This is a genomic window from Streptomyces sp. 1114.5, assembly GCF_003635085.1.
Lineage (GTDB): Bacteria > Actinomycetota > Actinomycetes > Streptomycetales > Streptomycetaceae > Kitasatospora.
This window is the reverse complement of sequence record NZ_RBXE01000004.1, coordinates 282,625-338,825: the sequence shown is the minus strand read 5'-3', so window position 1 is coordinate 338,825 and position 56,201 is coordinate 282,625. Positions and strand designations below refer to the sequence as shown.

The window sequence follows — 56,201 nt, the reverse complement described above, 5'->3', positions numbered from 1 at the left end:
GAAGGTGAGGCGGTCGACGGCGGTGGTGCGGCCGTACTGCTTGGTCAGCCGGGTGACTTCGATCATGGGTCCAACGGTGCCGGGACGGGCTGCACCACCGCATCGGACCGGCGCTGACACCGGCTCACCCCGGCTGTCACCCCCGGATGTACAACCACGGTCCGATGACGCAGCCGTCGCCCCTCGTTACGATCTTGAACCATGCCTTCGACCACCTCCCCGCCGCTGTTCCGGCGCGTCCCGCCCGAGGTCTGGGTCGGACTCGCGTGGTGCGCGGCCGCCGCCTACCCCGCCGTCCTGCTCGGCAGCACGGCCCGGCAGTACGGCGGCGCCGCCGCACACGGCGGCCTGGCGTTCACGCTGGCCGACACGGCGGTGGCCTTCACCGGCGCCGCCCTGGTGCGCCGGCTGCCGGTGCTCTCGGTCGCCCTGTTGCTGATCGCCACCTGGACGGAGACCGACGGCTGGGCCGGGGGCACCCAGGTGCCGCCGGCCGCGCTGCTCGCCGTGGACGCCGCGCTCTGCCTGATCACCGCCACCCAGCCGCGGCGCACGTCGCGGGCCGCGTTCACCCTGGTCATGGTCTTCCTGGTGCTGCACATCGGCCTGGTGCGCGGCAACACCGTCGGGATCTTCACCGGCACCCACATCGGCTCCGCCGACGGCGCGGCGCTGCTCGCGCTGGTCGCCTGGCTGGTCGGGCGCTCGGTGCGGCAGAACCGGGAGCACGCCGAGGCGTTGAGCACCCGGGCGGCCGCCGAGGCGGTCACCGCCGAACGGCTGCGGATCGCCCGCGAGATGCACGACACCGTCGCGCACAGCCTGGGCATCGTCGCCCTGCAGGCGGGTGCCGCCCGCCGGGTCATCGACAGCCGGCCCGAGCGGGCCAAGGCGGCGCTGGGCGAGATCGAGGCCGCCGGGCGGGACACCCTGGCGGCGCTGCGCCGGATGCTGGTCGCTCTGCGCCGCGCCGACGGCGAGGCCTCGGCGACCGCCCCGCAGGGCCTGGCCGACCTCGACCGGCTGGCGGAGGCCACCACCGCGGCGGGAGTGCGGGTGGAGGTCCGGCGGTTCGGCGACCAGGAGCCGCTGCCGCCGGAGGTGGACCTCGCTGCCTTCCGGATCGTCCAGGAGTCGGTCACCAACGTGGTCCGGCACGCGGACGTCCGCGCGTGCGTCGTCTCCGTCGACCGCCGCACGGCGGGGGAGCTGTCCGTCGAGGTGACCGACCGGGGCCGGGGCCACGGCACCGCCCCGGGCAGCGGCGTCGGGCTGGCCGGGCTGCGCGAGCGGGTCGCCCTGCTGCACGGCGGGTTCGAGGCCGGGCCGCGTCCCGGCGGCGGGTTCCGGGTCGCGGCCACGCTGCCGGTCCCGGCCGCCGTTCCCGCAGCCGGGGCGGAGGCACGGGCATGATCCGGGTCATCCTGGCCGACGACCAGCCGCTGGTGCGGGCGGCGCTGGAGATGGTGATCGCGGAGACGGCCGACGTCGAGGTGGTCGGTGAGGCGGGCACCGGGGCCGAGGCCGTCCGGCTGGCCGCCGAACTGCGCCCGGACGTCGTGGTGATGGACATCCGGATGCCCGGCATGGACGGCATCGAGGCCACCCGGCTGGTGACCGCCGCCGACGGCCCGACCAGGGTGGTGGTGCTCACCACCTTCGACGAGGACGAGCACGTCTACGCGGCGCTGAGCGCGGGGGCGTCCGGGTTCCTGGTCAAGGACATGGCGCTGGACGACATCCTGGGCGCCGTGCGGGTGGTCGCCGCCGGGGACGCCCTGATCGCCCCGAGCGTGACCCGGCGGCTGATCGGCGCCTTCGTCGGCGGCCGGCCGCCGCAGCCGGGGACCGCCGCGGTGACGCCCGCCCTCCGGCGGCTGGAGGCGATCACCGGGCGCGAGCGGGAGATCCTCACCCTGGTCGGCCGCGGCCTTTCCAACCCCGAGATCGCCGCCGAACTGGTGCTCAGCATCGCCACCGTCAAGACCTACATGACCCGGCTGCTGGCCAAGCTCGACGCCCGCGACCGGGTGCACCTGGTCATCCTCGCCTACGAGGCGGGCCTGGTGACCGTCCCCGGCTGACCAGGCCTGCGTCCTGACGACTCACCGCTTGATCGCCACGCCCGCGTACATCGCGATGTCCCGGTCGCGGACGGGTGCGGCGTCGGCGTCCGGGCGCCAGTGGTGGACCAGGGTGACGCCCGGGTCGAGCAGGTCGTAGCCGGTGAAGAAGGCCTCGGTCTCGGCCTTGTCGCGGATCTGCAGCGGGATGCCGCGCGCGTTGTACTCCCGGCCGACACCTCCCACGCCCACCGGGTCGGTGTCGCCGGTGAAGACCGTCAGGGCGAGGAAGCTGCCGGGCGCCAGGGCGTCCATGAAGCGGCGCACGATGCCCTGCGGGTCGTCCGAATCCAGCACGAAGTGGACGATCGCGATCAGCGACAGCGCCACCGGCTGCGAGAGGTTCAGCACCTCGCGCAGCCGGGGGTCGTCGATGATCGACTCCGGGTCGCGGAAGTCGGCGTCCACGTAACAGGTGCGGCCCTCGGGCGTGCTGGACATCAGCGCCCGCGCGTGGGTCAGCACGATCGGGTCGTTGTCCACGTACGCGACCCGCGCCCCGGGGGCGATCGCCTGGGCGATCTCGTGCACGTTCGGCGAGGTGGGGATGCCGGTGCCGATGTCCAGGAACTGCCGCACGCCGTACTGCTCGGTGAGGTGGCGCACCGACCGCTGCATGAAGTCGCGGGTGGTGCGCATCGAGATCGGCAGCGAGGGCCAGGCCCGCACCGAGGCGTGCGCCGCGGTCCGGTCCGCCTCGAAGTTGGTCTTGCCGCCGATCAGGTAGTCGTAGACGCGGGCGGAGTGCGGGACGTCCATCCGCAGGTCCACCGGGGAGTGCTCCTCCTGCGGACCGCGCTCCGCCCGGACCTCGTTCGCCATGCTCGCCCTCCCGTGGGGAATCCCGTCACCGGCCGCCCGGGGCGGCGGTCCTTGGAGCGCATGGTAACGGCCATCGGTACGACGAGATGATGAACCCTCAGTCTGAGCCTTCAGGCTGAGCCCTCGGTTTGAGCCCTCGGTCTGAGTCCTCGGTCTGAGCTCTCAGGCTTGGGCCTCCGGCTGGCTCGCCTCCACCGCCCGAGCGCCCGGCTGCCGGGGGACGGCGGCCGGGTCGGACTCGCGCCGGCCGTGCCGCGCGAGTTCGAGCGCGGCGCCGAGCCAGGCCACACCGAACGCCCAGGTCGCCAGCCACTCGCACAGGTACAGCGGCCGGATCTCCCAGCCCTTGCCGATGCCCGTCGCCCCGGCCACGACGGAGAGCAGCAGCGCGACCAGGATCACGACCCCGGCCGTCAGGTAGGCGGCACCGACCGCGGCCGGCTGGGTCGATCGTGGGTTGCGGAAGGAGTAGAGGCAGAACATCGCCAGCATGACGAACAGCAGGCTCGCGAAGACGAGATGGAACACCCCGACGGTGCGCTCGATGTCCGAGGCGTCCGACGGGGAGGTCGGGCACAGCGCGACCCCGACCGCGAAGAACCCGGCCGCCGTGCTCCAGCGGTCGTCCCGGCGGTCGAAGCGGTAGCAGATCAGGAACACCCCGAGGGCGCACAGGGCGCCGACGAAGACGTTCCGGGTGTCGGTGTAGTACGAGGCGCTCATCGAGCCCGGCCAGTAGCCGTCGGTGCTGCGCCCCGTAACCAGGGCGGCCAGCCAGTTGCCGAACGGCAGGGCGACCGGCAGCAGGATGCCGATCAGTCCGACGCCGAGGCGCAGGAATGTGACGGTCCGTTCGTCCTGGACGCCCCGCCGGGCGTCCGCTGGGTTCTGCGTGCGTGAGTCGTGCGTCACGGACGCCTCCTTGCCTGGGTGCGGGCGCTTGAGCCCGCGCACTTCTCGGGCCGCGGGGGACAGGACGGGGGCGGTGTCGACGGCACCGCCTGACCTGAGCGGCCGTCAACTGGTGTACCCGCATCGACGTTCGAAGCACCACCGAATGGAGTGGTTTAGGACGTATCCGGTGACCCCGGGCCCGTGACCGGTGGTCCGGCTCAGCCCGTCGGCTGCCCGCTGCGCGCGATCAGCGCGTTGAGCAGGGCAGCGCCGCGTTCGGCGTCGTCCACGCTGACGGCGAACTCGGCGCCCTGGCGGGTGCGCACCACCAGGCAGGCGCCCCGGCGCAGCATCACCGTGGTGCCGCGGCTGTTGATCCGGTAGCCCCAGCCGCCCGCCTGGGCGGCGGTGCGCTCCTCGGCGCGCGCCGAGACGAGGTCTTCGGGAGCCCAGTGCCGGGCGGGCCGGCCGAACGGGCCGAAGCCGACGGTCAGGCCCCGGGAGGTCACCCTGGCCTGCACCGAGGAGCAGGCGAGGACGGCGAGGGCGGGGAGCCCGAACGACAGCGCGATCGACCAGTCCGGCCCGGCCAGTCCGCTCGCGGCCGTCAGCGCGCCCGCCACCGCGGCCAGCCCGAGCACGGCGGCGAGCAGCTGCAGCCAGGGGTTGGCGGCCCGCGACAGCCAGACGAACCGCTCGCCCGCCGGCACCTGCAGCACCGGCGACCCGGCCGCCGGACGCTGCTCGGCCGGGCCCGCGTTCCGCCGGCCCGCCAGCCAGGCCAGCGTCGTGGCCCCGGCGGTGGCCAGCATGATCAGGACCACCTCGATGCCCATCGGCGCGGCGTCCTGCCAGCGGACGCGGTCCAGGTTGGCGTGCACGATGGAGGTCTGGGCCCCCGTCAGCAGCACGCCGCCGCCTGCCAGCACCGCCGCCGCCGCGCCGGGCGTCCGCAGGTCCCAGTAACGCCGGGCGAGCGCCGAGAGCGCCACCAGCACCAGCCACAGACCCGCCGGGAACAGCACCGCCGCCGTCAGCGACATCGAACCGTCCGGATCCCGCCCTCCCCAGTGCGTGGCCAGCGGGTCCGGCAGCCGGTGACGCGCCGCCAGCGGCAGCGCGACCAGCAGCGCCAGCACGCCGACCGACCAGACCGCCGCACCCCAGAGCGCCCCCCGGCGTGCACCCCGACGCGCCGGCTTCCCGGCCCCGGGCTGCACCGTTCCTGCTCCCTCGTCCGTCACACCTTCGCCCGTCGCGCCTTCGTCCGTCGCGCCTTCGTCCGTCACGACATCCCCCTGATCATCTCCACGAGATCGTTCCTGCTGTAGCCGGACCTGGCCGCGTCGGCGACCAACTGCCGCACCCGCTCGACCAGTTCGGAGCGGGTGTCGGCGCCGGCCGCGATCGTGATGCCCCGGCCCCGGCGGAACTCCAGCAGCCCCTCGTCGCGCAGTGCGCGCAGCCCCCGCAGGACGGTGTTGCTGTTCACGCCCAGGGCCCGGGAGAGCTCCCGGGCCGGGGGCAGCTTGTCCCCCGGGGCGCACTCGCCCTCGGCGACGGCCCGTCTGATCGCACCTGCGACCTGTTCGTGCAGCGGTCGGGTGTCCCCGACGTCCAGCTTCAGCAGCATGATGCTAGTGACGATAGCACCATTCATGTCATCTACCGCGCTGCCCCCGCGCTCCCGCCACGCCCGTATGGAGAGCGTTCGAAACGCCGTACCGGACGTCAGGAAGGCGTCAAGGAGTGCCGGTGCGCGGCCCGGGCACGGGTTGGCTGGAGGGGCACCGGCAACCACGAGACGAGGACGGACCATGCACGGCAGCGGGCAGCACGAGGGCAGCACGGCACCCAGGGCGGTGGTCGGGGTCAGCGGCTCACTGGGCAGCCTGGCGGCGCTGCACCGGGCCGCGGCCGAAGCCCGGGAGCGCGGCGCGGAGCTGCTGCCGGTCCTCGCCTGGGAACCGCCGGGCGGTGAGCTCGGCTACCGGCGCTCGCCCTGCCCGCCGCTGCTCGCCGCCGTCCGGGAAGCCGCCGAACAGCGCCTGCACGACGCCCTCGACGAGGCCTTCGGCGGCGCCGACCCCGGCCTGCCGCTGCGCCCCGTGGTCATCCGGGGCGAGACCGGCCCGGCCCTGGTCCAGGTCGCCGACCGGCCCGGCGACCTGCTGGTCCTCGGGCGCAGCGGCGGCCTGCTGCGCCGCCGGCTGCGGCGCTCGGTGTCCGGCTACTGCGCGCGCCGGGCCGGCTGCCCGGTGCTGACCGTGCCGGTGCCGGAACTGCTCGACCAGCTGCACGAACTGGAGGCACTGCACCGCCGCGCCCGCTGGCACCTGCCGGCCGGCCCGGCGACCGGACTCCTCGCGGCGAGGCGGTAGCCGGCGGTGAGGAAGCACTCGGCCCACCCCGGCGGCACCCGGTACCGGCCCGGGCAGCAGCGGCTGCCGGTCGCCACCTCGGACCCGGCCGCCCTGCCCACCGCACTGCCACGCGGCACCGTACGCGCCGCACCGCTGCGCCTGGACCGCCCGCTCTGAGCGCGCCCCGAACGGCCCGCCGCCGACCGCGAACGCCCGGCGGCGGACCACACCGAACACCCGGGACTCCGGCCGGTACTCCGGAGCCCCGGCGAACCGGTGGAAAACAGGGGGCGGGGCGCGCGGGCGGTCGCAGGTTCGGACACCGGGGCCGCCCGTACGGACGGCCCCACCGGGACCACCCCGCGCGCCCCGCCGAGACACGGGCTCCCGCCGAGACACGGCCCAGGGCCGCCCGGAGAACGCGTAGCGCCCGGGCCTGAATGGCGGCTAGTCGTCCGAGGGCAACTCCGCCGGGACGGCGATGACGTCGACCAGGGCCTCGCCGCGCAGCACCGTGAGCGCCAGTGGACGGTTGATCGCGTCGGCCAGCATCAGGCGCTGCAGGGACTGCGCGCTGCTCATCGGCTCCCCGGAGGCGGTGAGCAGCAGGTCGCCCTCGTGCAGGCCGGCGCGGTCGGCGGGGGCGCCGTGGACCACCTCGACGATCCGCAGGCCGGCGCGCTGCCCGGTGCGGTGGCGCAGGGCGGGCGGCAGGGGTGCGGGCACCCCGGCCAGGCCCAGGTAGGCGCGGCGGATCCGGCCCTCGGTGAGCAGGGCGGCGATGATCTGCCGGCTGGTGGCGTCGATCGGTACGGCCAGGCCGAGCCCGTTCCCGGCCACCGCCGTGGTGATCCCGACGACCTCGCCGTTCGCGGTGGTCAGCGCGCCGCCGGAGTTGCCGGGGTTGAGGGCGGCGTCGGTCTGGATGACGTTGTCGATGATGCGCACGGTGCTGCCGGAGCGGGCGGGCAGCGAGCGGCCGAGCGCGCTGACCACGCCGGCGGTGACCGTTCCGGCCAGCCCGAGCGGGTTGCCGACGGCGACGACCAGCTGTCCGACCCGCAGCGCGGTCGCCTCGCCGAGGCTGACCGGGGTGGGGGTCGCGCCGTCGGCGCGCAGGACGGCGAGGTCGGAGAGCGGGTCGGCGCCGATGGTGTGGAACGGGGAGGTGGTGCCGTCGGCGAAGGCCAGCGTCCCGGCGTCGGCGTGGCCGACGACGTGGGCATTGGTGAGCAGGAAGCCGTCCTCGGTGAAGACCACCGCCGAGCCGAGCGCGGTGCTGAACCAGCCGCCACGGCCGCGCCGCGGGACCTGGACTGCGGCCACCCGGGGCGTCACGGTGGCGGCCACGGTGGTGACGATCCCCGAGTAGGCGTCCAGCGCCTCCGCCGCGCTGTGGCCGCGGCCGTCAGGGGCGTGTCCGTCAGGGGCGTGTCCGTTCGGGACCTGTTCGTCCGGGGCGTGTTCCGGCCCCGGGAGTGTGTCGGCCACGGTGCTCACCCCTTTCGCCGGCGCGAGTTCTCCCGGTGCCAACAACGGCGTGCCGTCGAAGCTTCCGCCGCCGTTCCTGACGCGGACTTGACGCGCGGCCGACTACAAAAGAAAGGCAAAGCGTGCGTAAGGTATGCGCAAAGTCATCTCTGTGGGGAGGGTCTGATGGACACCGTGCCGGAGCCGGGCGAGGAGCCGACCGCGCTGGACCCGCTGCTGGTTCCCACCCGGGACGCACTGCTCGGCGGCCGCCCGCACCGACCGCCCCGCTGGAAGCGGCTGTGGAAAGCGGGCGCGGCCGCCCCGGCACCGTCGTCGGAGTGGATCCGGCGGGAGGCCGACGGGCAGGCCCAGCGCCTCGGCCGCCGGACGCCCGGCACCGAGCACGTCCTGCTCGCCGTCCTGGCCGTCCACGAAGTCCTGGGCCACCAGCCCCGGTCGCAGCCGCAACCGCAACCGCTGCCGGACGTGGACGACAGCGGCGGCGAACTGCTCGCCCGGCTCGGCCTCGACTACGCCCGGGCCCACGCGGCCCTCACCGCCGGGACGGTCGTGCTGCCCGCCGACCCCCGCTCCGTCGAGGCCTACCTGGACGGCGCGGCCCCCGGTCCGCTGGTGCGGCTGCTGCTGGACGAGGACACCCGGGCCCGCCGCCTGGCCGAGTCCCTGGTCGGAGCACTGGACGGACCCCCGGACGGGGCCCCGAACGGAACCCCGCTCGCCGACCGGAGCCGGTAGCGCGGCGGGACCGGTAGTGCGGTGGAACCGCCGTCGGCACTCTTGACGCTCTGGAATGGTCCAGTCCACTCTGGCTGACGGCATGTTCCTGCCACTTCCGACCGTCGCAAGGAGCACCGTCCGTGAAGCCGCAGTCCCCGCCGGTCCTCGGCGCCGCCCTCACCGCCCTCGGGGCCCTCCTCCTCGGCGCGGTCGCCGTCGCGGTCGCCGCCCCGTCCGCGGCTCGGGCCCCGGCGCCGGCCGTGGTCAAGGTGAGCACCGCCAAGCAGCTCCAGGCCGCGCTCGCCGCCGCCGCGCCCGGCCAGACCATCCAGCTCGCCGACGGCACCTACTCCGGCGCCTTCCGGGCCACCGTGCCCGGCACCGCCGCCGCCCGGATCACCCTCACCGGCTCCGCCAAGGCCGTCCTCACCACCCCCACCGGCGGCGGCTACGGCCTCCATCTCGACGGCGCGAGCTACTGGACCGTCCAGGGGCTGACCGTCACCGGCGCCCAGAAGGGCATCATGGCGGACGCCGCGGACTACGTGGTGCTGGACGGCGTGACGGTCCACCACACCACCATGGAGGGGGTGCACTTCCGCAACTCCAGCGCCCACGGCACGCTGCGCGGCTCGCGCATCCACGACACCGGCCTGAACCGGGACGGCCTGGGCGAGGGCGTCTACGTCGGCACCGCCAACACCCTCACCGACCACAGCGACTACGTGCAGATCACCGGCAACACCTTCGGGCCCGGCATCGGCGCCGAGAACGTCGACCTCAAGGAGGGCACCACCGGCGGCCTCGTCTCCGGCAACACCTTCGACGGCGACGGACTCACCGGCCGCAACTACGACGACTCGTGGGTCGACGTGAAGGGCAACGGCTACGTCATCGAGAACAACACCGGCAGGCGCACCACGAACGACGGCTACCAGACCCACAGCGTCCAGCCGGGCTGGGGCTGCGGCACCGTCTTCCGCGGCAACCGCTCCGACCTCACCGGCGCCTCCGGGGCCGACCGCTACGCGATCGACGTCACGAACTACGACGCCGCCACGTGCAGGGTGACGATCGGCGCGGGCAACACCGTCACCGGGGGCCGGGGCCTGGTGAACCCCGGGATCCCCGTCGGTTGATCGGTACGGCCCGTGCTACAGCTCCCCGAGCGGTACGTCCGGGTCGGCCAGCGCCTTGGTGTCCACCACCCGCCCCGAGCGCACCAGTTCGCGGATCGGGTCGGTGACGTCCCAGACGTTGACGTTCATCCCCGCGCGCACCCGGCCGCCGGAGAGCCAGAACGCGATGAACTCGCGGGCGGCCGGGTCGCCGCGGAACACCACCCGGTCGTAGCCGTCCGGCTCGACGTAGCCGACGTACTCCGCACCCAGGTCGTACTGGTCCGTGAAGAAGTAGGGGACACGGTCGTAGACGGCGTCCGGCTGCCCGAGCATCGCCCGGGCCGCGGTGCGCGGCTGGTTGACGGCGTTGGCCCAGTGCTCGACCCGGATGTGCCGGTCGAACAGCGGGTGGTAGGCGTTGGCGGCGTCGCCGGCCGCGAAGACGTCCGGGTCCGAGGTGCGCAGCTGCCGATCGGTCTTGATGCCGTTGTCGACCTCCAGTCCGGCGGCCTCCGCGAGCCCGGTGGCGGGGGAGATGCCGATGCCGACCACCACCGCGTCGGCCGCCACCGTCGTCCCGTCGCCGAGCCGCACGCCGGTCACCGTGCCGCGGTCGCCGGTCAGTTCGGCCACCTTCACCCCGAAGCGCAGGTCCACGCCGTGCGCCCGGTGCAGGTCGGCGAAGACCTGGGCGACCTCCCGGCCGAGCACCCGCAGCAGCGGCAGTTCGAGCGCCTCCAGCACCGTCACCTCGGCGCCCGCCTCGCGGGCCGCGGCCGCCACCTCCAGGCCGATCCAGCCCGCGCCGACCACCGCGATCCGGGCGCCGGGGCGCAGCGCCGCCCTGATCCGGTCGCTGTCCTCGACCCGGCGCAGGTAGAGCACGCCGTCCTGGTCGGCGCCGGGCACCGGCAGGCGGCGCGGCACCGAGCCGGTGGTCAGCAGCAGCTTGTCGTACTCGATGCGGCCGTCGTCGGCGAGCGTCACGGTGTGCCCGGCCGGGTCGATCGAGGTCACCGCCGTGCCCAGGCGCAGCGTGACGTCCTGCTCCCCGTACCACTGCGGCGGGTGGACGTAGATCTTCTCCCGGGACGTCTTGCCCTGCAGGTAGCCCTTGGACAGCGGCGGCCGCTCGTACGGGCGTTCGTGCTCCTCGCCGATCAGGACGATGCCGCCCCGGTACCCGGCCTCCCGCAGCGCCTCGGCCGCCTTCGCGCCGCCCAGGGACGCGCCGACGATGACGATCGGGCGGCCCTGCCCGCGGTTCGTCCCGGTGGTGCCGTTGTCCGTGCCCGCCATGCTCGACTCCTCGTTCTCCGGTCGTTCTCCGGCCGTGGATCCGGGGCCAGCCTGCCGCCGTCCGGGTGGTGTGTCGAGACGGCGGCGGGCGCGCCGCGCCCCGCTCGCCCGTACGGGTGAACGGGGCGCCGGGGCGGCCTCGGGCGGATCCCGGGCGAGGCCTCCGGCGGGCCTCAGGAAGGGCCTCGGGAAGGGCCTCAGGCGGTCATCGCCGCCCTGACCAGCGCGGTGTCGGTGAACTGCTCGAAGCGGACGATCCGGCCGCCGCGCACGGTGAAGTGGTGGGCGACCCTGACCGCGAGCGGCTTCCCGGTGGCTTTGTGGACGGCCGTGTAGCGGGCCAGCACCACGACGTCCTCGCCGTCCACCACGTAGGTGTCGTCGTGCGCCGTCCAGTCGTCCCACTCGGCGGCCAGCCGCTCCATCACGTTCGTGGTGACGCCCTTCGGGGTGCGGTAGGTGCCGGCCAGCGGGAAGCCGGCCATCTCGGTCCACTCGACGTCCTCGGCGAGCGTGGCGCGCAGCGCGGCGAGGTCGCCCCGGGCGGAGGCCAGGTACTGGCGGCGCACCACGTCGGCGGGGGCGGCGGACTCGGCGAAGGCGGAGACGTCCCTGGGGATCTCGATCATCGTCCGCTCACCCCCACGCCATCTCGCCCGTGACGACTTTGGTGCCGATGTCCACCGCGATCCGCAGCCCCAGCTCCGGGAAGCGCCGCTCCAGCGCCTCCTTCGCCGCGGCCGCGTCGGCGGCCCGGCCGATCTCGGTCTCGAAGGCGCGCAGGTAGGCACGGGTGTGGTCGACGGCGTTCAGGTCGGTGGGCGCGCCCGCGGTCCGGTGGCCGGCCGCCACCCAGGTCGGGTGCAGCGCCTCGATGCCGTCCAACAGGTCGATCCAGGCGGCCCGTTGGGAGGCGGTCGGGGTGTCGGCCGTCCACACGTGCAGGCCCTCGAAGAGCAGCACCCCGCCGAGCACGGCGCGGTGGTGGTGCTGCCAGAGGTAGTGCCGGTCGGGCAGGTGGAAGTCGGCGCCGCGCACCTCGAAGCGGTGGCCCTCGAAGACGATCTCGTCGCTCGGCAGCACCTCGGGCCGCACCAGCCGGGTGGGCAGCTCGGGGCCCAGGTGGGCCCAGGCGCGCAGCTTGGCCTCGTACGTCTCCTGGATGTGCTCGACGGTCGAGGCGGTGGCCAGGAACCGGGCCTGCGGGAAGGCGTCCTGGATCTCCTGGGCGCCGAAGTAGAAGTCCGGGTCGCCGTGGCTGATGAACACGGTGGTCAGCCGCTTGCCGGAGGCCTCGACCCGCTCGACCAGGCGGCGGCCGTCGGAGCGGGTGAACCCGGCGTCCACCAGCAGGGCGTCCCGCGGGCCGGTGACCAGGACGGAGGTCTTGTTGAGCGAGCTGTCGGGGCTGTCGACGATGTCGAAGTCGAGTGCACTCACGTTGACCAGTCCTTCCTCTGACGCACGCCTCGCCGCCAGCATCGGCGTTGGGCGCGGCGCCCGCATCCGGAGGAGGCGGACCGCGCCTCGGGCGGGTGCGGAGCCGGAGCCACGGCCGGGGCTACCGCGCCGGGCCCAGCCGCAGCACCGCCAGCGCCCCCAGCGCGGTGGCGGCCGCGAGCGGCACCCACAGCGCGGCCGGGCCGGCGGCCGGCAGCGCGGTCAGCACGGCCGGAGCGGCCGCCCGGCCCACGCCCATCGACAGCTCCCAGCGCGCCAGTGCCCGCCCGAGCAGGTGCGGCGGGGCGACCGCCGCCACCAGCGCCGTGCCCGAGCCGGTGTAGAGGATCTCACCCAGCGTGTACAGCACCGAGACCACCGCGACCCCCGCCGCCCCCGACGTGCCGCCGAGCGCCCCGGCCGCCCAGAAGCCCAGGTACGAGACCGCCAGCAGCGCCCCCGAGGCCGCCAGGACGGCCCGCCGCGAACGGTCCGCCAGCCGCAGCACCAGCGCCAGCTGCAGGGCGATCACCAGCACCGTGTTGCCCACGAACAGGCCCGAGGACCAGGCCGGGGAGGCGTGCAGCTGCAGCACCAGCAGTGCCGGCAGCGCCACCTCCAGCACGTCGAAGCAGAACGCGTACGGCAGGTTGGCCAGGCTCAGCAGGGTGATCCGGCGCAGCGGCTCGCGCCGCTCCTGCGACGTGCCGGGCTGCGCCGTCTGCGCAGCCCGTACCCGCAGCGAGCCGACCAGGCAGGCCGCGCTCAGGCAGGCCGCGCCGGTCACCCCGGCCAGCAGCCGGATCGCGCCCGCCCCACCGGACACCGCCACGGTGGCCAGCAGCGCGCCCGCGCCCAGCCCCGCATTGCGCACCGCCCGACCGGCGGCCAGCGCCGCGTCCCGGTGCCGCCCCTCGGTCAGCGTGCTCACCACCGCCGCGTGCGTGGTCGGCCAGGACTGGCTGCCCACCCCGAACAGCACCGCGGCCGCCGTGAACCCCGCCAGGCCGTCCGCGAGCAGCAGCGCCAGCGCACCGGCCGCCCGCAGCAGCAGCGTGACGGCGGCGGGCAGGGTGCGGGCACCGCGGTCGATCCAACGGCCGGTCAGCGGCACCACCAGCAGACCCGCGACCATCCCCGCCGACAGCGCCAGACCGACCGCACCCGCTCCCAGATGCAGCATCCCGACCCCGTACAGCAGCAGGAACGGCCGCAGCATCCCGCCGCCCACCGCGTCCACCGCCAGCGCGACGGCGTACCGGGGCCCGCCGGCAGCGGTCAGCAGGCGCAGCGACTGCCCGGCCGAGCCGAGCAGCCCGAGCAGCGCGGCCGGGCCCCGGCGGCCGGCGCCGATCGGCGGGGCGGGCGACAGGCCGTCGCGGACGGCGGCGTGGTCATGGACGGACTTCTCCTGGATCAGGCTCATGGCCGCTACCGTCCGCCCCGGCACGGCCGCCCGGCACGCCGATTGACGGTTCCCGTCAATCGGCGGGAGACGGCCTCGGGCGGGGTGACAGGATCCCGTGCGTGAGTGTGACCATCGACATCACCGGCCTGCCCGACGAGCGCCTGCTCTTCACGCCGTCCCCGCTCGCCGAGCTGAACGCCATGCTGCACGTGCTCGCCGAGCCCGCGCACCACCCCGCGCTGCACGGCTGGGCGAGCAGCACCACCGCCACGATCCCGCCGGAGCTGTCCGAGCGGCTGCTGGAGGCCGACTTCCTCTGGCGCTCCTCGCGCGCCGACTTCCTCGTCCCCGGCCTGCCCGGCGCCACCCTCGCCGACGAACTCGACGCCGTCGACCGGATCGACGACGAGCTGTACGTCACCGGAGCCCTCATCACCACCTGCGGCTCCTCCCGGCTCGCCCGCGCAGCCTCCCCGCTCACCGACCCCGCCGCCAACGAGCGCGCCCGCGAACTCGCCCTCGCCCGCGGCCCCCGGCAGGCCGCCTTCGCCGACCGGCTGCTCGCCGACCCGCCCGCCGTCCGGGCCCTGGTGCGGCGGATGCTGGAGGACTGCGAGTCCGCGTTCTTCGCCGACGCCTGGCGGCGCGTCTTGCCCGCCCTCGCCGCCGACGCCCGGCACAAGGCCGACCTGCTCGCCCACCGCGGCGCCGCCGAGGCCGTCGCCGCTCTGTCGCCGGCCGTCGGCCTCGAACAGGGCGAGGACGGGCGGCGCCGGATCGTCATCGACAAGCTGCAGGACAACACCACCAGCGCGGTCGACAACGGCGGCGTCACCTTCATCCCCACCGTCTTCGGCCGCCCCCACCTGCTCGTCGTCCACGCCGCCGGCTGGCGGCCCGTCCTCCAGTACCCGGCCGCCGAGGCCGACCTGCCCGAGCCGGTCTCGCTGGCCCTCGTCCAGCAGCGTCTGGAGGCACTCGCCCACCCCGTCCGGCTGCGCCTCGTCCGCACCATGGCCCGCGGCCCGCACACCACCGGCGAACTGGCCGCCGCCTGGCAGCTCAGCGCGCCCGAGGTCTCCCGCCACCTGGCGGTGCTGCGCAAGGCCGGGCTGCTCACCACGGAGCGGCGCGGGCGGTACATGCTCTACCAGCTCGACCTGGCGGGCAGTGCCCGGCTCGGGTCGGACTTCCTGGAGGCGGTGCTGCGGTGACCGATCGGGGGACCGGGAACACCGGCCGTGCGGAACGCGTTCGTCCGGGCATGACTGACGACGCCTCCACCGACGCCGCTGCCGCCGCCGAGCCCGCGATCCTCCGCTACGCCGCCTTCGCCGCCCGCCCCGAGGGCGGGAACCCGGCGGGCGTCGTCCTCGACGCCACCGGGCTGACCGAGCAGCGGATGCTCGCCGTCGCCGCCGAGGTGGGCTACTCCGAGACCGCCTTCCTGACCGCGGGGGCGACGGAAGGGGCGTACCGGGTACGGTACTTCAGCCCGCTCGCCGAGGTGCCGTTCTGCGGGCACGCGACGGTCGCCTCCGCCGTCGCCCTGGCCGAGCGCACCGGCCCCGGGCGGTACGTCTTCACGACGGCGGCCGGGGACGTCCCGGTCGAGGTCGAGCGCGGCGCCGACGGGCTGCTGCGGGCCACCCTCACCAGCGTCGAGCCGAAGGTCGAGGACGTCCCGGCGGCCGACGTCGAGCAGGCGCTCGCCCTGCTCGGCTGGTCCGCCGCCGACCTGGACCCGGCCCTGCCGCCGCGGATCGCCTACGCGGGCGCCCGGCACCTCGTCCTCGCCGCCGGCACCCGCAGCCGACTGGCCCGGCTCGACTACGACTTCGACGGCCTGGCGGACTTCATGCGGGCCCGCGACCTGGTCACCCTCCAACTCGTCTGGCGCGAGGCCGCCGAGGTCTTCCACGTCCGCGACCCGTTCCCGGTCGGCGGCGTGGTCGAGGACCCGGCCACCGGCGCGGCCGCGGCCGCCTTCGGCGCCTACCTGCGCGAGCTGGGCGCGGTGGCGGCCCCGGTGGTGCTGACGCTGCACCAGGGCGAGGACCTGGGCCGGCCCGGCGTGCTGAGCGTCGAACTCCGGGCGGAGGACGCCCGGGTACGGGTCTCCGGCACGGCGGTCGCGATCGGGTGAGGTAGGGCGCCGTCAGGGCGAGGGCTGCGGCAGGACCTGCGGAGGGCCTGCCCTAAATCGTTCGACTGCGCCCGCCCCGATGGGTGAGGCTGCTCCGATGCAGAGCACGAGCAGCCGGACCGTGACGGTCGATCTCACCCATGGCGACGAGTACTTCGGGCAGCTGGGGCCCTTCGGGGTGGACAGCCCCTGGTGGTCCTCCGTGGCGGAGGTGGTGGCGCGGGCGACGGAGGCGGCCGGTGTGCCGGTGCTCGTGGCGCGGCTGGTCGAGGGGCACGGTGGAACCCCGGGCAGCGGTGGGCGGGTGCGCTACCACGCCGAGGCGCTGGAGCGGCCCGGGGGCCTCGACCCCCGTGTGCCGGACGGCGACACGGCCGCCCGGCTGGGCCCGGCCGAACGGCGTGCCGCCTGGGCCACGCCCGGCGGCCTGCGCGAGGCGCTGGCCTGGGCGGAGTCGGCACTCGCCCGGGCGGGGCGCCCGCAGGCCGGGCCGGCCCGGCAGATCCGCACCTGGAACCTGTCCGGCCTCTTCCGCCTCCCGGTGGCCGGGGGCGCCGACGCCTGGCTGAAGACCACCACACCGGCCTTCAACGCCGCCGAGGGTGCGGTCATCCGGCTGTTCGCCGACGCCGATCCGACGCTCGTCCCGACCGTCCTCGCCGCCGACCCGGCGGCCGGCCGGCTGCTGCTCGACCACGTGCCCGGCGAGGACGGCTGGGGCCCGTCCGCCGAGACCGTCGCCGAGGTGGTGCCCCGGCTGGTGGCCGCCCAGGCGGCGCTCGCCGACGGCCGGGCCGCTGCCGCCGGACTGCGCGACCGCACGCCCGGTGCGCTGCTCGCCGGGCTGGCGGCGCTCGCGGACCGGCTCCCCGAGGAGACCGACCTGAGCGCCGGGGAACGGGCCGCCGTCCGCGCTCTCATCGCCGAACTTCCCGCTCAGATAGCGGAGTTGGTCGCCCGCGGCCTGCCCGAGACGGCGCTGCACGGCGACTTCCACCCCGGCAACTGGCGCTCCGACGGCAGCCGCCCGGCCACCGTGATCGACTTCGCCGACGCCTGCCTCGGCCACCCCGCGCTGGACGGGCTGCGCCCGCGCGCCTACCTCTCGCCGGAGGCCTGGCAGCACCACACCGAAGTGTGGGCGCAGGCCTGGCGCCGGCACGCCCCCGGCTCGGACCCGCTGCGCGCCCTGGAGCTGGCCGAGCCGCTGTACCACCTGTCGTACGCGCTGCGGTACCAGGAGTTCCTGGATCACATCGAGCCGAGCGAACGCCCGTACCACGCCGGCGATCCGGCCGCCGAGCTGCGCGCCGCCCTGGCCTGCGCCGGGGCGCGGGGCCGCGCATAGACTGCCGAGGTGGAACGACCGACGCCAGGCGAGGCGGGCCCCGGGCCCCACGGGCTTCCGGTGCTTCCCGAGTTGCCGTTGCAGGAGCTGGAGTGCTTCGCCGTCCTCGTCGAGCAGTTGCACTTCGGGCGGACGGCGCAGCGCCTGGGCCTGTCCCAGAGCCGGGTCTCGCAGCTGGTCAAGCGTCTGGAGAACCGGGTCGGTGCCCCGCTGTTCCGGCGGACCAGCCGGCGGGTCGAGTCGACCGAGCTGGGGCGGGCGCTGGCCGAGCAGGTGGTGCCCGCCTTCGCCCGGCTCCGGGAGGGCTTCGCCGAGGCCCGGGCCCGGGCGGCGACCGCCCGGCCGCTGCGGCTGGGCTTCCAGTGCGCGGTGTACGAGCCGGTGGCCCGGGCGATCGCGAGCCTGCCGGAGGGTGCCGCCCGGCTGGTCGAACTGCCCTGGTCGGACCCGTTCTCCCAGCTCGCCCGGGGCGAGGTCGACCTGGCCATCGTGCTCGCCCCCTGCCGGGAGCCGGGCTTGGAGGTGCTGCTGGAGTTCTCCCGGCAGCCGGTGTACCTGGCGGTCTCGGCCGCGCAGGTGCCGGTCGGGGCGGGCGGCGTGAGCGGCGAGGAGCTGGCCGCGCTGCCGCTGATCGAGCCGCGTGGCCCGGCGCCCGAGTACTGGCGGGAGGCGAACGCGCCCCGGCGGACGCCCGGCGGGCGGGAGTTGGCGTACGCGGCGGGTGCCGTCACCCTCCAGGAGGGCCTGTCGATGGTGGCCGGCACCCGCCGGGGGCTGCTGCTGTGCGAGCGCAGCACGACGTACCTCCAGCGGCCGGACGTCCGCTTCCTGCCGGTGCCGGAACTGGGGCCGACCAGCCTGGAGGTGGTGCAGCACCAGCGGCGGCCGCACCCTTTGGCGGAGGCCTTCGTCGAGTTGCTGGTCAAGCACGTCGACTGAGCCGTCCGATGCCGATCGCCGTCACCCCCGCCGGCCGGCGCCCGGCCGGGAGCGGGCGGCGAGCAGCAGCCCGGCGGCGGTCAGGGCCGCCGCGGTGCCCAGGACGGCGTGGGTCCCGGCGTGGTCGACGACCAGCCCGCCGGCCAGCGAGCCGACGGCGATGCTCGCGTTGAAGACGCCTGCCCAGACCGCCGCCGAGGCCTCGATCCCGGCCGGGTCGGCGGTGCGCACCCAGGTCTGGGTGGAGACCGACACCCCGCCGTACGAGGCGCCCCAGACCACCAGGACGAGCAGCACGGTGGCGAGGCCGCCGGTGGCGTACGGGAGCAGGGCGGCGGCGAGGGTGACGCCGGCGAGGGCGAGGAGGACGGCCGTCCTGGGGCGGCGTCCGGACAGCGGGCCGAGGGTGAAGTTCCCGGCGACGCCCGCCAGTCCGTACACCAGCAGACAGGCGGCGATGACGCCGTTGCCCAGGCCCGCGTCGGTTTCGAGGACGGGACGGACATAGGTGTAGCCGACGAAGTGGCCGAGCACGACGAACGCGGTGATCGCGAGCCCGACGGCGACGCCGCGGTGGCGCAGGGCACCGGCGAGGCTGCCCGGCCGTCCGCGGCCGTGGACCGGCAGGGCGGGCAGGGTGGCGGCGAGGACGGCGGCGGAGGCGACGGCGAGCAGGGCGAGGACCCAGAACGCGGCGCGCCAGTCGAGCAGGGCGGCGAGGTAGGTGCCCAGCGGGACGCCGAGGACGGAGGCGACGGAGACGCCGGAGAAGATCAGCGTCATGGCCAGGGGGAGGCGCGAACGGTCGGCGAGGCGCGGGCCGAGGCCGGCGGCGAGGCCCCAGACGATGCCCATCGCGGCGCCGAGCAGGACGCGTCCGAGGGCGAGGACGGCGAAGTCCGGGGCGAGGGCGGTCAGGGCGTTGGCGAGGCCGAGCAGCAGCATGAAGGCGACCAGGACGGTCCTGCGGTCGCGCAGCCCGACGAGCATGGGGGCGAAGGGGGAGAGGACGGCCGCGATCAGGCCGGTGATGGTGAGGGAGAGGCCGGTGACGCCGTCGGAGACGCCGAGGCTGTGGGACATCGGGGTGAGCAGGCCGACCGGCATCATCTCGGCGGAGACCACGGTGAAGGTGGCGAGGGCCATGGCCAGGACCGGCGACCAGCGGTGGGCGGCCGGCGGGGCGGAGGTGTCGGTGGGAGCAAGGGCTTCGGCGTCTGTCATGGGGTCAGCCCACCAGCCGGGGAGAGCGCCGAACAAGATCGATGAGCTCATCGATCCATGAGCCAGGCTCATCGATCCCGGCGTGCCGCAAGCCCGGCGTGCCCGCAGACCGCGACAGGTGCCCGCAGACTGCGGTGGGTGCCCGCGGGTTCCGGTGGTGCCCGCCCGCTGTCGGCGAGCGCAGGCACCACCGGAACGGGGATCAGTCCGCCGGGTCGATCCGGTGGCCCCCGCGGGCCGCGTGCAGGGTGAGCGCCTCGACCGGGCAGAAGTCCACCGCCTCGGTCAGTTCCTCCGTCAACTCCGCACCGCCGTCGGCGTACGCGGCCAGCGGGGCGGCCAGTCCGTCGGCGCCGAGGGCCAGCGAGCCGGGCGCGCTGCGCGCGCACATCCCGGAGCCGATGCAGCGGTCCCGGTCGACCCGGACCACCACCGGCTCGGTGTCGGCCCGGCCGGTCACCAGGCCACCCGGAGGGTGTTCGGGCTGCGGGTGAGCAGGCCGCGCCGCCAGTCGATCCGCTCGACCGGCTCGGTCGTCCGCAGGGCGGGCAGCCGGCGGGCCAGCCGGTGCAGGGCGAGCTCCAGTTCCATCCGGGCCAGCCAGGCGCCCAGGCAGTGGTGCGGCCCGGCCCCGAAGGTCAGCATCGGCGCGGCCAGCGGGGAGAACAGCTCGGTGCTCAGGTCCCCGGTGTAGACCGACGGGTCCTGGTTGGCGGAGCTGGCGTCGGCCGCCACCACGCTGCCGGCCGGGATCACCACCCCGCCGATCTCCACGTCCTCCACGGTGCGGCGCAGCAGTCCGGGCATGTGCTCGTGGGCGTCGCCGAGCGGGACGGCGCGCAGCAGCTGCTCGGTCGCGGCGGCGGCGCTGGACTCGTCGGAGGCGAGCTGCTGCCAGGCCTCGCGGCCGTCGTGGAGCAGGTAGACCAGGGCGTTGCCGAGGCTGGTCATGGTGGTCTCGTGGCCGGCCACGACCAGGCCGATGACCAGCGCGACCAGCTGCGCCTCGGTGATCGAGCCGTCCTCGGCGGCGGCCGCGAGCAGGCTGCTGACCAGGTCGTCGCCGGGCTCGGCGCGGCGCTGGGCGATCACCTCGGCGCCGAAGGCGGCGAACTCGTCCATCGCGGCGCCGATCGCCTCGGCGCTGTAGGCGGTGGTGGAGAGCGCGTGGTCGCTCCAGTGCGCGAGCCGCTTGGTGTCCAGGTTGTCCAGGCCCATCAGCCGGCTGATCACCGCGACCGGCAGCGGGCGGGTGTAGCCGCCGACGATGTCGGCGGGGGAGCCGTGGTCGATCAGCTCGTCGATCAGGGACTCGACGACCGACGCCACCCACGGCTTCCAGCGGGCGATCGCCCGCGGGGTGAAGGCCCGCTGCACGGTGCGGCGCAGCCGCTGGTGCTCGGTGCCGTCGATGTTCAGCATGCTCTGCGGGTCGTCCAGGATGTTGGGCGTGACCGTGATCGGCGGCGCGTCCGGCGCGTAGAGCGGGGCCCGGCCCAGGCGCGGGTCCGTCAGCACCTGCCGCACGTCGGCGTGCCGGCTGACCAGCCAGACCGGCGTGCCGGTGGGCAGCGCGGCGAGCCGGGGCGGCCCGGGCTCCAGGCGGCGCAGGCAGTGCAGCGGGGGGAGCGGGGCGGTGCCGGTTCCGGCGCCGGTCGCACTGTTCTCGATGGACATCCGTACTCCAGACTCCAGGGCGGGGGCCGCGGGGGCGGCCCGACGGGGGGTGGATCCGGGATTGGTGCGGGGACGGGTGGGTGCGGCCGGCCGGCGGCTCGACACGGCCGGGGCGGGGTCGGGCGTCTGCTGCGGAGTGGCGCGAAATGTGCGCGGGCGTACGGTCGGTGCGCGCCGGGCACGGGCGCCGCGCGGTGGCACGTCACCGGGTGGGGCAGGAGTGCTGAGCGTGGTCGCGTGAACCGCTTCTGCTACGACCGTACGTGGGCCGCGGGGCGCCCGTCTGCGGCAGTTCCAGCCAACACCGGTGCTTTCCGGGCACTTCGAGGCGTGCTGACGAGCGCTCGGCGCCGCCCGTGCGCCCCCGGTTCCAGGGCCGCGCCGGGACCGCTCGGGCGTCGCTGCGAGGACCGCACCGCGACTGCCGGGTGAGTGTCCGTGAGGTGGGCGCTACGCTTCGTGGGCAGTGCTTCTGCAGTCGTTTTGTCGCAGGTCACGCCGGTGCACAGGCGCACCGGCCGACGGAGGTGGAATCGGATGCCCCAGCAGGTCAAGGCAGTCATCGCGCGCGCCAAGGGCGCGCCCGTGGAGGTGACCACGATCGTGGTGCCGGACCCGGGCCCGGGCGAGGCGGTGGTCAGGATCCAGGCTTGCGGCGTCTGCCACACCGACCTGCACTACCGCGAGGGCGGCATCAACGACGAGTTCCCGTTCCTGCTCGGCCACGAGGCCGCGGGCATCGTGGAGACGGTCGGCGAGGGCGTCACCGAGGTCGCGCCCGGCGACTTCGTGGTCCTCAACTGGCGTGCGGTGTGCGGCCAGTGCCGGTCCTGTCGGCGCGGGCGCCCGCAGTACTGCTTCGACACCCACAACGCCAAGCAGAAGATGACGCTGCTCGACGGCACCGAACTGTCCCCGGCCCTGGGCATCGGCGCCTTCGCCGAGAAGACCCTGGTCGCGGCCGGCCAGTGCACCAAGGTCGACCCGGCCGCCGAGCCGGCCGTCGCCGGGCTGCTGGGCTGCGGCGTGATGGCGGGCATCGGCGCCGCGATCAACACCGGCAACGTCGGCCGCGGCGACTCGGTCGCGGTCATCGGCTGCGGCGGCGTCGGCGGCGCAGCCGTGCTGGGCTCCCGGCTGGCTGGCGCGGCGAAGATCATCGCCGTGGACATCGACGACCGCAAGCTGGAGACCGCCCGCACGCTCGGCGCCACCCACACCGTCAACTCCCGCACCACCGACCCGGTCGAGGCGATCCGCGAGCTGACCGGCGGCAACGGCGCGGACGTGGTCGTCGAGGCGGTCGGCCGGCCCGAGACCTACAAGCAGGCCTTCTACGCCCGCGACCTGGCCGGCACCGTCGTCCTGGTCGGCGTGCCCACCCCGGAGATGACGCTGGAGCTCCCGCTGCTCGACGTCTTCGGCCGCGGCGGCGCCCTCAAGTCCTCCTGGTACGGCGACTGCCTGCCCTCGCGGGACTTCCCGATGCTGATCGACCTCTACCTCCAGGGCCGCGTGGACCTGCGCGCCTTCGTCAGCGAGACCATCGAACTCGACGCGGTGGAGCAGGCCTTCGAGCGGATGCACCAGGGCGACGTCCTGCGTTCGGTGGTGATCCTGTGAGCGGGCACGGCACGAACGCCCGGGTCGACCGGCTGGTGACCGCCGGGACCTTCGAACTCGACGGCGGCAGCTGGGAGGTGGAGAACAACGTCTGGATCGTCGGCGACGACGAGGAGGCGGTGGTGATCGACGCCGCGCACGACACCGAGGCCATCGAGACCGCGCTCGGCGGCCGGCGGCTGCGGGCGATCGTCTCCACCCACGCGCACAACGACCACATCGACGCGGCCCCGGCCCTCGCCGCCCGGACCGGTGCGCCGATCCTGCTGCACCCGGACGACCTGCCGCTGTGGAAGCTCACCCACCCCGAGCGCCTTCCGGACGGCGAACTGGCCGACGGGCAGCGGATCGAGGTGGCCGGCATCGAGCTGACCGTCCTGCACACCCCGGGCCACGCGCCGGGCGCGGTCTGCCTGTACGCGCCCGCGCTGGGCACCGTCTTCACCGGGGACACCCTGTTCCACGGCGGCCCGGGCGCGACCGGCCGGTCCTTCTCGCACTTCCCGACCATCATCGACTCGATCCGCGAGCGCCTGCTGACGCTCCCGGCCGAGACGGTGGTGCGCACCGGCCACGGCGACCCGACCACCATCGGCGCCGAGGCCCCCGCCCTGCCGGAGTGGATCGCGCGCGGGCACTGACCGTCCGCACGCCCTACGGCCCCCGGGGACCGACCGTTTCCCGGGGGCCGTACGATCGCGATCATGGCCCATGACCCGCGCGACCTCGACGACGCCATGCTCGCCTTCTGGCGCGAGCGGCACATCTCCACGCTGACCACCAGCCGTCCGGACGGCACCCCGCACGTGGTGCCGGTCGGTGTGACCTTCGAGCCGGAGACGGGAACCGCCCGGGTCATCACCAGCCGCACCAGCCGCAAGGCGCGCAACGTCGCCGCGGCCGGGCCGGAGGGCATGCGGGTCGCGGTCTGCCAGGTCGACCGGGCGCGCTGGGCGACCCTGGAGGGCGTCGCGGTCGTCCGCGACGAGCCCGAGCAGGTCGCCGAGGCGGAGCGCCGCTACGCCGAGCGCTACCGCCCGCCGCGGGTCAACCCGGACCGGGTGGTCATCGAGATCGCCGTCGACCGCGTCCTGGGCCGCGGCTGACCCTGATGACGAAAGCCTTACGGGAGGGGGCCGGCCCTGGCCATCACCCGGGTCGACCTGCTCGAATCGTCGGGTGGACAGAACACCTCAGGGCGACGGCGCAGCGGACGAGAGCCGGGGCACCCCGGTCGGGCGGCGGGTGGTGCTCGGCCTGCTCGGCCTCGGGGCGATCGGGGTGGCGGCCGGACCGTACCTGCAGCGGGCGGAGTCGGCCCTGGCGGAGCGCGATCCGAGCGGCCTGAGCGGGCTGCTGCCCGGGAACAACGGCTTCCGGTACTACTCGGTGGTGACCTCCGTCCCCGAGCGGGACGCGGGGACCTACACGCTGACCGTCGACGGCCTGGTCCGGCGCCCCGCGACGCACCGGCTGGCCGACCTCCAGGCGATGCCGCAGCGGCGGCTGGTCAAGGACGTCCAGTGCGTCACCGGGTGGCGGGTGCCGCACACGCCCTTCGAGGGGGTGCCGCTGGCGCACCTGCTGGACGCCGCCGGGGTGGCGCCGGAGGCGAAGGCCGTGCGCTTCAGCTGCTTCGACGGCGCGTACACCGAGAGCCTCACCCTGGAGCAGGCCCGGCGGGACGACGTGCTGGTCGCGTTGCGCATGCAGGACGCCCCGATCACGCACGACCACGGCGGGCCGGTGCGGCTGTACGTCGCGCCGATGTACTTCTACAAGTCCGCGAAGTGGCTCTCGGGCATCACGGTGACCGGCTCGGTCGAGCCGGGCTACTGGGAACGGAACGGTTATGACGTTGACGCCTGGGTCGGCCGGTCGAACGGGCGAAGTGATGAACCGACGAACTGAGCTGGTCCTGCGCTTCACCCGCGCCGAGCGGTGGGTCCACCGGGTGACGGCCGCGCTGATGGGCGTCTGCCTGGCCACGGCCGGCTGCCTCTACCTCGCCCCGCTCGCCGAACTGGTCGGCAACCGGCCGCTGGTGGTGACCGTGCACGTGTGGTGCGGCCTGGCCCTGCCCGTACCGCTGCTGCTCGGCCTCGCCTTCCGTGCCCTGCGGGCCGACCTCGCCCGGCTCAGCCGCTTCACCCCGACCGACTGGCAGTGGCTGCGGGCCGTCCGGACCAGGGCGGCGCACCGGCCCGCCGGGAAGTTCAACGCGGGCCAGAAGCTGTACGCGCAGTGGACCCTCGGGTCGATGCTGGTGATCGTCGGCACCGGGCTGCTGATGTGGCTCACCCACCTCGCCCCGGCGTCCTGGCGGACCGGCGCGACCTTCGTGCACGACTGGCTGGCCGCCGCCATCGCCGTCGTGGTCGCCGGGCACGTCCGGATGGCTTGGCTGGACCCGGAGTCGCGGCTCGGCATGCGGACCGGGCTGGTGGAACGCCGCTGGGCCGAGCGCGAGCACCCGCACTGGCGGCCGGCCGACCCGGAGTAGGTCCCCCGGCCCTGCCTCGGTGCGGTGCCGTCACCCGAGCCGGTCGACGGGCAGGGTGAGTTCGGCGGTGTGCAGCCTTCCGGCGGTCTGGAACTGCAGGAGGACCCGCCAGTTGCCCGGCTCCGGGAGGAGGGCCTGGAAGGTCAGGGTGGGGCCGCCGTGGTCGCCGTGGACGGCGTCCGCCGGGTGGAGGTGGGCGAGCGCCTGGTCGCCCTCGTGGAAGGCGCTGAGGTGGGCGTAGCTGTCCAGGTACGGCTGGAGGTCGGTGACCGGTCGGCCGTCCCGGCTGATGGTCGCGACCAACTGGTGTGCCCCGGCCATCGGTTGGGCGTGCAGGGCGACGGTGTAGCCGTCGACGGTGGTGGTGTCGGCCGGGGCGGGCAGCGGCACCGGGGTGGAGTCGCCGGGCACGGTGACGGTGCGGCTGAGGACGAGTTCGGCGGCGTGCGGGCCGGTGGCGGGGACGAAGTCGGCGTACAGCCGCCAGCTGCCGGGGGTGAGGGCGGCGAGGTCCGCGGTCCAGCTGCCGTCCTCGGCCGGGTCCGGGTGGAGGTGCTGGAAGCCGGTGAGATCGGTGCGGATCGCGTAGAAGTGCAGCTTCTTGGTCTGGTGGACGGCGAAGTCGGTGACGGGTGCGCCGTCCGGGCCGGCGACGGTGAACCTGAAGGCCGACGGACGCCCGGCGGGCAGCTCGGTGGTGGCGGTGTCCAGGCGGTAGCCGTCCTGCTCGGCGGCGAGGCCGCGCCCGGGGCTCTGCAGGGCGCCCGCCGCGCCGGGCGCCATCCCGGGCATCCCCGCCATCCCCGCCGTCCCTGCTGTCCCCGGCGTTCCGCCGCTCGCCGGAGCGGGGGAGACGGACGGAACGGAGGCCGCCATCCCGAGGACGAGCAGCACCGGCAGGCAGGACGCGAGCAGCCAGCCCCGGCGGAACGGACGGGCGGGGGAAGCGGTCATGGGCAGGTCCTTCCGTCGCGGGCGCGCCCCGAGGCGGCGCCGGCCGGGCCGAGGGATTCGGCTCACTACAACGGGAGACCGTCGGCGGGCGGCTCGATAACCGAAATGTCGGAGGCGGTGCGGGGAGCACGCGGCACCCGCCCGAGGGCCAGGCCCGCCGCTCGGCCCGAGAAGATGCAGCCGCCGAGGAAGGTGCCCTCCAGGGCGTTGTAGCCGTGAACCCCGCCGCCGCCGAAGCCCGCCACCTCGCCGGCCGCGTAGAGCCCGGGGACCGGGGTGCCGTCGGCGCCGAGGACCCGGGAGTCCAGGTCGGTCTGCAGGCCGCCGAGGGTCTTGCGGGACAGGATGTTGAGGCGGACGCCGATGAGCGGGCCGTGCGCCGGGTCCAGGATCCGGTGGGGTTTGGCGACCCGGGCGATCCGGTCGGTCAGCGACCTGCGGGCGTTGTGGATCGCCATCACTTGCACGTCCTTGGTGAACCCGTTCGCCAGTTCGCGGTCGCGGGCGAGGATCTGGCGCTCGATGTCGGCGGCGTCGAGCTTCGGGCCGCGGGCGATCGTGTTCATGGCCGCGACCAGCTCCGGGAGGGTCCGGGCGACGACGAAGTCCTCGCCGTACTGCTTGAACCGCTCCACCGGGGCGGGGGCGCCCTTGGCGAGCCGGCTCTTCAGCGCGAAGCGGAGGTCACGGCCGGTCAGGTCGGGGTTCTGCTCGGAGCCGGAGAGGGCGAACTCCTTCTCGATGATCGACTGGGTCAGGATGAACCACGAGTAGTCGTGACCGGTGGCCAGGATCTGCTTCATCGCGCCGATCGAGTCCGCGCCCGGCACGCCGGAGGCGCCGGTCAGCCGGCGCCCGTCGGCGTCGAACCAGAGCGAGGACGGCCCCGGCAGGATCCGGATCGCGTGGTCCGGCCAGACCGGATCCCAGTTGTGGACTCCCTCGGTGTAGGCCCACATCCGGTCGCGGTTGACGACGCGTCCGCCGGCCTCCTCGGTGATGGCGAGCATCCGGCCGTCGACGTGCGCCGGGACACCGGAGATCAGGTGCCGCGGGGCCGGGCCGATCCGCTCGGTCGGCCAGTTGGCGCGCATCAGCGCGTGGTTGTGCCCGATGCCCCCGGAGGTCACCACCACCGCTGCCGCCCGCTCCTCGAACGGCCCGACCTCCTCGCGTGAGGACGGCCGCCCGCGCTCGGAGTCGTCCGGCACCAGCACCGCGCCCCGGATGCCGACCACGGCGCCCCGCTCGGTCAGCAGCCCGTCCACCCGGTGCCGGAAGGCGAACCGCACCAGCCCGCTCCGCTCCGCCCGCAGCACCGGGCGGGCGAAGGCCTCCACCACCCCGGGCCCGGTGCCCCAGGTGATGTGGAAGCGCGGCACCGAGTTGCCGTGGCCGGTGGCCGAGCCGCCACCACGCTCGGCCCACCCCACCAGCGGCACCACCCGGTGGCCGAGCTCGCGCAGGTACCGGCGCTTGCCGCCGGCCGCCCACGCCACGTACGCCTCGGCCCAGCGACGGCCCCAGAGGTCCTCGTCGTGCGGCCGGTCGAAGGCCGCCGAACCGAACCAGTCCTGCCGGGCCAGCTCCAGCGAGTCCCGGATCCCGGCCCGGCGCTGCTCGGGGCTGTCGACGAAGAAGAGGCCGCCGAGGGACCAGAACGCCTGCCCGCCCAGGTTCCGCCGGTTCTCCTGTTCGACGACCAGCACCCGCTTGCCGGCCTTCGCCAGCTCGTGGGTCGCCACCAGGCCGGCGAGACCGGCCCCGACCACGATGACATCGGGCTGGAACGTCATTCGGCTCTCCCGCAGGGCCACCGCCGTCGCGCGGTCGCGACGGCTCCGCCGCCCCATGGTGGCGCGCCGGGCGGGCGGGGCGGGACTAGCCTTGTCAGGTGGTGACAAAGAAGACTGTCCCGGACGCGCAGGGCGCACGGTCGACGGCGTCGGGCCCCGCTGCACAGGGTTCCGCTGCACAGGGCTCTGCCGCACAGGGCTCCGCGGGCGACCGGCGGAGCGTCGTGACGCGGATCCTCAAGGACGAGACGGCCGTGGTCGACTCGTTCATGGCCGCCATCGCCCGGGAGATTCCGGCCTACGCCAACCTTGACGCCCGCCAGCTGGCGGAGGTCCGCTCGATCATCGTGTGGACGCTCCGCCGGGTACTCGAACTGTGGTCCGTGGACGGCGAGTTGGAGCCCGGTGACCTGCGGATGTTCCGCGGCGTCGGCGCGGTCCGGGCCCGCGACGCCCGGCCGCTCGCGGCGGTCCTGCGCGCCTACCGGGTCGCCGCGCTCGCGTTCTTCGAACGGATCGGCGACGGCTTCGCCGACGGCCTCTCCGCCGCCGACACCGCCGCGCTCGCCCGGGTGTGGCTGACGGTCCTCGACCAGTCCTCCGAGGCGATCTTCGACGGCTACGAGTCGACCGGGCGCAGCCTCAGCGAGGACCGTGAGCGCTCGTTGCGCGGGCTCCTCACCGACCTGCTGCTCGGCCGGCAGAGCCACACCGGCACCCTCCGTGCCCGCCTGCGCGAGCTCGACGCCCAACTGCCGCCGTCCTTCGACCTGGTGGTGGCCGACCCGGCCGGTTCGGCAGCCGGGCCCTCGGGGACGGCCGCGCCGACCGGGGCCGCCGAGGACGCGGAGCGGGCGGCGTCGGTCGTGACCGCGGCCCTGGACGCGCGGGCCGCCGGGGAGGCCGCGGACCGCGAACTCGCCGCGATCCACACCACGATGGACGGCGTCGGGGTCGCCCTGGTCAAGGCGGTCGACCCGCAGGAGCTGGACCGCCTGATGACCGGGCACGGGCTCACCGGCGCCCTGCTCACCGGCGCCACCGCCGCCACCGCGCCGCGCGACTACCGCCTCGCCGCGCACGGCGTGCGGCACGCCTCCGCCCTCGTGCGCGCCGAGCGCCGGGTGCTCGACCGCGGCGACCTGGAGGTGGTGGCCCTGGTCACCGGACACCCGGACGCCGATCCCGCGCGGGTGGCCGGCACGGTGCTGGGCCACCTCACCCAGGAGCCCGAGACCCTGCGCACCCTCGACGCCGTCCTGTACTCCGACGGCGCCGCCGCGGCCGCGGCCCGCCTCCACGTCCACCCGCAGACCGTCCGCTACCGGCTGCGGCGTCTGGCGGCGACGACCGGCCGCGACCCGCGGACGCCGTGGAACCGGTTCGTCTTCCGTGCCGCGCTCCTCGCCGCCCAGCCATAGCCGCTCGCGGTCGGTCGGTTCAGATTCGGCCCAGCACCAGCCACTGGGCGGGCAGGTCGATCCGTCGGCCGTCCGGGGTGGTCTCCGTGGTGGACAGCGGCAGGTCGCCGGTGGCGAGGACGGCGAGCCCGGCGGCGCGGAAGAGGGCGGGGAAGGCCGCGTCGGCGACCTCGGCGGGGGCGAGGCCGTGGGCGAAGACCGGGACCAGCTTCGGGGGCGGGCCGGCCGGGCTCCGGGCGAGGTCCGTCAGGACGGTCTTGGCGGACTCGGAGAGTTCGACGACGAAGGCCCGGCCGCGGTCGCCGAGCAGGGAGGCGACGGCCTCGGCGACCGGGCCGCGGTCGGCCGGCTCGCACTGGTGGATGAGGCCGCGCACGTACACGTTGGCGTCGCCGAGGCGGTCGTGCAGCGCCCGGACGGCTTCGGCGTCGGTGGCGTCCAGCTGCGCGAACTCGACCCGCCGGTGCGGATCCCGGCGCCGGGCGAGGTCGAGGGCCGCGGCGGACAGGTCGACGCCGACGGTGCGGGTGAACCGTTCGGCGAGGAAGCCGGTCTGGGTGCCGTTGCCGCAGCCCAGATCCACGAGGGGCAGCTCCGGGTCGGTGAGGTGGCGGTCGAACAGGTCGAGGTGGCGGGCGGCGGTGAGGGAGGGTTCGGCGTCCCAGATCACCGAGCCCGGCTCCTCGGGTGCGCCGCGCCAGAAGCCCTCCCAGGCCTCCCGGTACCGATTCGTCACGCTCATGGGGAGTCCTCCCGTTGTCACGCACAGTGTCGGGATCGTGTCTATCGGTCCCGAGTCCGGGAGGCAAACCGGGCATAGGGGGCAAACCGGGCGGGTCAGGCCGGGGTGCCCGCCTGGCGCAGCAGGTACGCGCCGGAGGCGGCGGCCAGCAGGGCCATGCAGGCGGCGAAGACCAGGCCGGCGTGGGCCAGGCCGACCGGCCCGGTGAGCAGGCCCACCCCGATGACCGGGATCGAGATGCCGAAGTAGGCGACCACGAACAGCGCCGAGAGGGCGCCACCGCGGTGTTCGGCGGGGCTGGCGGCGGCGATCTCGCCCACCGCGCCGCGCAGGCCCATGCCCTGGCCCGCGCCGCCCACCAGGGCGCTGAGCACCAGCGGGGCGAGGACGGTCCAGGCGAGCGAGGCGGACAGCAGGGCCAGCCCGGCGATGAGCACCAGGCAGCCCAGCGGGATCGCCCGGGCGGTGCCGAGCCGGGGCACCAGGAGCTGGCCGAGGGTGGAGGCGAAGAACGCGGTGAAGACGACGAGGCCGATGGCGGCGAGGTTGTGCACGCCCAGCGCGCCGGTGAGGAAGGCGGGGCTGACGGAGGTGAACAGGCCGAGGAGGGAGAACCCCGCGAAGGCGGCGATCGCGGCCGGGACGAACACCCGGCGGACCTCCGGCGGCAGGCTCGGCCGGTGGGGCCGGGCGGTGCGCAGCGGGCGGGCCCCGGCGACGGTCTCCGGCAGCAGCAGGAGGAGCGCGAAGGAGGCCGCGACCAGGGCGAGGTGCACGACGAAGGGCAGGACGAGCGGGGCGGGGGCGTACTCGGCGAGCAGGCCCGAGAGCAGTGGCCCGCAGCCGAGGCCGCCCATGTTGGCGGCGGTCGCGACGAAGCCCGCGCGGGCACGCTGCTCGGGCGGGGCGAGTTCCAGCACGTACGCGGTGCCGGTGCCGGTGAACAGCCCGGCCGAGAAGCCGGACAGCAGCCGGCCGACGAGCAGCAGCGGCACGTCGTCGGCGGCCAGGAAGACGACGGCGCTACAGGCCGCGAAGCCCAGGCCGCAGAGCAGGACGGGGCGGCGGCCGACGGTGTCGGAGACGTTGCCGGCGAGCAGTAGGACGCCGATGACGCCGAAGGCGTAGACGGCGAAGACGACGGTGACCGTCAGCTCGGAGAAGCCGATCTTCTCCTGGTACAGGCCGTAGAGCGGGGTGGGCAGGGTGGTGCCGGCCATGCAGACGGCGAAGGCGACGGCGGCAAGGAGGTAGCCCGTGCGGGCCACGGACGGCCGAGCGGTGGCCGGCCGGGCGGTCCGATGATCGGTCATCCGCCCACGATAGGTCACCGGGCGTTCCCGGGCCGCGACGAGGACCGTCGGCCCCGGGCGGGTGGGCCCGGGGCCGGGATCCGTTTTCGGTCAGCCGGTCGGCCGTCAGTAGGTGATCAGGCCGGGGTCGGAGAGGCCGGGGGTGCCGGTCTCGACGTGGCCGGCCAGGCGGCGGACGAAGTCGACGGTCGCGTTGGAGGTGACGGTCACGTCGTACCAGTTGCGGCTGGAGCTCAGGTCGACGGTGTACGCGACCGTCGCGCCCTTGCGGACGGTGACGGTCCGCGGGGTGCCGGCGTAGGCGTTGGTGACGGTCAGGACGACGTCCGCGCTGCCCGCGTTGGTGAGGGTCAGGTCGAGGTTGCCGGTGGCCGCGTTGTGGCGTGCGGTGACCTCGGGCCCGGCGGTCTTGCCGGGGTTGCGGAAGCGGCGCAGGAAGCTGTTGGGGCCGTGGACGGTCAGGTCGGTGACGCCCTTGGAGTAGGTGGTGTTCCAGGCGTCCGCGATCGACTTCCCGGCCTCCGCCGTGTACGTCCACGGGCCGTCGGTGCGGTTCGCCGAGGTCACCAGGAACTGGGCGCCGGCCGCCGCGCCGCCGCTGAAGGTGAGGCGGTACTTGCCCGTGCCGGTGTCGGCGGCGCCGTCCACGAACGGGGCGTACTTCAGCGGGCGGGTGGGCTTGCTGCCCGCCTCCTGCTTGGGCATGGTGCCGGTGGCGGGCGGGGTGGGCACGTAGTCGGGGTGGCGGTTGTGGTCCGGCGGGAGGTAGCCGGCGGTGGAGGGCAGCGCGGCCGGGGTCGCGTTGGCGGCGGTGAAGTCGAAGGCGGAGGTCAGGTCGCCGCAGATGGCGCGCCGCCAGGGCGAGATGTCGGGCTCCAGCACGCCGAAGCGGCGCTCCATGAAGCGGATGATCGAGGTGTGGTCGAAGGTCTCGGAGCAGGTGTAGCCGCCGGTGCTCCAGGGCGAGACCACCAGCATCGGCACGCGCTGGCCGAGGCCGTACGGTCCGGCGGAGTAACTGGCGTTCCCGGCGAAGTAGTCGGCCGTGGTGGAGACCGTCGACAGGCCCTGGGAGGCGGAGGAGGGCGGGAACGGCGGTACGACGTGGTCGAAGAAGCCGTCGTTCTCGTCGTAGGTGATGAACAGTGCCGTGCGGGCCCAGACGTCCGGGTTGGAGGTCAGCGCGTCCAGGACCTGGGAGACGTACCAGGCGCCGTAGTTGGCGGGCCAGTTGGGGTGCTCGGTGAAGGCCTCGGGGGCGGCGATCCAGGAGATCTGCGGCAGGGTGCCGGCCTGCACGTCGCGGCGCAGCACGTCGAACAGGCCGTCGCCGGCCTTGGCGTTGGTGCCGGTGCGGGCCTTGTCGTAGAGCGGGTCGCCGGGCTCGGCGTTGCGGTAGTTGTTGAAGTAGAGCAGCGAGTTGTCGCCGTAGTTGCCGCGGTAGGCGTCGCCGATCCAGCCCCAGGAGCCGGCCGCGTCGAGGCCGTCGCCGATGTCCTGGTAGATCTTCCAGGATATTCCGGCCTTCTCCAGCCGCTCGGGGTAGGTCGTCCAGCCGTACCCGGCCTCCTGGTTGCCGAGGACGGGGCCGCCGCCGGTGCCGTCGTTGCCGGTGAAGCCGGTCCACATGTAGTAGCGGTTCGGGTCGGTGGAGCCGATGAACGAGCAGTGGTAGGCGTCGCAGATGGTGAAGGCGTCCGCGAGCGCGTAGTGGAACGGGATGTCCTGGCGGGTGAGGTACGCCATGGTGGTGGCGGTCTTGGCGGGCACCCACTGGTCGTACTTGCCGTTGTTGAAGGCCTTGTGGCCGCCGGCCCAGTCGTGGTTGAGGTCCTGGACGAACTGCATCCCCAGGTCGTTGACCTGGGGGCGGAACGGCAGCACCTCCTTCTTGCTGCTGTCCGTCTGGTGCCACACCGACTGGCCGCTGGGCAGGGTCACCGGGCGGGGGTCGCCGAAGCCCCGGACGCCCTTCATGGCCCCGAAGTAGTGGTCGAAGGAACGGTTCTCCTGCATCAGGACGACGATGTGCTCGACGTCCTGGAGGGTACCGGTGGTGCCCTGCGGGGCGATCGCGGCGGCCCGCGCGATGCTCTGCGAGAGCGAGGTGAACGCGGCGGTGGCGCCCGCGAGTTGGAGGAAACGACGACGGTTCAGCTCTGCCATGGGTGGATGACCTCTGGTGTCGCGAGGGTGGTGGACGGCACCCCAAGGACAGCGGCTGCGGGGTACCGCCCGGCGGACCACTCATGACTGCCCGCTGTACGTCCGGCGAACGCCTCAAGTTGTCTGAACACGTTCTGTGGGGTCCTGCCGGTCGGCCGGCGAGTCGGCCGCCGGGGTGCGCCCAGGGCTCCGAGCGCGGAGCTGTCGAGCGGGCCGGCGGCTAGGCGCACGCCCGGGCCGGACGAGCCGGGTCGCGGTACCCCCGTCGCCGCGTCCCGGCCCGTCCGGGTCCGTCGGTGGCTCATCCTCGCCGTGGTGCGGGCGGGCGGACCACGACGTTGACCTGACGTTGACCTGACACTTGGGGCCCGTGAGGGCTACGCTCGTCCGCGGTCCGCGCCGGACGGTCGGGGCGGCGGCACGGTTCGCCGGGATCCGGGGGGATGTGTGGGAGCTGTCGTCTTCGCCGCGCTGCTGCGTGAGCGACGCCTGTCGGCGGGGTGGAGCCAGGACGAACTCGCCGAGCGCTCGGGGGTGTCGGCCCGCTCGATCAGCGCCCTGGAGGCGGGTGGGCGCCGGCCGCGGCCGTCCTCGGTGGTCCGGCTCGCCGAGGCCCTGGGCGTCGACCAGGACACCCGCGCCCGGTGGCTGAAGGCCGCCCGGGACGTGGGCTCGCAGCAGCCGGCCGGAGCCGACGGGCAGGCCGACCCGGACGCCCCGGAGGCCGTACGGCCGGGCGGCGACGGTGGTGGGGTGCGCCCGGGGCCTGCCCGAGCCCTTCCCGGCCCGCCCGGGCCGCCGGTGCCGCAGCAGTTACCCATGGCGATCCGGCACTTCACCGGCCGCAGCCGGGAGCTCCGGGCGCTCGACGAGCTCCTGCCGGACCGCGCCCCCGGCTGCGGTGCGGTCGTGATCTCGGCGATCGCCGGCACCGCCGGGGTGGGCAAGACCACCCTCGCCGTGCACTTCGCCCACCGGGTGGCCGAGCACTTCCCCGACGGGCAGCTCTTCGCCAACCTGCGCGGCTTCGACCCGGCCAGGGCGCCGCTCGACGCCGCCGACGTGGCACGCGGCTTCCTGGACGCGCTCGGCGTGCCGGCCGCCCGCATCCCCGCCGACCAGGACGGGCAACTCGCGCTGCTGCGCAGCCGACTGGCCGGCACCCGGACGCTGATCGTCCTCGACAACGTCCGCGAGGCGGAGCAGGTCCGCCCGCTGCTGCCCGGCTCGGACACCTGCCTGGTGGTGGTCACCAGCCGGAACCGGCTCTCCGGCCTGGTCGCCCTGGACGGCGCGGTGCCGCTCCCGCTCGACGTGCTCTCCCCGGCGGAGGCGCGCGAACTGCTCGCCCGCCGCCTGGGGCCCGCAGCCGTCGCGGAGCAGCCGGCGGAGGTCGGCGAACTGGTGGAGCTGTGCGCCCGGCTGCCGCTGGCCCTGAACATCGCCGCGGCCCGGGCCGCCGACCACCCCGGCACCCCGCTCGGCGTCTGGGCGCGCGAACTGCGCGACTCCCGCGCCCGCCTTGACCTGCTGTCGGCCGGGGACGGCCACGCGGACGTCCGGGTGGTGCTCTCCTGGTCCTACCGCGCCCTCGCCCCGCAGGCCGCCCGGCTGTTCCGGCTGCTCGGCCTGCATCCGGGCCCGCACATCGGCGTGGCCGCGGCGGCGAGCCTCGCGGGCCTGTCGCAGTCCGAAGCCCGCCGGCTGCTGGACGACCTGCACCGCGCTCATCTGATCGCCGCGCAGGGCCGGGACCAGTACACCCTGCACGACCTGCTGCGCGCCTACGCCGCCGAGCGGGCGGACGCCGACGAGCCCCCGCAGGAGCAGGCCGAGGCAACCCACCGGATGCTCGACCACTACCTCCACACCGCCCACCGGGCGGGCTGCCTCGCCTACGCCGACGACGCCTCCTGGCAGCCGCTCGACCTCGCGGAGCCGGCCGCCGGGGTGGCGCCCGAGGAGCTCGCCGACCGCGGACAGGCGCTCGCCTGGTACCGGGGCGAGCAACCGGTGCTGGAACGGACCGTCGACCTGGCTCACCGGGCCGGGCTCGACGTGCACGCCTGGCAGCTCGTCGGCGCGCAGGTCTCCTACCTGCTCAAGTCGGGGCTGTGGCAGCAGTGGCAGCGGGCCAGCGAGACCGCGCTGGCCGCCGCCGAGCGCGCCGTCGACCTCGCCGGGCAGGCCCGGGCGCACCGCTGGCTCGGCCAGGTGCACCGCTCCCTCGGCCACCAGCCCCGGGCCCGGCGTCACCTGCAGCTCGCCCTCGACCTGTTCGACGCGCTCGGTGACCGGCCGCGCCAGGGCCGGACCCGGCTCGACCTCGCCCTCGCGTACGGGGAGGAGCAGGCCAACGCCGAGGCGGTGGACGAGTCCCGCGGGGCCCTGGAGCTGTTCCGGGCGATCGACGACCCCGGCGGGCAGGCCCTCGCGCTCAACAGCATCGGCTGGTACCTGACGCAGCAGGGCGAGTCGCGGGCCGGACTCGACCACTGCCGGCGCGCGCTGGACCTCGCCCGCGAGGCCGGCAGCCTCTCCGCCCAGTCGTCCATCCTGGACAGCCTCGGTTACATCCACCACCAACTCGGCGAGTACCGCGAGGCCCTGCCCGCCTACCACGAGTCGCTGCGGCTGCGTCAGGCGGTCGGCGACTACTTCCTCCAGGCGGACATCCACACCCACATCGGCGACACCCACCTCGCGCTCGGCGAGACCGCGGCCGCCCGGGCCGCCTGGACCAGCAGCCTCGCCATCCTCGAACACCTGCAGCACCGCGACGCCGACGGGGTCCGCGCGCGACTGGAGACCCATCCGTCCGACGACGGCAGTGCTGACGGCCTCGGCGTCGACTGACCCCCTGCATGCGCGAACCACGACTGCGCCGCCCGTACCCGTTCAACTGAACCGGTCCCGACCGGAAGACCGTTGAGCGGGGCAGGGTGCACCGCGCGCCCCGCAGAGTGCCGGGAGTCCGTGCCGCACGGCCGCCCGGCCGGACGTGCGCACGAATTCCCCCGCTCGGTCGGCTCCCGCTCGGTACCGTCGTTCGGTGGCACCCGGCGCCCGCCGGGTGCCACCGAACGAGAACGAGCACGAGTCCCGTGAACGGGACGGGGGAGGGGCACGGGATGGATGCGGACGAGCCGGAGGTGCGGGAGCTCGTTGCGGCCCTGGCACGGGCGGAGGCACCGGAGCTCGCGGGGCCGCCCGGGCTGGAGGTGCCGGAGGCTGCGGCGGAGGAGGTGATCGAGGTCGCCCGGCGGCTGGCGCTGCGGGCGGTGCCGGACGGGCGGTGGCGGCCGGGTTCGGCGCCGGGGCTGCTGGAGCTGGCGACGGCGCTCGTGGTGGACGAGCACCCGTCGGCGCCCGGGTGGTCGGCGGCCGAGCGGGAGCGGCTGGCGACCTGGGTCGCGGCGCTGATCGAGCACCGGGGGGAGGACGGGGTGCAGGACCTGCTCCGGGCGCTCAACGGGGGCTGAGCGGGGTGCGGGCGGGCGGCTGAGCGGGGTGCGGGGCGGGCGGCTGGGTGGCGGCTGAGCGGGCAGTGGTGCGGGCCGCTGAGCGGGCGCCGGCGCTCGCGCTCACGGGAAAGTTCGTGCCCGATTCCATGCAACCGTTCGGGCGTTGGCGGATCGTTGGTGAGGACTTGGCGGGGTCCGGCAGTGTGCTGCCGTAGCCACCGCCGGGGAGATCCGGCGGTGCCCAACGGTGCCCTTCCCGTGCCGTGCCCCTGCCCGATCTGAGAGGTAGCGCGTGTCGAAGCCGTCCGTCGCCCAGCCCACGTCCGTCGCCCAGCCCTCCGGGGGCCCGTCGACCGCGGCCGGGGGTGCTGCCACCGCCCCGGCCCGCCCGACCCTCGACCCCGAGACGCTTGCCGAGATCCACCGGCTGCACGGCGGCTACCTGCTGCGCGCGCTGCTGCGGGCCACCGGCGGGGACCGCGGCAAGGCCGAGGACATCCTGCAGGAGACCCTGCTGCGCGCCTGGCAGCACCCCGAGGCGCTGAGCGCCGGGCCCGAGGCGAGCCGGCCCTGGTTGTTCACCGTCGCCCGCCGGATCGCGATCGACCACTACCGGATGGCCGCCGCCCGCGCCAAGGAGGTGATCGGCGAGCCGATGGAGGACCGGCCGCTCGCCGAGGACCCGTACGAGCAGGTCGTGGTGGCCCGGGACATCGCGCTGGCGCTGCGGCGGGTGCAGAAGCACCACCGCGAGGTGCTGGTCGAACTCCACCTGAAGGACCGGTCGGTGCTGGAGGCCTCGGCCCGGCTGGGGGTGCCGCCGGGGACGGTCAAGTCCCGCAACTTCTACGCGATCCGGGCGCTGCGCCCGGTCCTGGCGGCGGAGCACGGCTACGCCCCGCCGGAGCGCGGCTGCGCGGGCGCGGAGCAGGGCGCCGCGAAGGGCGCTGCGAAGGGCGCCGCCTCAGCCGCCCGGTGAGCGGTCGGCCGGTGAGCGGTCGCCCGGTGAGCGGTCGGCCGCGCGCAGGTCGAGGGACTCCTCCAGGCCGGCGGTGAACTCGCTCGGGCAGCCCGCCCGCCGGTCGTGCGCGCGGAAGCGGTCGAGCGCGATGCGCAGCCGTTCCCGCACTTCCGGCTCCCGGCCGCGGGACAACAGGTGGGCGGCGTAGGACTGTTCGGCGAGCGCGTGCAGATAGAGCAGGCCCGCCTCCTCGCAGGCGGCGAGCAGCCGGTGCCAGACCAGGTCGGCGGCGTCGTCCCGGACGGTTGGCAGGAGGCCCTGCGCCTCGGTCAGCATCGACCACAGGTGGACCTGGGTGACCGGGGTGGGCGGCAGCAGCTCGCGGGCCTCCCGGGACTGTCGCTGGGCGCCCTCCCGGTCGCCCGTCGCCAGACTGACCCAGCCCTGGTGGACCTTGGCGTCGACCAGCCGGCGGCGGTTGCCCGACTCCAGGGCCAGGGCGGTGGCGGCGGCCGCCAGCCGCCGGGCCTCGGCGGAGCCGCCGAGCATCGCGGTCACCAGGGCCAGGGTGGCCAGCGCCCGGATGCGCGCGGAGACGGCCGCGGGCCCGTCCGCCGACTCGGCGGCCGCCACCGCCCTTCGCGCCGCCTCCGCCGACTCGTGCCGGCGTTCGAGTGCGACCAGGGCCTGCGCCCGGCAGTTGAGCAGCAGCGCCACCGCGACCGGGTCGCCGCAGCGCTCGGCCGCCTGCTGGCCCGCCCGGGCGCGGGCCAGCCAGTCGGTGAAGCGGCTGGCCCCGTAGTAGAGCGAGCCGGTGGTCAGGGCGAGCCGCCAGGCGCGCCGGGGGTCGGTGGTCGCGGCGGCGTCGGTCAGCGCGCGGATCGTCGGCTCCTCGGCCTGGAACCAGTCGAGCGCGGTGCGGATGTCGACGGCGGTCGGGACGGCCTGCGGCGGGTGGGCCGGTGCCTCGGTGTCCTCCTGGCCGGGATCGAGGAAGAAGCCGCAGCGCTGCAGCGCCGCGAGGTAGTAGTCCGCCAGCCGCTCCCGCAGCAGGCGCCGGTACGGCGCGGGCTTCGCGGCGAGCAGGCCGGCGCCGTACAGCCGGACCAGCTCGGTGCGGCGGTAGCGGCCGGGGGCTGCGCCGGTGACCAGGTGGTGGGCGGCGAGCTCGCCGAGCGCGCGGTGGGCGGTGGCGGAGTCGGTGCCCAGTAGGGCGGCGCTCGCCAGGGTGTCCACCTCGCTGCCGGGGTGGGCGGCCAGGGCGGTCAGCAGCTCGGCTGCCAGGTCGGAGAGTCGACGGCGTGTCAGATCCAGCTGTGCGCCGACGGCGAGGGCACCGCCGGCGTCCAGGACGGCCAACCGGGTCTGCTCGTCGGCGAGTTCGTCGGCCAGCTCGGCGATCGTCCACTCGGGCTGGGCGGCCAGCCGGGCAGCGGCGATCCGCAGGGCGAGCGGCAGGTGGTCGCAGAACCGGGCGAGCCGGGCGGCGGCGTCGGGCTCGGCGCGCACCCGCTCGGGCGTCAGGGCGCGTTCCAGCAGTAGCAGCGCCTCCTCGGCGGGCAGGGGGGCCAGCCGCAGCAGGGTGGCGCCGTCGAGGGCGACCAGGTCCTCCAGCGAGCCCCGGCCGGTGACCACGGCGGCGCAGCCGGGGCCGTCGGGCAGCAGGTCGGCGACCTGGTCGGCGTCGGCGGCGTCGTCCAGCACCACCAACAGCCTGCGGCCGTACGTCCGTTCGCGGAAGAGGGCGGCGCGTGCGGTGCGGTCGGCGGGCAGCTCGTCGGCCGGGACGCCGAGGGCGCGCAGGAACTCGGCGAGGACGGCCTCGGGCTGTGCGGGGGCGGTCGGGGTGACGGGGGCGGCCGGGTCGGTCGGCTGGGTCGAGCCGGTCGGGGCGGCCGGGGCCAAGTCGTGCAGGTCGGCGAAGAGCACGCCGTCCGGGAAGCGGGCGGCGGCCCGGTGCGCCCAGGCGGTGACCAGCGCGGTCTTGCCGACTCCGGCCGGGCCGACCACCAGCACCGGGCCGTCCCCGCCGCGGTCGGGACCGCAGTCGTGGTCCAGCCGGTGGAGTTCGCTCGCCCGGCCGACGAAGTCGACCGGACGGCGGGGGAGTCGGCGCGAGGCCGGGGAGGCGTGCGAGGCGCGGGGAGCGGGGGGAAGGGGACTCGGCGCGGGGGTCGGGGGTGTGGCGGGCGGCTGCTCCGGGTGGTCGTCGGCCAGCACCTCGGCGAGCGCGGCCTGCAGGACCGGGCCGGGCCGGATCCCCAGCTCGCGGTCCAGCCGCTGCCGGGCCCGGTGGTAGGCGGCCAGCGCGTCCGCGGGCCGTCCGGCCTGGTGCAGACAGCGCACCAGCAGGGCCACCAGCTCCTCGCGCAGCCCGTCCGCCCGCACGTTCTGCTCCAGCCCTGCCACTGCGGCCGCACCGGTGCCCTGCCGTAGCCGCAGCCCGGCCCAGCAGAGCAGGGCGGCGGTGCGGGCCTGCCCCAGCTGGTCCACCGCCGCGGCGCGCGACGGGGTGTCGGGCAGATCGGCCAGGGCCTCGCCGCGCCACAGCCGCAGGGCCTCCTCCAGCAAGGCGACGGCCACGGTGTCGTCACCGCGGTCGGCGTGCTCGGCGGCCCGCGCGGCCAGCGCCTCGAAGCGCAACGCGTCCACCTCCTCGGCCGGCCCGGCCAGCAGGTAGCCCGACGCCCGGGTGTGCAGCTCGAACGGGGTGCCGGCGAGCAGCTTGCGCAGCGCGGCGACATGCCCCTGCACGGCCGCCCGCGCACTGGCCGGCGGCCACTCGCCCCACAGCGCCTCGCAGAACTGGTCCACGGTGACCACGCGCCCGAGCCGCAGCGCCAACAGCGCCAGGATCGCCCGCCGTTGCGCCCCGGCCAGGGTGGCGAAGCCGCGCTCCTCGACCCGCAGCTCCACCGGGCCGAGCAGCCGAATCCGCACCACAACCCCCACCACGCCACACGACCGGACCCGAGGGTCTGCCCTCGGGGTGGAGCAGTGTAGTGCGCGAAGCTGTCCGGCTCGCGACCTGCCGCCGCTCCTGTTGTCGGGTGGACGCGGGCGGGGCCGGTGTCGGTTGCGGCTCGGACCCGCTGCCTCCGCTGGGCGCGGGGCTGGTGGGTGAACGGTGCTTCGTGCCACACCCGTCGAATGGGTAGCGGCCCCGGTGGGGCGCCGGGCCGGGAGTCCCGGCGGCCCGTCCGGTGCCGCGGCCGTTCGGCGTGGGAGGCCTCGCCGACGCGGTGTGAAAGGCGCAGGTGGGGCCTATCCTCGAACGGATCGGGGAGGCCGCGGGTGGGGGAGGAGAGGGGCGCGTGCACATCGATCTGCTCGGCCCGGTGCTCGTGCGGCGCGAGCACGGGGCGGCGGCGACGCCCTCGGGCCCGAAGCGCCGGGCGTTGCTGAGTGCGCTCGCGGTGCGGATGAACCAGACGGTGGCCACCGAGGAGCTGATCGAGCTGGTCTGGGACGGGGCGGCCCCGCCCACCGCCCGGTCCGCGCTGCAGGGGCACGTCGCGGCCCTGCGCCAACTGCTGGACGGGACGGGCCTGGTCCTGGACACCCGGGCGTCCGGGTACCTGCTGGCCGGCAGTCCCGACCGGGTGGACGTGCTGCGCTTCCTCCGGCTCTGCGAGCAGGCGGGCGTGCTGCTGCCCGAGCCCACCGGCCGCGTGCACCCGGCGGGCGGGGCGCCGGAGGACCCGGCGGTGCCGCTGCTGCGCGCCGGGCTGGACCTGTGGCGTGGCCCGGCCCTCGTCGACTGCGGCTCCGCCCTGCTGCGCGAGCGGGTCGTCCCGCCCCTGGCCGACCTGCGGCTGCGTGCTCTGGACCGGCTGGCCGAGGCGCTGCTCCGGGCGGGCCGGGGCGGCGAGTTGGCCGCCGAACTGGCCGAGGCGGCCGATGCCCACCCGTCCCGGCAGGCCCTGGCCGCCCGGCTGGTGCACTGCCTGGAGCAGGGCGGCCGGTACCAGGAGGCGCGGGAGCGGTACGAACGGGCGACGGCCCTGCTCTCCGGCCCACCCGGACCTGAACTGCGCCTCGTCGGCGAACGGTTGAGGGCACAGCCCGCCTCCTCCGCTGCCCCGACCACGATCACGGCGGTCGGGGCCGCCACCGCCTTCGCGGCCGTCGTACCCGACCGCAGGTTCGTCGGCCGATCGGCCGAACTCGCCGCACTGGACGCGGCCTTGCCGGCAGCCAGGTCCGGCCGTCCGGTGCTGGTCACCGGCCCGGTGGGGGCCGGCAAGACCGCCCTGGTCCGGCACTGGGCGGCCCTGCGGGGCGCCGAGCGGTTCCCGGACGGCGTCCTCCACGCCGACCTGCGCGGCTTCGACCCGGCAGGGCCGCGCCAACCGGCCGACGTCCTGGGCGAGTTCCTCACCGCCCTCGGCGACGCCCCGGACGCCCTGCCCGCCGCCACGGCCGAGCGCTCCCGGCGGTACCGCGACCTCGTCTCCGGCCGCCGGATGCTGATCGTGCTGGACGACGCCGCCTCCTACGAACAGCTCCTCCCGCTGCTGCCCGACCCGCCGGCCACGCACCCCCGACCCGACGACCCCGGGCCGGACGACCCCGGGCCGGACGACCCCGGGCAGGAGGAGGCCGGGCACGAGGAGGCCGGCACGCCCGTCACCGTCGTCACCAGCTGCGGCCGGCTGCGCCACCTGCTGGTCCGCGAGGGCGGCGTCCCGCTCCCGCTCGGCGTCCTCACCGGTGAGGACGCCGCCGCGCTGCTCGCCCGCGCCCTCGGCCCGGACCGTACGGGCACGGGCCCGGAGGCCGTCGCCGAGCTCGCCGAACTCGCCGAGCGGTGCGACCGGTTGCCGCTCGCGCTGCGCCTGGCCGCCGCCCGGCTGGTCGCCCGACCCGACTGGACCCCCGGCGACCTCGCCCGCGAACTCGCCGACGAACAGACCGGGTTGGCCGCCCTCTCCGGGCCCGGCAGCGGGACCGCCCGCGGCCCGATCGGCCTCATCAGCGCCCTGGACCGGACGTACCGGACCCTGACGCCCGACGCCGCCCGGCTGTTCACCCTGCTCGGCCTGCACCCCGGCGGGGTGATCGACACCGCGACCGCGGCCGCCCTCGCCGACCTCCCGCCCGCCACCACCCGCACCCTGCTCACCGCGCTGGACGCCGTCCACCTGCTGGAGGAGGCCACCCCGGGCCGCTACGCCCGGCGAGAGCTGGTGCGCCGCTACGCCGCCCGCAAGGCCGCCGAACTCACCTGCGACGAACGGTTCGTCGCCCTCGACCGGCTGATCGCCCACTACCTGGAGGTGACCGCCGGCTGGACGGCCGAGAGCGCGGCGGCCGGCGGCAGCGACCGCGCGGCGGCCTGGTTCCGTCGGGAGGAGAGCGCGCTGCGGGCCGTCGTGCTCTGCGCCGAGCAGTACGGCCGGACCGCCCACGCCTGGCAACTCGCCCACCGGATCGGCCTGTTGTACGAGACCACCGGCCACGACCGGACGCACTGGCGGGCCGTCGTCGAGGCCGGGCTGCGGGCCGCGCACGCGGACGGGGACGACGCGGCCGCCGCCCGGCTCGGCACCGACCTCGCCGTCCTGCACATCGCCCGCGCCGCCCACCGGACCGCCTCCGAGCACCTGGACCGCGCCGTCGGGGCGGCCGACCGGGCCGGCGACCCGGCGCTGCGCCACCACTGCCGCAGCCGGGTGGGCGCCGCACTGCTGCGGGCCGGGCGGTACGAACGGGCGCTGCCGCTGCTCACCGACCTGGTGGCGGCCGCCCGCACCCCGGCCGCCGACCACCTGCTGGTCCGCTCGCTCACCGACCTCGCCGACGCCCTGGTCCTCTCCGGCCACCCCGGGCCGGCCCTCGACCACGCCGACGAGGCCGTCCGCACCGCCACCGCCCGCGCCGGATCCGCCGAGGCCGTCCTCGCCGTCCACAGCCGGGCCCGCGCCCTGCACGCCCTCGGCCGCCGCGACGCCGCCCTCTCCTCGGCGCGACTCGCCGTCGCCCTGGGCCGCACCGTCGGCGACCCGGCGCTGGAGGCGCGCTCGCACGGCCTGCTCGCCGACCTGCTGGAGGAGCTGGGCCGCGGGGTGGAGGGGGCGGAGGCGCGGCAGCGGGCGCAAGCGCTGGTGGCGGGCAGCCGCTGACGGGCCTTCCGGGACGCACGGATCCACCTGCCGCCGCGGCTGGGAAACCGCTGATCGCAGGCGGAACCACAGGCGGAACCATCGGCAGTTCTGCCCTGCACAACCACCCTCGCCCGCCCGCGCATCCCTCACTGACCCAACGGCTGAGCAGGGCGGATGCGTTCACCGGGGGCCGGGTACGGGGAAATCCCGCGGCCGGGCATACTTCTGCCTGTCACGGCCCGCCGGGTGCGGGCCCAGGCAGAAGTGCGGAACAGGCAGGACCGACGGAGTGGGGCGGGGCATGGCGGCTGGGGGCGGCACCGGGGCGGGCGCGGACACGGAGGCGGGCCCGGAAGCGGGTACGGAGGCAAGCGCGGGTACGGGCGAGTTCAGCCGCCTGCTGGCCGGGCACCGGGTGGCGGCGGGCCTGACGCAGGAGGAGCTTGCGGCGGCCGCCGGGGTGAGTCTGCGCGCCCTCGGGGACATGGAGCGCGGCCGTACCCGCGGGCCGCAGCGGCGCACCGTACGGGCCCTGGCCCGCGCGCTGGGCCTGGACGAGGCGCGGGGGCAGGCGCTGGACCGGGCCGCGCAGAGCGGGCGCCCGCGCGGCCTCCGGCCGGGCCCGGCCCGGGTGCCGGCCCAGGCCGCACCCCGGGATCCGCTGCCGCAGACGCCGGCCGGGAGCGGGCCGGCCGGGACCGGAGAGGCCGTAGCCGGGCAGGCAGGGCTGGCAGGCGAGCGCGGGCAGAGTGCCCTCGCCCTGCCGCGGGACATCGCCGACTTCACCGCCCGCGAGGACGCCCTGGCCGCGCTCGCCGGCCTCGCCGCGGGCGAGCGGCCCGCCCACCCCCGGGTGGTGCTGATCAGCGGTCAGCCCGGACTCGGCAAGACGGCCTTCGCCCTGCACGCCGCCCACACCCTGGCCCCGCGCTTCCCCGACGGCCAGCTCTCCCTCGACCTCGCCGGGATGTCCGCCCAGCCGCTGACCGCGCGCGACGCGCTCGGCCAGGTGCTGCGCGCCCTGGGCGTCGAGGACGCCGCGGTGCCCGCCGGGACGGAGGAGCGGGCCGGCCTCTACCGGGCCCTGGTGCGCGACCGCCGGCTCGTCCTGGTGCTGGACAACGCCGCGGACGAGGGCCAGGTGCGCCCGCTGCTCCCGGGCTCCGGGCCGGCCGTGACCATCGTGACCAGCCGCAACGTGCTGCCCGGCCTGGAATCGGTGCACCGGCTGAGCCTGGACGTGCTCGCCCCGGCGGAGGCCGCCGCACTGCTGGCCCGGATCGCCGGCCGGGAGCGGATCGAGGCCGCACCCGATGCCACCGCCGAACTGGCCCGGCTCTGCGGATACCTGCCGCTGGCGCTGCGGATCGCCGGGCAGCGGCTGGTCGCCCGGCCGCAGCAGCCGGTCGCCCACCTGGTGCGCCAGCTCGCCGCCGAGGAGAACCGCCTGGATCTGCTGGAGACCGGCGACCTGGCGGTCCGACCGGCCTTCGAGCTGTCCTACCGGCGGCTGCCGGTCGAGTCCCGACTGGTGCTGCGGCGCTGTGCGTTGACCGCCGGGGCGGACTTCACGGCGGCCGTCGCCGCGGCCTACACGGGCCGCTCGGAGGCCCGGACCGAGCTGCTGCTGGAACAGCTGGTCGACGCCGGTCTGCTGCAGCCCGCCACACCGGACCGCTACCGCCTGCACGACCTGGTGCGGCTCTACGCGGCCGAGCGGATGGCCGCCGAGGAGCCGGCCGAGGAGCTGGCCGAGGTCCGCAGCCGGGCCGGCCGCCGGATCCTCGACCGGGCGACGGCCTACGGGCTGCGCTTCGACCCGGAGCACGAGAAGGACGACGCCGCGGTCACCGGCCGGGCCCCGGCGCACCTCACCGAGGCGGCGCACTGGCTGGAGTACGAGCACCCGGAGTGGCTGGCCGCCCTGCACCAGGCCCAGCAGTCCGGCCGCTACCGGGAGGTGGTCGACACCGCCGAGGCCATGCACTGGTTCTCCGACCGGCTGCTGAGCTGGGGCATCTGGGCGGAGGTGTTCCAGCTCTCGGTGGACGCCGCCCGCGCGCTCGGCGACCGGCGGGCCGAGGCGGTGCACGTCAACTACCTGGCCTGGACGTACGTCACCTGCCTGCACCGCTACCAGCGCGGCATCGAACTGGCCGGTGAGGGGCTGGAGCTGGCGAAGGAGGTCGGCGACCGGGAGCAGCAGGGCTGGGCGCTCACCTACCTCGCCTCCGGCCTGCGCTACCTGCGCCGCCACCGCGAGGCGACCGAGGCCTTCCACCGCGCGGCGGACGCCTTCGCCGACGTGGACAGCCGCTCGGCCAGGATCGGCCGGCTGGTCACCCTGCGCGGCGCCGCCAACTGCCTGCGGGAGTCCGGCCGGGCCGAGGAGGCGGTGGACTCCCGGCGGCGGGCGCTGGCCGGCGCCCTGGAGCTGGTGGAGCGCTGGTCCTCCCCGCTGATGCACCTGCTGGCGGCCATGACCGCGCACGAACTCGGCCTGGACCGCGCGGCGTTGCGGCGCTGGCCGGCCGCCGAGAAGGCCTACCGGCAGGCCCTGGTGCACTACGAGGCGGTCGGCCGTCCGGACAGCATGACCAAGACCCTGACCGAGCTCGGCACCGCGCTGATCGAGCAGGGCCGGGCCGAGGAGGCCCGTGAACTGCTCACCGAGGCGCTGACCGACCTGAGCGCGGACGGCCCCCGGCCGGGGCCGCCGAGGCACTGACACCGGCGCCCGCCCCCGGTCGGACCAGGGGCGGGCGTACGTGCGCGGCTGCGGGAGCCGTCGGGCGGCGGCTCAGATCCGGGTGTCCTCCACCACGGGCAGCTCGTACGCGGAGCCCGTGCCGCGCAGGTCGGAGCGCGGGGCGAGGTTCGTCCGCGGGGCGGCCGTGGGCTTCTTGCCGCAGAAGGCCGGCTCCAGCGCGTTCATCAGACCCTGCGTCACCGAGCCGTTGTTGGAGGCATTGGCGAACACCACCACGCTGCGGTGCCCGTCCGGGGCCACGAAGGACTGGGTCTGGAAGCCCTGCACGATGCCGCCGTGGCCGTACACGTCCCCGCAGGAGAGCGAGATGCGGCGCAGCCCCAGGCCGTAGGAGATCTTCGCGGTGGGCGTGGGCAGGGCGGCGGTCATCTGGTCCCGGGAGGCGTCCGTGACCAGCCCGCCGCTGCCGCCGGCCAGCAGGGCGGTCAGGAAGTGGTCGAGGTCCTCGGCGGAGGAGATGACGGCCCCGGCGCTCCACACCCAGGAGCCGTTCTGCTCGGTGGAGTCCAGCAGCGGCTTGCTGCGGTCGTCGTTGGTGAGGTAGCCGGTGACGTGGTCGCCACTGATCTGCCGGTCGGGCACCACGAAGGAGGTCCTGCGCAGGCCGAGCGGCTGGATGATCCGCTCGTTCAGCACCTCCGGGTACGGCTGTCCGGTGAGGTGCTCGACCGCGAGGCCCAGCAGTACGAAGTCGGTGTTGGAGTAGGAGTAGCGGCTGCCGGGGGTGTACTGGATGCCGTGCTTGACCGACATCGCCACCAGGTCGCGCGGGTCGTACACCGTGCTGCGGATGCGCGCCTCGAACGCGCTGGTGGTCTCCTCGCCGGCCTGCTCCAGCAGGTCGTTGGTGTGGTCGTAGACGCCGGCCCGGTGCTCCATCACCTGGCGGCCCGTCATGGTCCAGCCGGCCGGGAGGGTGCCCTCGGGGAGGTAGTCGCGCAGGGGCTTGTCGAGGTCGATCCGGCCCTCCTCCGCCAGCTGCATCACGAGAACGGCGGTGAACATCTTGCTGTTGCTGCCGACCCGGAACCTCCACGAGGAGTTCATCGGGGTCCCGTCGAGGTCGGCCTTGCCGACGGCCAGCGAGCGGGTGGACTCCTGGTCGCCGTGGTCGCGGATCACCGCGAAGGCGCCCGGGGCGCCGGCACCCGTGGTGGCCTGCAGGGCAGCGAGCACACCGGCGGTGTCGGGGACGGGTGCGGCGGCGCCGCCCGGTTCGGCGGCCACGGCGTGGGCGGCACCGGTCGCCACCAGGACGACACCCGCGGCGGCCACCGCGAAGGGACGCAGAAGGCTGATCTTCGCCATGTTCCTCGGTTCTCTCGTCGGCTGACACGGCGTCGGGCCGCGTCGATGGATGATCACTATCACCGCTGTCCGCGGTCGATGGCAATGTGAACCGTTTGGCCCGCATCGTCCGTTATGGGCGTGGCTCGGACGGCGCACCGTTCGTTTCCCGCTCCGGGGCCAAGGTTTTACCTGCTGTCGTCTACCCGCGTTGATGCGTGGCCCCCATGCTGTTCGGGCGCTCCTCGCGCGCACCTTCCCCGCGCGCACCTTCCTCGCGACACCCGCACCGCCTGCCTGCCATCCCTCGCCGACCACGGAGCCTCCCCATGCCCCTGGCCACCCTGGCGCGCCGCGCCGGCGCCCTGCTGCTCGCCACCGCCGGTCTGATACCGCTGTCCGGAAACGCCACGGCCGCGCCGGCCACCACGACGGCCGCCGGTACGTACACCGCGATCGTCTTCCCCGACCAGGACCACACCGTCGTCTACAACCTCATCAACGCGGCGACCCGGTCCGTCGACGTCACCCTGTACGAGCTGCGCGACACGACCGCCGTCAACGCCCTGATCGCCCGTCAGCGGGCCGGTGTCGCCGTCCGGGTGATCCTGGACGGAGCCCACACCTCGGTCAACGGCGCGGCCTACTCGGCGCTCAAGGCCGCCGGGGCCGGGGTCACCTACTCCTCCACGGCGTTCGTCTACACCCACCAGAAGACCGTCACCGTGGACGCCGCCACGTCGCTGATCATGACCGGCAACCTGGACTCCTCCTACTACGCGAACGACCGCGACTACGGCGTCATCGACACCGACGCCAACGACGTCGCCGCGATCGAGCGGGTCTTCGCCGCCGACTACGCCAAGACCGCCGTCACGCCCACCGACGGCGACAACCTGGTCTGGTCGCCCACCGACTCGCAGTCCCGGCTGCTGGCTCTGATCAACGGCGCCCGGACCAGTCTCGACCTGGAGCAGCTGGAGTTCGGCGACACGGCGCTGGTGGACGCCGTCGCCGCGGCGGCCGCCCGGGGCGTCACGGTGCGCGTGGTCGGCATGAACCCGGGCTCGTACGCCGACTCCTTCGACCAGGTCACGGCGGAGGGCGGCAGTGTCGTCACCTACTCCTCGACCACCGGCCTGTACGTCCACGCCAAGGTGATCGTCGCGGACTACGGCACGGCCTCGGCCAAGGTCTTCGCCGGCTCGGAGAACTTCTCCGACAACTCGCTGAACCACAACCGCGAGCTGGGCCTGATCACCACCGACTCCGGGGTGCTGAACACGATCGAGTCCACCGTCGCCCGCGACTTCGCCAACGGCACGCCGTACTAGGGCCTGTCCTGGCAGTACCGGCCGCACCGATCGCACCCGGTCGCCCCGGTCACACCCGAAGCACGTCCCTCCCGCGATGCCGAGCGGCCCGTCCGGCCGCTCCCTACCCGAGGATTTGTCATGACTTCGTCCACGAAGCCCCTGAACGCCCGCTCCCGCCGCACCGCGACCGCGATCGGCTCCGCCGTCGCGCTGGTCGCCGCCTCCGCCGGCCTCTGGGCGGCGACCGCCTCCACCGCCCAGGCCGCCGCGCTGCCCACCCCCGACCACATCATCGTCGTGGTGATGGAGAACCACGCCTACACCCAGGTCATCGGCAGCAGCAGCGCCCCGTACATCAACAACACCCTGAAGGCGGGCGGCGCCAACCTCACCCAGTCCTACGGCATCACCCACCCGAGCGAGCCGAACTACTACGCGCTGTTCTCCGGCTCCACTCAGGGCACCGTCGACGACAGCTGTGTGACGGTCGGCGGGTTCCAGGCCGCCAACCTGGCCTCCGAGGTCATCGCCGCCGGCAAGACCTGGGCCAGCTACAACGAGTCCCTGCCCAGCCAGGGCAGCACCGTGTGCAGCAGCGGCAACTACGCGCAGAAGCACAACCCGTGGTTCGGCTTCGGCAACGTCCCGCTCAGCTCGGCCAAGACCTTCGCGCAGTTCCCGACCGACTACACCACCCTGCCGAACGTCTCCTTCGTCGTGCCGAACCTCTGCAGCGACATGCACGACTGCTCGGTCAGCACCGGCGACACCTGGATCAAGAACAACCTGGGCGCGTACGCCACCTGGGCGCAGAGCCACAACAGCCTGCTGGTCGTCACCTTCGACGAGGACAACAAGCTCTCCGGAAACCGGATCCCGACCGTGGTCTACGGCGCCCACGTGACCCCGGGCAGCAGCTCCGCCTCCACCTACAACCACTACAACGTGCTGCGCACCCTGGAGGACCTGGCCGGGGCCGCCGGCCACGCGGGCAACGCGGCCTCCGCGAGCGACATCACCGGCATCTGGAACTGACCTGTGGTGATCAGGAGTTGAGCTGAGCCGGCGGCCGCTGCGGCTCCGCACCCGCCTCTGCCTCCGCACCCGTCGCCGCCTCCGTACCCGGGTCGGGGGCCGGTGCGGGGGTGGCGGCGGCCGCCGGCGCTGCGGCCTGCTGCGGCGCCGGACCCGCCGGCCGAGCGCCGTGCCGGCGGACTCCGGGCACCGCGGCCGTGCCCGCACAGACCAGGGTCACCAGGACGGCGGCCGCCAGCAGCGGCACCCGGCTGCCCCAGGCATCGGCGGCCAGCGGCGCCAGGACGTACCCGAGCGGGGCGAAGGCCAGCGAGAGCAGCCAGTCGTAGGAGGTGACCCGGGCCAGCGACCCGGCCGGGAAGTCCTGCTGGACCACCGTCTCCCAGACCGGGTTCAGGAACCCCAGCCCGGCCAGCGCCACCGCCTGTGCGGCCACCGCGAGCGGTGCCGGAGCCGCGACGGCGAGCGCGAGCAGCGGCAGGCCGTACAGCGCCAGGGCGAGGTTGCCGGCCAGGACCGGGCGGCGGGGCCGGAGCCGCCCGGCGAGCAGCGAGCCGACCAGCAGGCCGACCGCTCCCGCCTGGGTCAGCGCCACCCAGGCGCCGTCGCCGCCCAGCCGGGTGGCGGCGATCAGCGGGCCGAGGGTGAGCAGCACGGCGTTGGCGCCGTTCCACACCCCGTGGGCGATCAGGCTGGTCCAGTACCAGTCCCGGGAGCGCACCTCGCTCCAGCCGTCGGCGAGGTCCCGGCGCAGCGAGCGCGGTTCGCCGGGGGTGCGGCCGTCGGGGGCGCGGCCGGTGGTGAGCCGGGTCAGCCGGGCGAGTCGGGCGAGCAGCGCGGCGCTCAGCACGAAGGACGCGCCGTCCAGGACGAACGCCCAGCCGGGGCCGGCGGTGTACACCAGCAGTCCGGCGAGGGCCGGGCCGCCGAGGCGGGCGGCGCCGGTGGCGGTGGCGAGCAGGGCGTTGGCCCGCAGCCGCAGCTCGCCCTGGACGGTGGCCGCGACCAGCGGCGAGGCGGTGGGCATGGCGAAGGCGGAGGCGCTGCCGCCGACGGCGGAGGCGATCGCCAGGTGTGCCAGGCGGGGGTGCCCGCCGAGCAGTTCCACGCCGACGAGCAGCTGGGCGACGGCCCGGACGAGGTCGGTGGCGAGCGCGACCAGGCGCGGGTCGAAGCGGTCCCCGACTACCCCGCCGAAGGGCAGCAGGAGCAGCCGGGGCACCATCGCGCACCCCAGCACCAGGGCGAGCGCGGCAGAGGAGCCGGTGGCCCGGGTGATGGCGATCGCGAGGGCGGCGGGGACGACGGCGTCGCCCAGGGTGGAGATCGTGCGGCCGAGGAAGAGCAGGCGGAAGGCCGGCAGGCGCAGGGGGTGTCGGATCACGCGCCGCACTGTATTTCGGTGCCGAAATTTTGGCAACGAATATTTTGCTGGCGATGTTTCAAGGTTTGTAGACTCCTCCCATGGCCGAGCACCCCCAGCAGCACGACGCGCCGCCCCGCGACTGGACGGACGGCCACCTCGACCGCTGGCTACCGGTGCTACCCGAGCTCGACCCGGACATCGAGGGGGCCGTCACCCGCATGCAGCGGCTCACCCGCCACCTCGGCCGGGTCCGCGAACAGGGCGTCAGCGACTACGGCCTGCACAAGCACGAGTTCGACACCCTGCACGTGCTCGCCGGCCGCGGCGGCCACGCCGCCCCCTCCGACCTGCGCGCCGACCTCAACCTCGCCCCGGCCTCGATCACCGGCCGGCTGGAGACCCTGGAACACCGGGGCTTCATCCTGCGCACGCCGTCCACGACGGACCGCCGCAAGGTCGACATCGTGCTCACGGACGCCGGACGCGCCGCCTGGCAGGAAGCCCTCGACGTGGTCGGCCGGGAGGAACACCGGCTGCTCGGGGTGCTCACGGCCGACGAGCGGCACACGCTGGCGGAGCTGCTGCGGAAGGTGATGCTGGTCCAGGAGGCGCCGGGGCAGGCGTAGGGCTGGTCAGGCCCTGGGCCGCCGCCGGGGCCGCAGCCGCTGCGGCTCGACCGGTCGCCGCCGTCCCTGGTATCGATAGGGGCGTGCGATTCGAACTTGTGCCGATGCCGGACGGTGTGGGGGCGCGGCCCCGGGACGGGCGGGGGTACCCGGTGCCGGCGATCACGCCGTGGCACGGGGGCGAGCCGCAGTTCGCACTGACGGACCACGGCCGCAGCGCCGACTGCGCGCTCCGGCGCCGCTGTTCGGTGTGCGGCGGGTTCATGGCGCGCGGGCCGGTCTGGCGGGTCGTCGGCCCCGCCGAGAGCGCGGCGATCGCGGAGGCGCTGGCCGCCGGGCGGCCGTACCGGAACCTCGTGCCGACCATGGAGGGCCCCGGTCACCGCGCGTGCATGCTCTACGCGTCGATGGTCTGCCCGTACCTGGCGCGCCCGAACGCCCGGCGGCGGGCGAGCGCCGAGGACCCGGCCGACGAGCTGACCGCGGCCGCCGTCCGCGGGGCGGCGCGCGGCGGCCTGGGCGCGGTGGTCGGGTTCGACGACTACGAGTACGCCGTCACCGAGACCCGGGTGCTGTTCCGCTTCCTCGACCTGGTCGAGTTCCTGCCGCACGAGTCGGCCGACGAGCACCTGGCCGAGCTGCGCGCCGAGTTGGCGAAGCCCGGCCAGGGCCGGTAGGCGGGACCGGCGCGGCGCCGGCCCCAGGGCTTGTGGCCTGGCGGCCTGGCGGTGTTACGGACGGTAGGCGGGCAGGCCCTTGACGGTGGAGACCTGGGTCGGCGCGGCGGAGCCGTCGGCGGGCAGGGTGCTGACGCCGTCCGGGGTGCGGGCCGCGATGGTCTTGCCGTCGGGGGACCAGGCGGGCTCGGTGTAGTCGGTGGTGGCCGAGGGGGTCAGGTCCTTCTCCGCCTTCTGGTCGGACGCCGTGGAGCGGGCGAACAGGTGGTCGTGGCCGTTCACCGAGCGGACGAAGACCAGGTGTTCCCCGTCGGGGGAGAGGGCCGGCTGGGAGCCCTTGCCCATGTCCCGGGTCGAGGGCCGGATGTAGTCGTCGTAGATGTACACCTCGTCGGCCGGAGTGTTGGCGTAGGCGATGCCACCGCGGTGGCCGCCCGCGTTGGCCCAGGTGTTGCCGGTCTGCGGGGGCTGCGGCAGGTTCTCGTTGCCGCCTTCGGAGCTGTGCGGGGTGAGCACCTCGGGCGTGGCGCCGGAAGTCTTGGCAGGGACCTTCTCCAGCTTCGACACACCGCCCTTGCTGCTCGCGAAGACGATGGTGTCGAAGCGGTCGAGGGCGCCGGGGACGTCCGTGACGCCGGGGTCCGCGGTGGCGTGCTGCCAGGTCGGGTGGGACCAGGTCTCCCCGCCGGGGTTCTTGGCGAGGGTGACCTTGCCGGTGCCGTCCGGGTTGGCCGTCACCAGGTCTCCGTTGCCGTTGACGAACGCGGCCCGCTTGCCGTCGGGGGACCAGGCGAGGTCGCGCACGACGGTACCGAAGTCGACGGTGGTGCCGTTCAGCGCGACGGTCTGGGTGCCGGTGCTGATGGTGAGGTGGTTGGCGGCGGAGGTGCCGTTGACCTCCTTGCCGGCCGGCGCGGGGCTGCCGGGCTTGGACGGGGCGCCGGGCGCGGCCGTCCCCGGCGCCGCGGAACCGGGCGCGGCGCCGGTCGGGGCCGCGGTGGGACCGGAGTCCGTGGTGTCGGGGCCGCAGGCCGAGAGCAGGACCGCGCCGACGGTGGTCATCAGGGCGATCGCGGCGGCGGTGCCGAATCTGTTGCGCACGGACATTCCAGGTCCCCCTCGGGTGCTGTTCGCTTTCGACAGGTAAGCGTGCCAGCGCGAGGTCAGTGACCGGTTCGCGGCGTGTCACAGCCGTGGAACAGAGCCCGCCCGGGGCGCGTCCGGTCGCACCAGGGTTGCGCCCGGGGCGACCGATGCGGCGTCAGGCCGCTGCTCCGGACACCTCAGAGGCCGAGTTCGGTCAGGCCCGGGTGGTCGTCGGGCCGGCGGCCGAGCGGCCAGTGGAACAGCCGCTCCCCGGCGGTGATCGGCAGGTCGTTGATCGAGGCGTGCCGCCGGGCCATCAGGCCGTCCGGGGCGAACTCCCAGTTCTCGTTGCCGTAGGACCGGAACCACCGGCCGGCGTCGTCGTGCCACTCGTAGGCGAAGCGGACCGCGATCCGGTCGCCGTCGTACGCCCAGAGCTCCTTGATGAGCCGGTAGTCGAGTTCGCGCTGCCACTTGCGGGTGAGGAAGGCGGCGATCGCTTCGCGCCCGGTGAGGAATTCGGCACGGTTGCGCCAGCGGCTGTCGGGTGTGTAGGCGAGGGCGACGCGCCGCGGGTCGCGGGTGTTCCAGGCGTCCTCGGCGGCCCGGGCCTTCTGCCGGGCGGTCTCCTCGGTGAACGGGGGCAGGGGCGGGCGCTCTCCTTCGCGGTGGTCTTCGCGGTGGTCTTCGTGGAGTTCTTCGCGCTGTTCGGCCATGCGTGGGCTCCTCGGGGAACGGGCATTCCGCCGGTGAGAACGATCGTTCTCGCGGTGCTGGCTACGATAGGAGAATCATCGTTCTCGCGCAAAGGGCACGGCAGATGGAGCACGAAGACCCGCGGACCCGCATCCTCGACGCGGCCGAGGAGCTGTTCTACGGTCAGGGCATCCAGGCGGTCGGCATGGACGCTGTCCGGTCCGCCTCCGGCGTGACGATGCGCCGCCTGTACCAGCACTTCCCGTCCAAGGGCGACCTGGTCGAGGCCTACCTGCGGCGCCGCGACGGCCGCTGGCGGGCGAACCTCGCGGTGTACGTCTCGCGCAGCGGCGGTTCCCCCCGGGACCAGCTGCTCGCGGTCTACGACTGGCTCGGCCGGTGGTTCGCCGAGCCCGGCTTCCGCGGCTGCGCGTTCGTCAACTCCCTGGGCGAACTGGGCGCCACCACCCCGGCCGTAGCGGCCGCCGCCCGGCACCACAAGGAGGAGTTCGGCGGCTACCTCGCCGGCCTGGCCGAGGCGGCCGGCGCACCGCCCGCCACCGCCGTCCACCTCACCCTGCTCGCCGAGGGCGCCATCACCTCGGCCGCTGTCCACGGCGACCCGACGGCCGCCGCCGACGCCAAGGAGGCCGCCCGGCTGCTCCTCGACGCCGCTCTGGCGGGGGTCTGAAGACGGACCCGGGGGCCGTGGAGGCGGCAGCCGGCCGGCCGACGTCCGGCCGCCCGTCGGTGGCGGCGGCCGGATCGGGGCCCGGTCCCCCATCCCGGGCCCCGGGGCCCGGGTGTCAGCCGATCGTGTAGCCGGTGCCGAAGGCCGTGATCGTGAACGGGCCGTCGAGCTCGTAGTTGCCGGTGGCGGCGATCCGGCACAGGCACTCGACGCGGTCCACCGACTTGCGCCACTCGTCCGCGGTGGAGGAGTCGGCCGGGTCGGTCAGGTCGTCGATCCGGACGTCGAAGAAGGCGTTCAGCCAGGCGCGCTCACCGACGGCGGACGGCGGGCCGACCTTGTCGTCGGTCCGGCCGATCAGCGCGGGCAGGGAGTCGTACGCGCCGTCGTTGCCGTGCTGGATGGAGGCGTCGTAGAGCTCGGCGCGGGCCAGGGCGGTGGTGAGGCCGAGCCGGTCGGCCTGGTCCATCGCGGGGGTGAAGTACCGCTGGTCGACCTGGTCGTCCTGGACCTGCCGGAAGGCGGGGTCCCCGAGCCGCGTTCTTCAGGGCGCGCGTTTATCGGCCATTGATCGTCACCGCCTAGC

Annotated in this window: 49 protein-coding genes and 1 pseudogene (1 of these 50 running past the window's edge); 26 read left to right on the top strand and 24 right to left on the bottom strand. The window is 75.1% G+C overall.

Annotated elements, in window-relative coordinates; genetic code table 11:
- Positions 1-66, bottom strand: partial view of an ABC transporter ATP-binding protein gene (locus BX285_RS36635; RefSeq protein WP_121179762.1) — the start only. It extends 846 nt beyond the left edge of the window; only the first 66 of its 912 coding nucleotides appear in the window; its start codon is at positions 64-66; its stop codon lies beyond the left edge, outside the window.
- Positions 67-201: 135 nt separating this feature from the next.
- Here BX285_RS36635 and BX285_RS36630 point away from each other — a divergent pair, with 135 nt between their 5' ends.
- Positions 202-1,413 (top strand): sensor histidine kinase, encoded by a 1,212-nt coding sequence (locus BX285_RS36630; RefSeq protein ID WP_121179761.1) that lies wholly within the window; start codon positions 202-204, stop codon positions 1,411-1,413.
- Positions 1,410-2,084 carry a response regulator transcription factor gene (locus tag BX285_RS36625; protein ID WP_097234779.1) on the top strand — a complete coding sequence of 225 codons (675 nt, stop codon included), beginning with the start codon at positions 1,410-1,412 and terminating at the stop codon, positions 2,082-2,084. The genes BX285_RS36630 and BX285_RS36625 overlap by 4 nt, the downstream gene beginning before the upstream one ends.
- A 21-nt stretch (positions 2,085-2,105) precedes the next feature.
- Here BX285_RS36625 and BX285_RS36620 read toward each other — a convergent pair whose 3' ends face one another.
- The 4 genes from BX285_RS36620 to BX285_RS36605 all read right to left on the bottom strand — a co-directional run bounded on the left by BX285_RS36620 (position 2,106) and on the right by BX285_RS36605 (position 5,472).
- On the bottom strand, positions 2,106-2,945 hold the full coding sequence (locus BX285_RS36620) for an SAM-dependent methyltransferase (protein ID WP_121179760.1): 840 nt from the start codon (positions 2,943-2,945) through the stop codon (positions 2,106-2,108).
- A 162-nt stretch (positions 2,946-3,107) separates the two neighbouring features.
- Entirely contained in the window at positions 3,108-3,857 is a 750-nt protein-coding gene (locus BX285_RS36615; protein ID WP_179852654.1) for a hypothetical protein, read from the bottom strand.
- A 200-nt stretch (positions 3,858-4,057) separates the two neighbouring features.
- Positions 4,058-5,128, bottom strand: coding sequence for a DUF1648 domain-containing protein (locus tag BX285_RS36610; protein ID WP_259471029.1), 1,071 nt, complete (start codon positions 5,126-5,128; stop codon positions 4,058-4,060).
- Complete coding sequence (locus BX285_RS36605; protein WP_097234776.1) at positions 5,125-5,472, bottom strand: GntR family transcriptional regulator; 348 nt, start codon at positions 5,470-5,472, stop codon at positions 5,125-5,127. The genes BX285_RS36610 and BX285_RS36605 overlap by 4 nt, the downstream gene beginning before the upstream one ends.
- Positions 5,473-5,656: 184 nt before the next feature.
- Between BX285_RS36605 and BX285_RS36600 the strand changes: the two genes are divergently transcribed.
- Both BX285_RS36600 and BX285_RS37825 read left to right on the top strand, forming a co-directional pair.
- Positions 5,657-6,220 (top strand): universal stress protein, encoded by a 564-nt coding sequence (locus BX285_RS36600; RefSeq protein WP_121179758.1) that lies wholly within the window; start codon positions 5,657-5,659, stop codon positions 6,218-6,220.
- Between the two features lie 6 nt (positions 6,221-6,226).
- Complete coding sequence (locus BX285_RS37825) at positions 6,227-6,379, top strand: hypothetical protein (RefSeq protein WP_179852653.1); 153 nt, start codon at positions 6,227-6,229, stop codon at positions 6,377-6,379.
- A 270-nt stretch (positions 6,380-6,649) separates the two neighbouring features.
- On the opposite strand, the gene BX285_RS36595 is transcribed toward BX285_RS37825, so the two are convergent.
- Positions 6,650-7,693 (bottom strand): S1C family serine protease, encoded by a 1,044-nt coding sequence (locus tag BX285_RS36595; RefSeq protein ID WP_121179803.1) that lies wholly within the window; start codon positions 7,691-7,693, stop codon positions 6,650-6,652.
- 165 nt (positions 7,694-7,858) lie between these two features.
- On the opposite strand from BX285_RS36595, the gene BX285_RS36590 reads away from it, so the two are divergent.
- Positions 7,859-8,431 (top strand): hypothetical protein, encoded by a 573-nt coding sequence (locus tag BX285_RS36590; protein ID WP_121179757.1) that lies wholly within the window; start codon positions 7,859-7,861, stop codon positions 8,429-8,431.
- A gap of 122 nt (positions 8,432-8,553) precedes the next feature.
- A complete protein-coding gene (locus BX285_RS36585; protein ID WP_121179756.1) occupies positions 8,554-9,552 on the top strand; it encodes a right-handed parallel beta-helix repeat-containing protein in 999 nt (332 codons plus the stop codon).
- A 15-nt stretch (positions 9,553-9,567) separates the two neighbouring features.
- On the opposite strand, the gene BX285_RS36580 is transcribed toward BX285_RS36585, so the two are convergent.
- The 4 genes from BX285_RS36580 to BX285_RS36565 form a co-directional block, all read right to left on the bottom strand.
- The gene (locus BX285_RS36580) at positions 9,568-10,833 is read right to left on the bottom strand and encodes an NAD(P)/FAD-dependent oxidoreductase (RefSeq protein WP_121179755.1); all 1,266 of its coding nucleotides are present in this window, start codon (positions 10,831-10,833) and stop codon (positions 9,568-9,570) included.
- 197 nt (positions 10,834-11,030) lie between these two features.
- Positions 11,031-11,462 carry a nuclear transport factor 2 family protein gene (locus BX285_RS36575; RefSeq protein WP_097234771.1) on the bottom strand — a complete coding sequence of 144 codons (432 nt, stop codon included), beginning with the start codon at positions 11,460-11,462 and terminating at the stop codon, positions 11,031-11,033.
- Positions 11,463-11,469: 7 nt separating this feature from the next.
- Positions 11,470-12,273, bottom strand: a complete 804-nt coding sequence (locus BX285_RS36570; RefSeq protein WP_121179754.1) for an MBL fold metallo-hydrolase — start codon at positions 12,271-12,273, stop codon at positions 11,470-11,472.
- Positions 12,274-12,394: 121 nt separating this feature from the next.
- Positions 12,395-13,699, bottom strand: a complete 1,305-nt coding sequence (locus BX285_RS36565) for an MFS transporter (RefSeq protein ID WP_121179753.1) — start codon at positions 13,697-13,699, stop codon at positions 12,395-12,397.
- 101 nt (positions 13,700-13,800) lie between these two features.
- Here BX285_RS36565 and BX285_RS36560 point away from each other — a divergent pair, with 101 nt between their 5' ends.
- The 4 genes from BX285_RS36560 (at position 13,801) to BX285_RS36545 (ending at position 18,114) form a co-directional block, all read left to right on the top strand.
- Positions 13,801-14,895 (top strand): DUF5937 family protein, encoded by a 1,095-nt coding sequence (locus BX285_RS36560; RefSeq protein ID WP_121179752.1) that lies wholly within the window; start codon positions 13,801-13,803, stop codon positions 14,893-14,895.
- 50 nt (positions 14,896-14,945) lie between these two features.
- Entirely contained in the window at positions 14,946-15,827 is an 882-nt protein-coding gene (locus tag BX285_RS36555; RefSeq protein ID WP_121179751.1) for a PhzF family phenazine biosynthesis protein, read from the top strand.
- Between the two features lie 97 nt (positions 15,828-15,924).
- Positions 15,925-17,175 carry a phosphotransferase gene (locus BX285_RS36550; RefSeq protein ID WP_121179750.1) on the top strand — a complete coding sequence of 417 codons (1,251 nt, stop codon included), beginning with the start codon at positions 15,925-15,927 and terminating at the stop codon, positions 17,173-17,175.
- 9 nt (positions 17,176-17,184) lie between these two features.
- Positions 17,185-18,114 (top strand): LysR family transcriptional regulator, encoded by a 930-nt coding sequence (locus BX285_RS36545; protein WP_121179749.1) that lies wholly within the window; start codon positions 17,185-17,187, stop codon positions 18,112-18,114.
- 21 nt (positions 18,115-18,135) lie between these two features.
- Here the strand turns inward: BX285_RS36545 and BX285_RS36540 are convergent, their stop codons facing one another.
- From BX285_RS36540 to BX285_RS36530, 3 genes are all read right to left on the bottom strand, one after another.
- Positions 18,136-19,338 (bottom strand): MFS transporter, encoded by a 1,203-nt coding sequence (locus BX285_RS36540; protein WP_220784032.1) that lies wholly within the window; start codon positions 19,336-19,338, stop codon positions 18,136-18,138.
- A 202-nt stretch (positions 19,339-19,540) separates the two neighbouring features.
- A complete protein-coding gene (locus tag BX285_RS36535; RefSeq protein WP_259471028.1) occupies positions 19,541-19,798 on the bottom strand; it encodes a ferredoxin in 258 nt (85 codons plus the stop codon).
- Entirely contained in the window at positions 19,795-21,015 is a 1,221-nt protein-coding gene (locus BX285_RS36530) for a cytochrome P450 (protein ID WP_121179748.1), read from the bottom strand. The genes BX285_RS36535 and BX285_RS36530 overlap by 4 nt, the downstream gene beginning before the upstream one ends.
- A gap of 537 nt (positions 21,016-21,552) precedes the next feature.
- Between BX285_RS36530 and BX285_RS36525 the strand changes: the two genes are divergently transcribed.
- The 5 genes from BX285_RS36525 to BX285_RS36505 all read left to right on the top strand — a co-directional run bounded on the left by BX285_RS36525 (position 21,553) and on the right by BX285_RS36505 (position 25,141).
- A complete protein-coding gene (locus BX285_RS36525; protein ID WP_097234763.1) occupies positions 21,553-22,638 on the top strand; it encodes an S-(hydroxymethyl)mycothiol dehydrogenase in 1,086 nt (361 codons plus the stop codon).
- Positions 22,635-23,279: an MBL fold metallo-hydrolase gene (locus tag BX285_RS36520; protein ID WP_121179747.1), complete on the top strand. Its 645-nt coding sequence runs from the start codon at positions 22,635-22,637 to the stop codon at positions 23,277-23,279. The genes BX285_RS36525 and BX285_RS36520 overlap by 4 nt, the downstream gene beginning before the upstream one ends.
- A gap of 63 nt (positions 23,280-23,342) precedes the next feature.
- Positions 23,343-23,744, top strand: a complete 402-nt coding sequence (locus BX285_RS36515) for a pyridoxamine 5'-phosphate oxidase family protein (RefSeq protein WP_030060404.1) — start codon at positions 23,343-23,345, stop codon at positions 23,742-23,744.
- A gap of 73 nt (positions 23,745-23,817) precedes the next feature.
- Positions 23,818-24,549 carry a molybdopterin-dependent oxidoreductase gene (locus tag BX285_RS36510; protein ID WP_097234761.1) on the top strand — a complete coding sequence of 244 codons (732 nt, stop codon included), beginning with the start codon at positions 23,818-23,820 and terminating at the stop codon, positions 24,547-24,549.
- The gene (locus tag BX285_RS36505; RefSeq protein ID WP_259471027.1) at positions 24,533-25,141 is read left to right on the top strand and encodes a cytochrome b/b6 domain-containing protein; all 609 of its coding nucleotides are present in this window, start codon (positions 24,533-24,535) and stop codon (positions 25,139-25,141) included. Before BX285_RS36510 ends, BX285_RS36505 begins: the two co-directional genes overlap by 17 nt.
- A 30-nt stretch (positions 25,142-25,171) precedes the next feature.
- Here BX285_RS36505 and BX285_RS36500 read toward each other — a convergent pair whose 3' ends face one another.
- Both BX285_RS36500 and BX285_RS36495 read right to left on the bottom strand, forming a co-directional pair.
- Positions 25,172-26,095, bottom strand: a complete 924-nt coding sequence (locus BX285_RS36500; RefSeq protein WP_183107372.1) for a hypothetical protein — start codon at positions 26,093-26,095, stop codon at positions 25,172-25,174.
- Between the two features lie 65 nt (positions 26,096-26,160).
- Positions 26,161-27,891: an FAD-binding dehydrogenase gene (locus BX285_RS36495; protein WP_121179744.1), complete on the bottom strand. Its 1,731-nt coding sequence runs from the start codon at positions 27,889-27,891 to the stop codon at positions 26,161-26,163.
- A 224-nt stretch (positions 27,892-28,115) separates the two neighbouring features.
- Between BX285_RS36495 and BX285_RS36490 the strand changes: the two genes are divergently transcribed.
- Positions 28,116-29,312 (top strand): helix-turn-helix domain-containing protein, encoded by a 1,197-nt coding sequence (locus BX285_RS36490; RefSeq protein ID WP_121179743.1) that lies wholly within the window; start codon positions 28,116-28,118, stop codon positions 29,310-29,312.
- Positions 29,313-29,331: 19 nt separating this feature from the next.
- Here the strand turns inward: BX285_RS36490 and BX285_RS36485 are convergent, their stop codons facing one another.
- The 3 genes from BX285_RS36485 to BX285_RS36475 form a co-directional block, all read right to left on the bottom strand.
- Positions 29,332-30,054 (bottom strand): class I SAM-dependent methyltransferase, encoded by a 723-nt coding sequence (locus BX285_RS36485; protein WP_121179742.1) that lies wholly within the window; start codon positions 30,052-30,054, stop codon positions 29,332-29,334.
- A gap of 95 nt (positions 30,055-30,149) precedes the next feature.
- Complete coding sequence (locus BX285_RS36480; protein WP_121179741.1) at positions 30,150-31,367, bottom strand: MFS transporter; 1,218 nt, start codon at positions 31,365-31,367, stop codon at positions 30,150-30,152.
- Between the two features lie 105 nt (positions 31,368-31,472).
- Entirely contained in the window at positions 31,473-33,533 is a 2,061-nt protein-coding gene (locus BX285_RS36475) for a phosphocholine-specific phospholipase C (protein WP_121179740.1), read from the bottom strand.
- Between the two features lie 447 nt (positions 33,534-33,980).
- Between BX285_RS36475 and BX285_RS36470 the strand changes: the two genes are divergently transcribed.
- From BX285_RS36470 to BX285_RS36460, 3 genes are all read left to right on the top strand, one after another.
- Entirely contained in the window at positions 33,981-36,389 is a 2,409-nt protein-coding gene (locus BX285_RS36470; protein ID WP_121179739.1) for a tetratricopeptide repeat protein, read from the top strand.
- 275 nt (positions 36,390-36,664) lie between these two features.
- Positions 36,665-37,015, top strand: coding sequence for a hypothetical protein (locus BX285_RS39430; RefSeq protein ID WP_121179738.1), 351 nt, complete (start codon positions 36,665-36,667; stop codon positions 37,013-37,015).
- 274 nt (positions 37,016-37,289) lie between these two features.
- A complete protein-coding gene (locus tag BX285_RS36460) occupies positions 37,290-37,976 on the top strand; it encodes a sigma-70 family RNA polymerase sigma factor (protein ID WP_121179737.1) in 687 nt (228 codons plus the stop codon).
- Here BX285_RS36460 and BX285_RS36455 read toward each other — a convergent pair.
- A complete protein-coding gene (locus tag BX285_RS36455) occupies positions 37,962-40,901 on the bottom strand; it encodes a BTAD domain-containing putative transcriptional regulator (protein ID WP_183107371.1) in 2,940 nt (979 codons plus the stop codon). The genes BX285_RS36460 and BX285_RS36455 overlap by 15 nt on opposite strands.
- A gap of 371 nt (positions 40,902-41,272) precedes the next feature.
- Here BX285_RS36455 and BX285_RS36450 point away from each other — a divergent pair, with 371 nt between their 5' ends.
- Positions 41,273-44,083 carry a BTAD domain-containing putative transcriptional regulator gene (locus BX285_RS36450; RefSeq protein WP_121179735.1) on the top strand — a complete coding sequence of 937 codons (2,811 nt, stop codon included), beginning with the start codon at positions 41,273-41,275 and terminating at the stop codon, positions 44,081-44,083.
- Between the two features lie 283 nt (positions 44,084-44,366).
- Complete coding sequence (locus BX285_RS36445; protein ID WP_121179734.1) at positions 44,367-46,793, top strand: tetratricopeptide repeat protein; 2,427 nt, start codon at positions 44,367-44,369, stop codon at positions 46,791-46,793.
- A 72-nt stretch (positions 46,794-46,865) separates the two neighbouring features.
- Here BX285_RS36445 and BX285_RS36440 read toward each other — a convergent pair whose 3' ends face one another.
- Positions 46,866-48,143 (bottom strand): serine hydrolase, encoded by a 1,278-nt coding sequence (locus tag BX285_RS36440; RefSeq protein WP_121179733.1) that lies wholly within the window; start codon positions 48,141-48,143, stop codon positions 46,866-46,868.
- A 308-nt stretch (positions 48,144-48,451) separates the two neighbouring features.
- Between BX285_RS36440 and BX285_RS36435 the strand changes: the two genes are divergently transcribed.
- Together BX285_RS36435 and BX285_RS36430 are read left to right on the top strand one after the other, a co-directional pair.
- On the top strand, positions 48,452-49,456 hold the full coding sequence (locus BX285_RS36435) for a phospholipase D-like domain-containing protein (RefSeq protein ID WP_121179732.1): 1,005 nt from the start codon (positions 48,452-48,454) through the stop codon (positions 49,454-49,456).
- A 120-nt stretch (positions 49,457-49,576) separates the two neighbouring features.
- Positions 49,577-50,473 (top strand): alkaline phosphatase family protein, encoded by an 897-nt coding sequence (locus tag BX285_RS36430; protein WP_097234743.1) that lies wholly within the window; start codon positions 49,577-49,579, stop codon positions 50,471-50,473.
- Between the two features lie 10 nt (positions 50,474-50,483).
- Here BX285_RS36430 and BX285_RS36425 read toward each other — a convergent pair whose 3' ends face one another.
- Positions 50,484-51,854 (bottom strand): MFS transporter, encoded by a 1,371-nt coding sequence (locus BX285_RS36425; RefSeq protein WP_121179800.1) that lies wholly within the window; start codon positions 51,852-51,854, stop codon positions 50,484-50,486.
- Positions 51,855-51,937: 83 nt separating this feature from the next.
- Between BX285_RS36425 and BX285_RS36420 the strand changes: the two genes are divergently transcribed.
- Together BX285_RS36420 and BX285_RS36415 are read left to right on the top strand one after the other, a co-directional pair.
- Positions 51,938-52,465 carry a MarR family winged helix-turn-helix transcriptional regulator gene (locus BX285_RS36420; protein ID WP_097234742.1) on the top strand — a complete coding sequence of 176 codons (528 nt, stop codon included), beginning with the start codon at positions 51,938-51,940 and terminating at the stop codon, positions 52,463-52,465.
- Positions 52,466-52,548: 83 nt separating this feature from the next.
- Positions 52,549-53,142, top strand: coding sequence for a hypothetical protein (locus tag BX285_RS36415; RefSeq protein WP_259471025.1), 594 nt, complete (start codon positions 52,549-52,551; stop codon positions 53,140-53,142).
- Between the two features lie 54 nt (positions 53,143-53,196).
- Here the strand turns inward: BX285_RS36415 and BX285_RS36410 are convergent, their stop codons facing one another.
- Both BX285_RS36410 and BX285_RS36405 read right to left on the bottom strand, forming a co-directional pair.
- Positions 53,197-54,249: a PD40 domain-containing protein gene (locus BX285_RS36410; protein WP_121179730.1), complete on the bottom strand. Its 1,053-nt coding sequence runs from the start codon at positions 54,247-54,249 to the stop codon at positions 53,197-53,199.
- Positions 54,250-54,425: 176 nt separating this feature from the next.
- The gene (locus tag BX285_RS36405) at positions 54,426-54,944 is read right to left on the bottom strand and encodes a nuclear transport factor 2 family protein (RefSeq protein WP_121179729.1); all 519 of its coding nucleotides are present in this window, start codon (positions 54,942-54,944) and stop codon (positions 54,426-54,428) included.
- A gap of 104 nt (positions 54,945-55,048) precedes the next feature.
- Between BX285_RS36405 and BX285_RS36400 the strand changes: the two genes are divergently transcribed.
- Positions 55,049-55,615, top strand: a complete 567-nt coding sequence (locus BX285_RS36400; protein ID WP_097234738.1) for a TetR/AcrR family transcriptional regulator — start codon at positions 55,049-55,051, stop codon at positions 55,613-55,615.
- 115 nt (positions 55,616-55,730) lie between these two features.
- Here the strand turns inward: BX285_RS36400 and BX285_RS36395 are convergent.
- Positions 55,731-56,135: pseudogene (locus BX285_RS36395) on the bottom strand (chitosanase); the annotation flags it as partial.
- Positions 56,136-56,201: the final 66 nt, after the last annotated feature.

Excerpts from the sequence above, each read along its gene's own strand:
- BX285_RS36410 (WP_121179730.1), bottom strand. The coding sequence starts at position 54,249 with ATGTCCGTGCGCAACAGATTCGGCACCGCCGCCGCGATCGCCCTGATG.
- BX285_RS36405 (WP_121179729.1), bottom strand. The coding sequence starts at position 54,944 with ATGGCCGAACAGCGCGAAGAACTCCACGAAGACCACCGCGAAGACCAC.
- BX285_RS36430 (WP_097234743.1), top strand. The coding sequence starts at position 49,577 with ATGACTTCGTCCACGAAGCCCCTGAACGCCCGCTCCCGCCGCACCGCG.
- BX285_RS36440 (WP_121179733.1), bottom strand. The coding sequence starts at position 48,143 with ATGGCGAAGATCAGCCTTCTGCGTCCCTTCGCGGTGGCCGCCGCGGGT.
- BX285_RS36575 (WP_097234771.1), bottom strand. The coding sequence starts at position 11,462 with ATGATCGAGATCCCCAGGGACGTCTCCGCCTTCGCCGAGTCCGCCGCC.
- BX285_RS39430 (WP_121179738.1), top strand. The coding sequence starts at position 36,665 with ATGGATGCGGACGAGCCGGAGGTGCGGGAGCTCGTTGCGGCCCTGGCA.
- BX285_RS36515 (WP_030060404.1), top strand. The coding sequence starts at position 23,343 with ATGGCCCATGACCCGCGCGACCTCGACGACGCCATGCTCGCCTTCTGG.
- BX285_RS36420 (WP_097234742.1), top strand. The coding sequence starts at position 51,938 with ATGGCCGAGCACCCCCAGCAGCACGACGCGCCGCCCCGCGACTGGACG.
- BX285_RS36555 (WP_121179751.1), top strand. The coding sequence starts at position 14,946 with ATGACTGACGACGCCTCCACCGACGCCGCTGCCGCCGCCGAGCCCGCG.
- BX285_RS36625 (WP_097234779.1), top strand. The coding sequence starts at position 1,410 with ATGATCCGGGTCATCCTGGCCGACGACCAGCCGCTGGTGCGGGCGGCG.
- BX285_RS36605 (WP_097234776.1), bottom strand. The coding sequence starts at position 5,472 with ATGCTGCTGAAGCTGGACGTCGGGGACACCCGACCGCTGCACGAACAG.
- BX285_RS36590 (WP_121179757.1), top strand. The coding sequence starts at position 7,859 with ATGGACACCGTGCCGGAGCCGGGCGAGGAGCCGACCGCGCTGGACCCG.
- BX285_RS36505 (WP_259471027.1), top strand. The coding sequence starts at position 24,533 with ATGAACCGACGAACTGAGCTGGTCCTGCGCTTCACCCGCGCCGAGCGG.
- BX285_RS36485 (WP_121179742.1), bottom strand. The coding sequence starts at position 30,054 with ATGAGCGTGACGAATCGGTACCGGGAGGCCTGGGAGGGCTTCTGGCGC.
- BX285_RS36445 (WP_121179734.1), top strand. The coding sequence starts at position 44,367 with ATGGCGGCTGGGGGCGGCACCGGGGCGGGCGCGGACACGGAGGCGGGC.
- BX285_RS36565 (WP_121179753.1), bottom strand. The coding sequence starts at position 13,699 with ATGAGCCTGATCCAGGAGAAGTCCGTCCATGACCACGCCGCCGTCCGC.
- BX285_RS36500 (WP_183107372.1), bottom strand. The coding sequence starts at position 26,095 with ATGACCGCTTCCCCCGCCCGTCCGTTCCGCCGGGGCTGGCTGCTCGCG.
- BX285_RS36475 (WP_121179740.1), bottom strand. The coding sequence starts at position 33,533 with ATGGCAGAGCTGAACCGTCGTCGTTTCCTCCAACTCGCGGGCGCCACC.
- BX285_RS36525 (WP_097234763.1), top strand. The coding sequence starts at position 21,553 with ATGCCCCAGCAGGTCAAGGCAGTCATCGCGCGCGCCAAGGGCGCGCCC.
- BX285_RS36495 (WP_121179744.1), bottom strand. The coding sequence starts at position 27,891 with ATGACGTTCCAGCCCGATGTCATCGTGGTCGGGGCCGGTCTCGCCGGC.
- BX285_RS36480 (WP_121179741.1), bottom strand. The coding sequence starts at position 31,367 with ATGACCGATCATCGGACCGCCCGGCCGGCCACCGCTCGGCCGTCCGTG.
- BX285_RS36400 (WP_097234738.1), top strand. The coding sequence starts at position 55,049 with ATGGAGCACGAAGACCCGCGGACCCGCATCCTCGACGCGGCCGAGGAG.
- BX285_RS36540 (WP_220784032.1), bottom strand. The coding sequence starts at position 19,338 with ATGACAGACGCCGAAGCCCTTGCTCCCACCGACACCTCCGCCCCGCCG.
- BX285_RS36580 (WP_121179755.1), bottom strand. The coding sequence starts at position 10,833 with ATGGCGGGCACGGACAACGGCACCACCGGGACGAACCGCGGGCAGGGC.
- BX285_RS36620 (WP_121179760.1), bottom strand. The coding sequence starts at position 2,945 with ATGGCGAACGAGGTCCGGGCGGAGCGCGGTCCGCAGGAGGAGCACTCC.
- BX285_RS36630 (WP_121179761.1), top strand. The coding sequence starts at position 202 with ATGCCTTCGACCACCTCCCCGCCGCTGTTCCGGCGCGTCCCGCCCGAG.
- BX285_RS36530 (WP_121179748.1), bottom strand. The coding sequence starts at position 21,015 with ATGTCCATCGAGAACAGTGCGACCGGCGCCGGAACCGGCACCGCCCCG.
- BX285_RS36550 (WP_121179750.1), top strand. The coding sequence starts at position 15,925 with ATGCAGAGCACGAGCAGCCGGACCGTGACGGTCGATCTCACCCATGGC.
- BX285_RS36600 (WP_121179758.1), top strand. The coding sequence starts at position 5,657 with ATGCACGGCAGCGGGCAGCACGAGGGCAGCACGGCACCCAGGGCGGTG.
- BX285_RS36435 (WP_121179732.1), top strand. The coding sequence starts at position 48,452 with ATGCCCCTGGCCACCCTGGCGCGCCGCGCCGGCGCCCTGCTGCTCGCC.